Annotated in this window: 55 protein-coding genes (1 of these 55 cut by a window edge); 17 read left to right on the top strand and 38 right to left on the bottom strand. The window is 67.2% G+C overall.

What is annotated here, in order from left to right:
• The 6 genes from ACFQZZ_RS14140 to sucB form a co-directional block, all read right to left on the bottom strand.
• Positions 1-943: the beginning of an elongation factor G-like protein EF-G2 gene (locus tag ACFQZZ_RS14140; protein WP_378679419.1), read on the bottom strand. Its footprint begins 1,262 nt before the window's first position; the window shows 943 of its 2,205 coding nt (coding positions 1-943); it begins with the start codon at positions 941-943; its stop codon lies off the left edge, out of view.
• Between the two features lie 212 nt (positions 944-1,155).
• Positions 1,156-2,172 (bottom strand): lipoyl synthase, encoded by a 1,017-nt coding sequence (lipA, locus tag ACFQZZ_RS14135; RefSeq protein ID WP_378679415.1) that lies wholly within the window; start codon positions 2,170-2,172, stop codon positions 1,156-1,158.
• 56 nt (positions 2,173-2,228) lie between these two features.
• The gene (gene lipB / locus ACFQZZ_RS14130) at positions 2,229-2,963 is read right to left on the bottom strand and encodes a lipoyl(octanoyl) transferase LipB (RefSeq protein ID WP_378679412.1); all 735 of its coding nucleotides are present in this window, start codon (positions 2,961-2,963) and stop codon (positions 2,229-2,231) included.
• A gap of 121 nt (positions 2,964-3,084) precedes the next feature.
• The gene (locus ACFQZZ_RS14125) at positions 3,085-3,636 is read right to left on the bottom strand and encodes a GNAT family N-acetyltransferase (RefSeq protein WP_378679409.1); all 552 of its coding nucleotides are present in this window, start codon (positions 3,634-3,636) and stop codon (positions 3,085-3,087) included.
• Positions 3,633-4,541 carry a TIGR01777 family oxidoreductase gene (locus tag ACFQZZ_RS14120; protein ID WP_378679407.1) on the bottom strand — a complete coding sequence of 303 codons (909 nt, stop codon included), beginning with the start codon at positions 4,539-4,541 and terminating at the stop codon, positions 3,633-3,635. The genes ACFQZZ_RS14125 and ACFQZZ_RS14120 overlap by 4 nt, the downstream gene beginning before the upstream one ends.
• Before the next feature lie 24 nt (positions 4,542-4,565).
• Entirely contained in the window at positions 4,566-6,329 is a 1,764-nt protein-coding gene (sucB, locus tag ACFQZZ_RS14115) for a 2-oxoglutarate dehydrogenase, E2 component, dihydrolipoamide succinyltransferase (RefSeq protein WP_378679404.1), read from the bottom strand.
• A 259-nt stretch (positions 6,330-6,588) separates the two neighbouring features.
• Here sucB and ACFQZZ_RS14110 point away from each other — a divergent pair, with 259 nt between their 5' ends.
• Positions 6,589-6,951 carry an oxidoreductase gene (locus tag ACFQZZ_RS14110; RefSeq protein ID WP_378679401.1) on the top strand — a complete coding sequence of 121 codons (363 nt, stop codon included), beginning with the start codon at positions 6,589-6,591 and terminating at the stop codon, positions 6,949-6,951.
• A gap of 102 nt (positions 6,952-7,053) precedes the next feature.
• Here the strand turns inward: ACFQZZ_RS14110 and ACFQZZ_RS14105 are convergent, their stop codons facing one another.
• Positions 7,054-8,565, bottom strand: a complete 1,512-nt coding sequence (locus ACFQZZ_RS14105; protein ID WP_378679398.1) for a leucyl aminopeptidase — start codon at positions 8,563-8,565, stop codon at positions 7,054-7,056.
• A gap of 9 nt (positions 8,566-8,574) precedes the next feature.
• Positions 8,575-9,384: a TetR/AcrR family transcriptional regulator gene (locus ACFQZZ_RS14100; RefSeq protein ID WP_378679395.1), complete on the bottom strand. Its 810-nt coding sequence runs from the start codon at positions 9,382-9,384 to the stop codon at positions 8,575-8,577.
• A 112-nt stretch (positions 9,385-9,496) separates the two neighbouring features.
• Here ACFQZZ_RS14100 and ACFQZZ_RS14095 point away from each other — a divergent pair, with 112 nt between their 5' ends.
• From ACFQZZ_RS14095 to ACFQZZ_RS14085, 3 genes are all read left to right on the top strand, one after another.
• The gene (locus tag ACFQZZ_RS14095) at positions 9,497-10,108 is read left to right on the top strand and encodes a GNAT family N-acetyltransferase (RefSeq protein ID WP_378679391.1); all 612 of its coding nucleotides are present in this window, start codon (positions 9,497-9,499) and stop codon (positions 10,106-10,108) included.
• Between the two features lie 225 nt (positions 10,109-10,333).
• A complete protein-coding gene (gene gcvT / locus ACFQZZ_RS14090; protein ID WP_378679388.1) occupies positions 10,334-11,434 on the top strand; it encodes a glycine cleavage system aminomethyltransferase GcvT in 1,101 nt (366 codons plus the stop codon).
• Positions 11,435-11,561: 127 nt separating this feature from the next.
• Entirely contained in the window at positions 11,562-12,662 is a 1,101-nt protein-coding gene (locus ACFQZZ_RS14085) for a branched-chain amino acid aminotransferase (protein WP_378679385.1), read from the top strand.
• A 151-nt stretch (positions 12,663-12,813) separates the two neighbouring features.
• On the opposite strand, the gene ACFQZZ_RS14080 is transcribed toward ACFQZZ_RS14085, so the two are convergent.
• The 6 genes from ACFQZZ_RS14080 to ACFQZZ_RS14055 form a co-directional block, all read right to left on the bottom strand.
• Positions 12,814-13,527 carry an MBL fold metallo-hydrolase gene (locus ACFQZZ_RS14080; protein WP_378679382.1) on the bottom strand — a complete coding sequence of 238 codons (714 nt, stop codon included), beginning with the start codon at positions 13,525-13,527 and terminating at the stop codon, positions 12,814-12,816.
• 137 nt (positions 13,528-13,664) lie between these two features.
• Positions 13,665-14,414, bottom strand: a complete 750-nt coding sequence (locus ACFQZZ_RS14075) for an adenosylcobinamide-GDP ribazoletransferase (protein WP_378679380.1) — start codon at positions 14,412-14,414, stop codon at positions 13,665-13,667.
• A gap of 151 nt (positions 14,415-14,565) precedes the next feature.
• Positions 14,566-14,715, bottom strand: a complete 150-nt coding sequence (locus tag ACFQZZ_RS14070; RefSeq protein WP_378679377.1) for a hypothetical protein — start codon at positions 14,713-14,715, stop codon at positions 14,566-14,568.
• 31 nt (positions 14,716-14,746) lie between these two features.
• The gene (gene cobT / locus ACFQZZ_RS14065) at positions 14,747-15,907 is read right to left on the bottom strand and encodes a nicotinate-nucleotide--dimethylbenzimidazole phosphoribosyltransferase (RefSeq protein WP_378679374.1); all 1,161 of its coding nucleotides are present in this window, start codon (positions 15,905-15,907) and stop codon (positions 14,747-14,749) included.
• Between the two features lie 90 nt (positions 15,908-15,997).
• Complete coding sequence (locus tag ACFQZZ_RS14060; RefSeq protein WP_378679371.1) at positions 15,998-16,570, bottom strand: bifunctional adenosylcobinamide kinase/adenosylcobinamide-phosphate guanylyltransferase; 573 nt, start codon at positions 16,568-16,570, stop codon at positions 15,998-16,000.
• 162 nt (positions 16,571-16,732) lie between these two features.
• Positions 16,733-17,719, bottom strand: coding sequence for a helix-turn-helix domain-containing protein (locus ACFQZZ_RS14055; protein WP_378679369.1), 987 nt, complete (start codon positions 17,717-17,719; stop codon positions 16,733-16,735).
• An 86-nt stretch (positions 17,720-17,805) separates the two neighbouring features.
• Here ACFQZZ_RS14055 and ACFQZZ_RS14050 point away from each other — a divergent pair, with 86 nt between their 5' ends.
• On the top strand, positions 17,806-17,967 hold the full coding sequence (locus ACFQZZ_RS14050; RefSeq protein ID WP_378679366.1) for a hypothetical protein: 162 nt from the start codon (positions 17,806-17,808) through the stop codon (positions 17,965-17,967).
• Positions 17,968-18,099: 132 nt separating this feature from the next.
• Here ACFQZZ_RS14050 and ACFQZZ_RS14045 read toward each other — a convergent pair whose 3' ends face one another.
• A complete protein-coding gene (locus tag ACFQZZ_RS14045; protein ID WP_378679363.1) occupies positions 18,100-18,771 on the bottom strand; it encodes a DUF3043 domain-containing protein in 672 nt (223 codons plus the stop codon).
• Positions 18,772-18,989: 218 nt separating this feature from the next.
• Between ACFQZZ_RS14045 and ACFQZZ_RS14040 the strand changes: the two genes are divergently transcribed.
• Together ACFQZZ_RS14040 and ACFQZZ_RS14035 are read left to right on the top strand one after the other, a co-directional pair.
• Positions 18,990-19,340, top strand: a complete 351-nt coding sequence (locus tag ACFQZZ_RS14040; protein ID WP_328411298.1) for an iron-sulfur cluster assembly accessory protein — start codon at positions 18,990-18,992, stop codon at positions 19,338-19,340.
• A gap of 254 nt (positions 19,341-19,594) precedes the next feature.
• Positions 19,595-20,563 carry a carbohydrate kinase family protein gene (locus tag ACFQZZ_RS14035; RefSeq protein ID WP_378679360.1) on the top strand — a complete coding sequence of 323 codons (969 nt, stop codon included), beginning with the start codon at positions 19,595-19,597 and terminating at the stop codon, positions 20,561-20,563.
• Positions 20,564-20,584: 21 nt separating this feature from the next.
• Here ACFQZZ_RS14035 and ACFQZZ_RS14030 read toward each other — a convergent pair whose 3' ends face one another.
• A complete protein-coding gene (locus ACFQZZ_RS14030; protein ID WP_378679358.1) occupies positions 20,585-21,001 on the bottom strand; it encodes a cyclic nucleotide-binding/CBS domain-containing protein in 417 nt (138 codons plus the stop codon).
• A 124-nt stretch (positions 21,002-21,125) separates the two neighbouring features.
• Positions 21,126-23,069 (bottom strand): asparagine synthase (glutamine-hydrolyzing), encoded by a 1,944-nt coding sequence (gene asnB / locus ACFQZZ_RS14025; protein WP_378679355.1) that lies wholly within the window; start codon positions 23,067-23,069, stop codon positions 21,126-21,128.
• Between the two features lie 470 nt (positions 23,070-23,539).
• On the opposite strand from asnB, the gene ACFQZZ_RS14020 reads away from it, so the two are divergent.
• Both ACFQZZ_RS14020 and ACFQZZ_RS14015 read left to right on the top strand, forming a co-directional pair.
• Positions 23,540-24,526, top strand: a complete 987-nt coding sequence (locus tag ACFQZZ_RS14020) for a cytochrome c oxidase subunit II (RefSeq protein WP_378680534.1) — start codon at positions 23,540-23,542, stop codon at positions 24,524-24,526.
• A 13-nt stretch (positions 24,527-24,539) separates the two neighbouring features.
• Complete coding sequence (locus ACFQZZ_RS14015) at positions 24,540-24,956, top strand: cytochrome c oxidase subunit 4 (protein WP_378679352.1); 417 nt, start codon at positions 24,540-24,542, stop codon at positions 24,954-24,956.
• A gap of 96 nt (positions 24,957-25,052) precedes the next feature.
• Here ACFQZZ_RS14015 and ACFQZZ_RS14010 read toward each other — a convergent pair whose 3' ends face one another.
• The 5 genes from ACFQZZ_RS14010 to ACFQZZ_RS13990 form a co-directional block, all read right to left on the bottom strand.
• Positions 25,053-25,880, bottom strand: coding sequence for an SDR family NAD(P)-dependent oxidoreductase (locus tag ACFQZZ_RS14010; RefSeq protein ID WP_378679350.1), 828 nt, complete (start codon positions 25,878-25,880; stop codon positions 25,053-25,055).
• A gap of 134 nt (positions 25,881-26,014) precedes the next feature.
• A complete protein-coding gene (locus ACFQZZ_RS14005; RefSeq protein WP_378679348.1) occupies positions 26,015-27,292 on the bottom strand; it encodes an FAD-binding oxidoreductase in 1,278 nt (425 codons plus the stop codon).
• A gap of 52 nt (positions 27,293-27,344) precedes the next feature.
• Positions 27,345-28,904, bottom strand: coding sequence for an alkaline phosphatase D family protein (locus ACFQZZ_RS14000; RefSeq protein ID WP_378679345.1), 1,560 nt, complete (start codon positions 28,902-28,904; stop codon positions 27,345-27,347).
• A gap of 411 nt (positions 28,905-29,315) precedes the next feature.
• Positions 29,316-30,203 carry a hypothetical protein gene (locus ACFQZZ_RS13995; protein WP_378679343.1) on the bottom strand — a complete coding sequence of 296 codons (888 nt, stop codon included), beginning with the start codon at positions 30,201-30,203 and terminating at the stop codon, positions 29,316-29,318.
• A 194-nt stretch (positions 30,204-30,397) separates the two neighbouring features.
• Positions 30,398-31,165 carry a sporulation protein gene (locus tag ACFQZZ_RS13990; RefSeq protein WP_378679340.1) on the bottom strand — a complete coding sequence of 256 codons (768 nt, stop codon included), beginning with the start codon at positions 31,163-31,165 and terminating at the stop codon, positions 30,398-30,400.
• Positions 31,166-32,865: 1,700 nt separating this feature from the next.
• Between ACFQZZ_RS13990 and ACFQZZ_RS13985 the strand changes: the two genes are divergently transcribed.
• The gene (locus ACFQZZ_RS13985) at positions 32,866-33,378 is read left to right on the top strand and encodes a DUF4189 domain-containing protein (protein WP_378679338.1); all 513 of its coding nucleotides are present in this window, start codon (positions 32,866-32,868) and stop codon (positions 33,376-33,378) included.
• Positions 33,379-33,389: 11 nt separating this feature from the next.
• Here the strand turns inward: ACFQZZ_RS13985 and ACFQZZ_RS13980 are convergent, their stop codons facing one another.
• The 11 genes from ACFQZZ_RS13980 to ACFQZZ_RS13930 all read right to left on the bottom strand — a co-directional run bounded on the left by ACFQZZ_RS13980 (position 33,390) and on the right by ACFQZZ_RS13930 (position 43,176).
• Entirely contained in the window at positions 33,390-34,058 is a 669-nt protein-coding gene (locus tag ACFQZZ_RS13980) for a phosphoribosylanthranilate isomerase (protein WP_378679335.1), read from the bottom strand.
• A 57-nt stretch (positions 34,059-34,115) separates the two neighbouring features.
• Entirely contained in the window at positions 34,116-34,838 is a 723-nt protein-coding gene (locus tag ACFQZZ_RS13975; RefSeq protein ID WP_378679333.1) for a lysophospholipid acyltransferase family protein, read from the bottom strand.
• Positions 34,839-34,972: 134 nt separating this feature from the next.
• The gene (locus ACFQZZ_RS13970; protein WP_378679331.1) at positions 34,973-35,986 is read right to left on the bottom strand and encodes an ROK family glucokinase; all 1,014 of its coding nucleotides are present in this window, start codon (positions 35,984-35,986) and stop codon (positions 34,973-34,975) included.
• Positions 35,983-36,504, bottom strand: a complete 522-nt coding sequence (locus tag ACFQZZ_RS13965; RefSeq protein WP_378679328.1) for a hypothetical protein — start codon at positions 36,502-36,504, stop codon at positions 35,983-35,985. Before ACFQZZ_RS13965 ends, ACFQZZ_RS13970 begins: the two co-directional genes overlap by 4 nt.
• Positions 36,501-37,754 carry an ArsA family ATPase gene (locus ACFQZZ_RS13960; RefSeq protein WP_378679326.1) on the bottom strand — a complete coding sequence of 418 codons (1,254 nt, stop codon included), beginning with the start codon at positions 37,752-37,754 and terminating at the stop codon, positions 36,501-36,503. Before ACFQZZ_RS13960 ends, ACFQZZ_RS13965 begins: the two co-directional genes overlap by 4 nt.
• 20 nt (positions 37,755-37,774) lie before the next feature.
• Positions 37,775-38,212, bottom strand: a complete 438-nt coding sequence (locus ACFQZZ_RS13955) for an SRPBCC family protein (protein WP_378679323.1) — start codon at positions 38,210-38,212, stop codon at positions 37,775-37,777.
• Positions 38,213-38,293: 81 nt separating this feature from the next.
• Complete coding sequence (locus ACFQZZ_RS13950) at positions 38,294-38,686, bottom strand: polyketide cyclase / dehydrase and lipid transport (protein ID WP_378679320.1); 393 nt, start codon at positions 38,684-38,686, stop codon at positions 38,294-38,296.
• Between the two features lie 32 nt (positions 38,687-38,718).
• Positions 38,719-39,846, bottom strand: coding sequence for a glycosyltransferase family 4 protein (locus ACFQZZ_RS13945; RefSeq protein WP_378679317.1), 1,128 nt, complete (start codon positions 39,844-39,846; stop codon positions 38,719-38,721).
• Between the two features lie 339 nt (positions 39,847-40,185).
• Entirely contained in the window at positions 40,186-41,193 is a 1,008-nt protein-coding gene (locus ACFQZZ_RS13940) for a hypothetical protein (protein ID WP_378679314.1), read from the bottom strand.
• A gap of 128 nt (positions 41,194-41,321) precedes the next feature.
• Positions 41,322-42,347 carry an NlpC/P60 family protein gene (locus tag ACFQZZ_RS13935; protein WP_378679311.1) on the bottom strand — a complete coding sequence of 342 codons (1,026 nt, stop codon included), beginning with the start codon at positions 42,345-42,347 and terminating at the stop codon, positions 41,322-41,324.
• 253 nt (positions 42,348-42,600) lie between these two features.
• A complete protein-coding gene (locus ACFQZZ_RS13930; protein ID WP_378679308.1) occupies positions 42,601-43,176 on the bottom strand; it encodes a C40 family peptidase in 576 nt (191 codons plus the stop codon).
• Between the two features lie 592 nt (positions 43,177-43,768).
• Here ACFQZZ_RS13930 and ACFQZZ_RS13925 point away from each other — a divergent pair.
• Together ACFQZZ_RS13925 and ACFQZZ_RS13920 are read left to right on the top strand one after the other, a co-directional pair.
• Positions 43,769-45,655 carry a DEDD exonuclease domain-containing protein gene (locus ACFQZZ_RS13925; protein WP_378679305.1) on the top strand — a complete coding sequence of 629 codons (1,887 nt, stop codon included), beginning with the start codon at positions 43,769-43,771 and terminating at the stop codon, positions 45,653-45,655.
• Positions 45,656-45,660: 5 nt separating this feature from the next.
• Positions 45,661-45,936 carry an Lrp/AsnC family transcriptional regulator gene (locus ACFQZZ_RS13920; RefSeq protein ID WP_378679302.1) on the top strand — a complete coding sequence of 92 codons (276 nt, stop codon included), beginning with the start codon at positions 45,661-45,663 and terminating at the stop codon, positions 45,934-45,936.
• 18 nt (positions 45,937-45,954) lie between these two features.
• On the opposite strand, the gene ACFQZZ_RS13915 is transcribed toward ACFQZZ_RS13920, so the two are convergent.
• The 3 genes from ACFQZZ_RS13915 to ACFQZZ_RS13905 all read right to left on the bottom strand — a co-directional run bounded on the left by ACFQZZ_RS13915 (position 45,955) and on the right by ACFQZZ_RS13905 (position 47,944).
• Positions 45,955-46,245, bottom strand: a complete 291-nt coding sequence (locus ACFQZZ_RS13915; protein ID WP_378679299.1) for a hypothetical protein — start codon at positions 46,243-46,245, stop codon at positions 45,955-45,957.
• Positions 46,246-46,459: 214 nt separating this feature from the next.
• The gene (gene trpD / locus ACFQZZ_RS13910) at positions 46,460-47,521 is read right to left on the bottom strand and encodes an anthranilate phosphoribosyltransferase (protein ID WP_378679296.1); all 1,062 of its coding nucleotides are present in this window, start codon (positions 47,519-47,521) and stop codon (positions 46,460-46,462) included.
• A 69-nt stretch (positions 47,522-47,590) separates the two neighbouring features.
• Complete coding sequence (locus ACFQZZ_RS13905) at positions 47,591-47,944, bottom strand: hypothetical protein (protein ID WP_378680531.1); 354 nt, start codon at positions 47,942-47,944, stop codon at positions 47,591-47,593.
• A 291-nt stretch (positions 47,945-48,235) separates the two neighbouring features.
• On the opposite strand from ACFQZZ_RS13905, the gene ACFQZZ_RS13900 reads away from it, so the two are divergent.
• From ACFQZZ_RS13900 to ACFQZZ_RS13885, 4 genes are all read left to right on the top strand, one after another.
• Complete coding sequence (locus ACFQZZ_RS13900) at positions 48,236-48,847, top strand: heme-copper oxidase subunit III (RefSeq protein ID WP_378679294.1); 612 nt, start codon at positions 48,236-48,238, stop codon at positions 48,845-48,847.
• A gap of 61 nt (positions 48,848-48,908) precedes the next feature.
• On the top strand, positions 48,909-49,772 hold the full coding sequence (locus ACFQZZ_RS13895) for a c-type cytochrome (RefSeq protein WP_378679292.1): 864 nt from the start codon (positions 48,909-48,911) through the stop codon (positions 49,770-49,772).
• 20 nt (positions 49,773-49,792) lie between these two features.
• Positions 49,793-50,989, top strand: a complete 1,197-nt coding sequence (locus ACFQZZ_RS13890) for a ubiquinol-cytochrome c reductase iron-sulfur subunit (protein ID WP_378679289.1) — start codon at positions 49,793-49,795, stop codon at positions 50,987-50,989.
• On the top strand, positions 50,986-52,599 hold the full coding sequence (locus ACFQZZ_RS13885) for a cytochrome bc complex cytochrome b subunit (RefSeq protein WP_378679286.1): 1,614 nt from the start codon (positions 50,986-50,988) through the stop codon (positions 52,597-52,599). The genes ACFQZZ_RS13890 and ACFQZZ_RS13885 overlap by 4 nt, the downstream gene beginning before the upstream one ends.
• Positions 52,600-52,665: 66 nt before the next feature.
• Here the strand turns inward: ACFQZZ_RS13885 and ACFQZZ_RS13880 are convergent, their stop codons facing one another.
• The gene (locus ACFQZZ_RS13880; RefSeq protein ID WP_378680528.1) at positions 52,666-53,172 is read right to left on the bottom strand and encodes a polyadenylate-specific 3'-exoribonuclease AS; all 507 of its coding nucleotides are present in this window, start codon (positions 53,170-53,172) and stop codon (positions 52,666-52,668) included.
• A 175-nt stretch (positions 53,173-53,347) separates the two neighbouring features.
• Between ACFQZZ_RS13880 and ACFQZZ_RS13875 the strand changes: the two genes are divergently transcribed.
• Entirely contained in the window at positions 53,348-54,733 is a 1,386-nt protein-coding gene (locus ACFQZZ_RS13875; RefSeq protein WP_378679284.1) for a class II 3-deoxy-7-phosphoheptulonate synthase, read from the top strand.
• Between the two features lie 63 nt (positions 54,734-54,796).
• Here ACFQZZ_RS13875 and pknB read toward each other — a convergent pair whose 3' ends face one another.
• Positions 54,797-56,746 carry a Stk1 family PASTA domain-containing Ser/Thr kinase gene (gene pknB, locus ACFQZZ_RS13870; RefSeq protein ID WP_378679281.1) on the bottom strand — a complete coding sequence of 650 codons (1,950 nt, stop codon included), beginning with the start codon at positions 56,744-56,746 and terminating at the stop codon, positions 54,797-54,799.
• Positions 56,747-56,786: the final 40 nt, after the last annotated feature.

The following is a 56,786-nucleotide window of genomic DNA, read 5'->3' as shown; positions in this document are numbered from 1 at the left end:
CGTGCTCGGCCGGCGTCGGGAACCCACCGGTGATCAGGTCGAGCAGTTCGACGGTGCCGAGGCCCTGTTTGGCGCCCTCCGGCGCTTGCGCGCCGAACAGCACCGGGTGGAAGCTGCCGCGCGCCACCGCGCGTTCGAGGTCGGTGACGAGCGTGGCGAGGTCGATCTCCTCGCCGCCGAGGTAGCGCTCCATGAGCGATTCATCCTCGCTCTCGGCGATGATGCCCTCGATGAGGCGGTTGCGCGCCTCCTCCAACGCCGACACCTGATCGGCCGACGGTTCGATCTGTGCGCATTCGCCGGAGGAGTAGTCGACCACGCAGTGCGGCAGCAGTTCGACCAGCCCCGTGACCGGTCGATGACCGTCGGGACTCTTCGGTCCATAAACCGGAAGATGCAGCGGCAGAATGTTTTCCGACGAACCGTCACCGAGGACGGCGCGACAGGTCTCGGTCATCTCGTCGAAATCCGCGCGTGCGGTGTCCAGGTGGGTGATCACGATTGCCCGCGGCATCCCGACCGCGGCGCACTCCTCCCACAGCGCGCGGGTCGCACCACTGACCGCCTCGGCGCCCTCGGCCGCGGAAACGACGAACAGCGCCGCGTCCGCCGCACGCAGGCCCGCGCGCAGCTCGCCGACGAAATCGGCATAGCCGGGCGTATCCAGCAGATTGATCTTGATTCCCGACCAGGAGATCGGCACCACCGACAATTGCACCGACCGATGCTGACGATGCTCGATCTCGTCGTAATCCGACAGCGAGGTCCCGTCCTCGACCCGCCCCGCCCGATTCACCGCCCCAGCCGTCTGCGCCAACGCCTCGACCAGCGTCGTCTTCCCCGCCCCGCTGTGCCCGACCAGCACCACATTCCGGATGTCCTCCGGCCGCCCCACGCTCACAACTCTGCCGTTGCCCCCGGCAGCTGCACTCGCCTTGTCCACTGTGTGTCTCGCTTTCTCGCCGACACCTGCCGTACATCGAGCTTCCCACCACCCGTCGCATCCCGTCCACGCTTCGCGAGAACACGACCGAAGGGACCTGCCGGAGGACAGCGTCGATCGACGTTCCACGGCCGCTCCGGGCAAACAAAACGGTCCCCGCACCATCAGCGAAAAATCGCCGGTGGTGCGGGGACCGAATCAGGTGCGGTAGGTCAGGAACCGAAGCGGGCCAAAACTGCGCTTGCCTCCTGGGAGGCGGTGCCTTCCTTGGCGAGATGTGCCATGGCGGTGGGGATTTCGCGGCCGTGGTGGGCCATGGCCTGGGTGTAGAGGCGGCCTGCGCGGTAGGAGGAGCGGACCAGGGGGCCCGCCATGACGCCCGCGAAGCCGATTTCCTCGGCCATCTTCGAGTGCTCGACGAATTCCTCGGGCTTGACCCAGCGGTCGACCGGGTGGTGCCGGGGGGACGGGCGCAGGTATTGGGTGATGGTGAGGATGTCGCAGCCTGCCTCGTGCAGGTCGCGCATGGCCTGGGTGACCTCTTCCGGGGTCTCGCCCATGCCGAGGATCAGGTTGGACTTGGTGACCAGGCCCGCTTCGCGCGCCGCGGTCAGCACCGAGAGCGAACGCTCGTAGCGGAACGCGGGGCGGATCCGCTTGAAGATGCGCGGCACGGTTTCCAGGTTGTGCGCCAGCACCTCGGGACGTGAGGAGAACACCTCGGCCAGCTGATCGGGATCGGCGTTGAAGTCGGGGATGAGCAGTTCGACGCCGGTGTTCGGATTGAGTTGCTTGATGGCGCGGACGGTTTCGGCGTAGAGCCAGGCGCCGCCGTCTTCCAGGTCGTCGCGAGCGACGCCGGTGATTGTCGAGTAGCGCAGGCCCATGGCCTGCACGCTCTCGGCGACGCGGCGGGGCTCGTCACGGTCGAGTGCGGCCGGTTTGCCGGTGTCGATCTGGCAGAAATCGCAGCGCCGGGTGCACTGCTCGCCGCCGATGAGGAACGTGGCTTCGCGATCTTCCCAGCACTCGAAGATGTTGGGACAGCCCGCTTCTTCACACACCGTGTGCAGGCCCTCGCGTTTGACGAGTCCCTTGAGTTCGGTGTACTCCGGGCCCATCTTGGCCTTGGTGCGAATCCACTGAGGTTTGCGCTCGATCGGGGTCTCCGAGTTGCGCGCCTCGATGCGTAGCAGTTTGCGTCCTGCCGGTGCTGAAGCTGAGGTCACCGAACCGATGCTACGCCCGGTGGTTTCCCCGCTCGCCGCGCCATCGGCCACCGCGGTCACGCGCCGACGCCCGGCGCTGCGGGCGGTGTGACGCGCGCGATATCGCGCGCGGTCACCGGGAGTTCGCCGTTCAGCGCGCGGATGATCGCCGCCGAGACCAGGGGCTTGACCTCGGCAACCGTCACCTCGCGGCCGAGCTCGCGGGTCAGCGTGGTGACGCCCGCATCCCGGATACCGCACGGCACGATCGCCTGGAAGCCATCGAGTGCGGAATTGCAGTTCAGCGAAATGCCGTGCAGTGCAACACCACGCTGCACGCGCACGCCGATCGCGGCGATCTTGCGTTCGGCGAAGAGATCGGTCGCGGGTAGCCATACGCCCGATCGGCCCTCGATCCGGCCGCAGCTCATGCCGAGGCCGGTACACACGGTGATCAGCGCTTCTTCCAGCCTGCGCACGTACTGCACCACGTCCACCGGTTCGGCGAGACGCACGATCGGGTAGCCGACGAGCTGGCCGGGCCCGTGCCAGGTGATCTTGCCGCCACGATCGACCTCGACCACCGGGCTGCCGTCGATCGGCAGGTCCTCGGCTTCGGTGCGACGGCCCGCCGTGTACACCGAAGGGTGCTCGAGCAGCAGCAAGTGGTCGTTTCCGATACCGTCGGCCCGCTCGGCGGCGATCTTGCGCTGCAGGTCCCATGCACTGTGGTAATCGATGAGTCCGAGATCCTCGACCACGATCGGGGTCGTATCGAATCTGGCGGACCACGTGGTGCGCGTGTCGTTCACGTCCCCGACGGTACGCTCAGCCGGATCTCAGGTTCTACCGACGTGGTGTGGGAGATGCCACACGGTAGCCGGCTCGGCGGCAGACTGTCCGACGAGTGCCACCTGAGTCCGCTCGGATCGATCAGTGCGGTTGCTTGCCGTTAGCGGGGTCGATAGGCAGCGTCAATTGCATCAGCGTCAGGTCCATCCAGCGCTCGAATTTCCAACCCACCTGCGGGAGTTCACCGACGGTGCGGAAGCCGAAGCGTTCGTGCAGCGCGATCGATCCGGTATTGCTCGATTCGATCGCCGCGATCATCGCGTGCACCGTGCCCGAGTGACGCGCCCGTGCGACAAGTTCGGTGAGCAGTGCGGTGGCGACCCCGCGCCGCTGGAATCGGTCCGCGACATACACCGAGTTCTCCACCGAGTAGCGGTAGCCGGACTTGGGCCGCCACGGGCCGTAGCTGGCGTAACCGGCGACCGCACCGTCGATGTCGGCGATGAGGATGGGCAGTCCCGCCGCGGTGCGGGCCTGGAACCAGGCCCGCCGATCGTCCAGGCCGACCTGCTCTTCATCCCAAATGGCCGTGGAGGTGGCGATATTCGCGTTGTGAATCTCGAGCACCGACGACAGGTCGGCCTCGTGAGCGTCGCGGATGACCGTGACCGGTTGTGCTCGCAGTTCGGTCATCGCTCATCTCCCTCGCGACCCAAGGTCGCCGCCAGCGCGGCGCCGATGGTCTGGTGCTGGAACGGATAGCCCGCTTCCTCGAGGGCGGTGGGGATGGCCCGTGGGCCGTGCAGGATTGCCTCCTGCGCGAATTCACCGATCAGTGCGCGCAGCGCGAACGCGGGCACCATCAGGGGGGTCGGCCGGTGCAGTGCCCGGCCGAGCGCCCGGTTGAACTCGGCATTGGTGACCGGTGCCGGGCCGACCGCGTTGATCGGCCCGGAGATCGTGTCGTTGGTGAGCGCGAAGATGATCGCGCCGATCTCGTCGTCCATCGAGATCCACGGCGTGTACTGCCTGCCGCTACCCAGCCTGCCGCCGAGGCCGAGCGAATACAGCGGTTGCAGCATGCCGAGCATGCCGCCGCCGTGGGACAGCACCACGGCACTGCGCAGCAGCACCGTGCGCACGCCCGCGGCGGTGGCGGGCTTGGTCGCGGCCTCCCAGTCCCGGCACAGCGTGGCCAGGAAACCCATACCGGCAGGCGAGGTTTCGTCGACCACCCGGTCGCCGGTTTCGCCGCCGTAGTAGTGCACGCCGCTGCCGTTCACCAGGACAGGAACGCCCACGCTCGCGACCGCGTCGGCAAGCACATCGGTCGGCGTGATTCGGCTGTCGCGCAACTCCTGCTTGTAGCTGCCGTTCCAGCGGCGACGCCCGATACTCGCGCCGCACAGGTTGACCACCGCGTCCGCGCCGCGCAGGGCCCGCTCGTCCAATTCGGCGCGAGCGGGATCCCACACGAACTCGTCCGGGGCAGCGGCCGGCCGCCGCACCAGGCGGGCGACGTCATGCCCGTCGCGGCGCAGTGCCGCGACGAGCGCCGTCCCGATCAGCCCGGACGAACCGGCGATCACCACCTTCATGCGTGACAGTCCGACCTTCCCGAATTACAGGCCGAGATCAGCTTCGAACGCCGCTTCCTCGAGCCGGTGCCGGATCGTGGTCAGGAACCGACCGGCGTCGGCGCCATCGATGAGGCGGTGATCGTAGGTGAGCGGCAGGTAGCACATCGACCGGACGCCGATGGATTCGTTGCCCGTCTCGTCGGTGACAACCACCGGACGCTTGACGATCGCACCCGTGCCGAGCATGCCGGCCTGCGGCGGCACCAGGATCGGGGTGTCGAACAGCGCGCCCTGGCTGCCGATGTTGGTGATGGTGAAGGTGCCACCGGCCAACTCGTCCGGCTTGAGGCCGCCATTGCGTGCGCGGTTGGCGATATCCGCGATCGCCCGCGCCAGCCCGGCCAGCGACAGGTCGCTGGCGTTGTGGATCACCGGGGAGAGCAGACCCTGCTCGGTGTCGACGGCAATGCCGAGGTGCACCGAGGCGTGGTAGGTGATCTCCTTGGTGCCCTCGTCGTAGCTGGCGTTGACGTTCGGGTGCACGCCGAGCGCCTCGACGACCGCCTTGGCGAAGAACGGCAGGAACGTCAGGTTGACGCCCTCACGCTCCTTGAACGACGCCTTGGCGACGCTGCGCAGCGCGGCGATCTTGGTGACGTCGGCCTCGTGCACCTGGGTCAGTTGCGCGGTGTTCTGCAGCGATTCCCTGGTCTTGGTCGCGGTGATCTGGCGAATGCGGCTCGCCTTCTGGACGGTGCCACGCAGGTGCGCCAGCTGCGACTGCGCCGCGGCCGGTGCGACTGCGGGAGCCTTCGCGGCAGCGGCGGGCGCGGCCGGTGCGGCGACTGGTGCCTTCTTGGCTTCGGCAGCGGCGAGCACATCCTGCTTGCGGATGCGTCCACCGACACCGGAGCCGGTCAGTGCCGCCAGATCGACGCCGTTCTCCTCGGCCAGCTTGCGGACCAGGGGAGTGACGTACGGGGTAGCGCCGTTGCCGGAGGTGTCCGGGGCTGGTGCGGTGGCCACGGGTGCCGGTGCCGCAGCGGGCTTTGGAGCCGGAGCTGCGGGTGCCGGTGCGGCAGCTGCGGGGGCCGGCGCGGGGGCCGGAGCCGCTGGTGCGGGAGCCGGTGCCGGAGCGGGCGCGGCAGGTGCGGGAGCCGGGGCAGGCGCAGCAGGGGCTGCGGCGGCCGGGGATCCGGTGCCGACAACGCCGAGCTGTCCACCGACAGCGACAACGTCGTCTTCCTGCGCAGTGATCTCCAGCAGGGTGCCTGCGACGGGCGACGGGATCTCGGTGTCCACCTTGTCGGTGGAGACCTCGAGCAGCGGCTCGTCGATGGCGATCTGGTCACCGACGGCCTTCAGCCAACGGGTGACGGTGCCCTCGGTGACCGATTCGCCGAGTTCCGGCATCTTGACCGGGGTACCCGACGCGGCCGCGGGTGCGGGTGCCGCGGGTGCGGGGGCTGCTTGGGCGACCGGCGCGGGAGCCGGTTCTTGGGCGGGCGCTGGTGCCGGGGCGGGCGCGGCTGCGGGTGCAGGAGCTGCGGCGGGCGCGGGGGCCTCACCGGCTTCTCCGATCACGCCGAGTTCACCGCCGACCTCGACCACATCATCTTCTTGGGCGACGATCTTCGACAACACGCCCGCGATTGGCGACGGGATCTCGGTGTCGACCTTGTCGGTGGAGACCTCGAGCAGTGGCTCGTCGACCTCGACCGTGTCTCCTTCCTGCTTCAGCCACCTTGTCACCGTTCCCTCGGTGACGCTCTCACCAAGAGCCGGCATCTGGACGGAGAAGGCCATGTCCGTTGACTCCTCTGACTGCTCGACGGGTTTTACAACAGTTGATCTCTCTGCGAGCACTCACCGCGGGTTGCGATGGATGCTCGAAAGCCACCGATCATTGTGCGTGGCACCGGAGATCCGTGTGGTTCTTGTACCGCGTTCCATCCTTGCACCCGTCCGCTTCTCACGTAGCACAGGGCAGCGAACTGCACAGAGCTGGCAAGATGGAGAGACCGGTGACGAGCGATTCCCGGTGTCGCACAGGAGGTCGACTGCGGTGGGTTTGCTGGATCGTTTTCGTGGCGCCGCCGCCCGGGGTAGCGGCGCTTTACGTGCGGGTTCCTCGAGCAACGACGACGCCCGCTATCTCGCCAACTGGGTGCGCACCCACACCGGGGTAGAGGGCTACATCGAGCCGAAAACGACAGTGACCGATGTCACTGTCGTGCTTATTGCCGTCGATGGGGAGTGGACGCGTCGGGTGGTCGGCGAGCGCGGAGCGCGACGGCTTGCCGGAGATTTGCACATCCCGGTCTACGACGTTCGCAAAACTGGATATCCGCAGCGGATGCGGGATTACGACGCCAGGATGCGCATCGAGCGCAAGCGGGCGATGGAGCGAGATCTGCGCGATTTGTAGGTTCTGGCCCGCTGTTTCGTTCAATATGTTCACTCGCGGGGCTCGACCGAGGGTCCCCAGTGGCCGATATCGGCGGACCAGGCGACCCTCGGTCGGGGCGAACTATTCGGCGGCGATGTCCTCGATGACCGCGATGAGGGTCCGGACCGGGACGCCGGTGCCGCCCTTGCCGATGTAGCCGAACGGGCTGCCGGTGTTGTAGGCCGGGCCCGCGACATCCAGGTGCGCCCACTGCATGCCTTCCGGCACGAACTCCTTGAGGAACAGGCCTGCCGAGAGCATGCCGCCCCAGCGGTGCGGTGCAACGTTGGCCAGGTCGGCGATCTTGGAGTTCAGGTCGGCGCGCAGCTCCGTGGGAAGGGGCATGGCCCAGCCGTTTTCACCGACCTCCCGGGAGATCTTCGCGACCCGGTCACGGAACTCGTCGGTGCCCATCACACCCGGGGTCCTGGTGCCGAGTGCGACCATCTGGGCGCCGGTCAGGGTCGCCACGTCGATGAGGTAGTCCGGCTCGTCCTCGCCGGCCCGCACGATCGCGTCGGCCAGGATGAGGCGGCCCTCGGCGTCGGTATTGAGCACCTCCACCGTGGTGCCGCCGTACTGGGTGAGCACGTCACCGGGGCGCTGCGCGGTGGCCGACGGCATGTTCTCCGCCATCGGGACGGTCGCGGTGACCGTGACCGGCAGGCCCAGGCGCGCGGCGAGCAGCGTGGTGGCGACGACCGCCGCGGCACCGGCCATGTCCGAGGTCATGTTCTCCATGTTCTGCGCGGGCTTGATGGAGATGCCGCCGGTATCGAAGGTGATGCCCTTGCCGATCAGCGCGACCTTCTTCGGACCGCCCGCGTAGGTGATGCGGACCAGGCGCGGCGGACGCGAAGAACCCTTGCCGACGCCGAGCACGCCACCGAAACCGCCTGCCTCCAAAGCCCGTTCGTCGAGCACCTCGACCTCGAGCCCGGCGGCCTCGGCCAATATCTGTGCACGCGAGGCGAATTCGGCGGGGAAGAGATGGCTGGGCGGGGTATTGACGAAATCCCGTGCGGTGGCGACGGCCTCGGCTATCAGCTGCGCCTTGATCAGCGCCGTCTCGCCGAATCCCGGCTCGGGCACCAGCAATTCGACCCTGGCCACCGGGCGCTCGTCCGGCTTGGGCGCGGACTTGCCCGACTTGAACGGGGTGAACGCATAGGCGCCCAAGTAGAAGCCCTCGGCGGCGGCACCGAGATCGAGGCCCGAGAGAGTGGTCGCCACGAGCTCGGTCCCGGACAGCGCACGCGCGGCGACACCGGCCGAGCGGCGAATCTGCTCGGCGTCGACCTTGTCGGGCGCGCCGAGGCCGACCGCGAGCACGCTGGTCACCCCGTCCAGCCCGGCGGGCGCAGGCACCCTGGTCAGTTCCTCTGCCTTGCCCTTCGCGCCGACCGCGCCGAGTTGGTCCAGCAATTCCGCGCGGATGTCGGCGTCGAGCACGTCACTGAACATGTCGTCGGGCGCGATCGCCGGGCCGTTCTCGGAGGAGGTCAGTCCGATGACGAGCACATCGGTGTCGGGCCCGACGGTGTTCGTGCGAGCCAGTTCCGGTCCTAGTGAACGATCTGCAACAGCGGTCATGGTCACAGGCTATTGGGTCGGCGACAGGTGGCGCATCGCGACGCCGTCGAGCAGCAATTCGAGCCCGGTCTCCAGCAAGGCGTCGAAATCCAGGTCCAGGCCGGTGGGAGCGTTGGCGAAGAGCCGGTGCAGCACCGGTCGGGTGGCCGGGTTCAGCAGTTCCTGGAGGTCGCGGAGCTGAGCATCCGATCCGGTGAGCGCTTCCACACCGACGACCCTCTCGGCCCGCTCGGAGGTCCACAGCAGTGCGATGCCCTGGACCAGGCCGGAGACCGATAGGTAGATCGCGAGCATCTGCTCGGCCGGTAGGCCGGGACGATCCAGTGCCGACAGGGTGCGTTCCAAAATGTCGAACAACGCGGGTCCGAGGGGCGGGCGGGTGCGCGCGAGGATCGTCAACATCCAGGGGTGCCTGCGGTACAGCCGCCATTCTTCCCACGCCTCGTAGGTGAGCTGGGCTCGCCAGTCTGTCGAATGTGCTGGTGATGGTGGGATTTCGGCGAGAACGAGTTCGGCCATCGCGGCCAGGAGCGCCTCGCGGTCGGGGATGTGGCGGTACAGGCTTGCCGTCGCGATGCCCAGTGCGCCTGCCAGACGGCGCATCGAGAGCCCACCGATGCCGTCGTTGTCGGCCAACTCGACCGCGGCGCGCACGATGCCGACCGTGGTGAGCCGGATGGGCCGCGCGGTGCGTCGCGGCGAGACCACCGCGTCGCGGCGGGACCGATAGGCACGCGCCTGGCACGACCGCGAGCAGTAGCGACGGCGGCGACCCTTCTCCGGTTGCCGCAGCTGCTCGCCGCAGATCGCACACGTCATCACGACTCCCGCTATTTCCACACACGAATCAGTGTGACGAAATGCTAGCAACGGTCATGTGCGGTCCCTACCTTGGCGAAGGCATACACCGTTCCATTCGGGAGGACGACAGATGACAACGACGTTGACGGTTCAGCGGGCCGATCTCGGCCGACGTGATGCCGTGATCGAGGCGTTCGCCGCGGCCAGCGTGGACGAGGCGGTGACCGCGTGGGTGCTGGAGGGGTACCCCGCCGAGCAGTTCCAGCCCGACTACGTGCCCGCCCTGATCGACAGCGCGCTGCGCGAGGACGAGGTGTGGACCGCGGGGGTCGACGACGAGGTGTGGGCGGTGTCGATCTGGCAACACATCACCTCCGCGACCAGGTTCGAGAAGGAAGCCATCGAGGCACGCGAACGCGCCGGGGCGATGCCCGACCTGCGCCCGCTCCAGCGGGTGGCCACCGTGATGGACCTGCTCGCACAGGAACATCCGCGCGAGTTCCCGCACCGCTACCTCCAGGTGATCGTCACGGTGCCGCAGCACCGCGGCAAAGGCGCGGGGGCCGCGATCCTCGGCGATCGATTGAAGGCCGCCTCCGACGCGGGCATTCCGGCATTTCTCGAAGCAAGCACCGAGCGCTCCGCCCGCCTGTACACCCGCTGCGGATTCGTGCGCGAGGGTGCGACGCACACACTGCCCGAGGGCGGACCGACGTTGATCCCCATGTGGTTTCGAGGCTGACCGCACTCCTTCCGAATAGGAGCCCGCAGATCCTGGGATGAAGCGCCGGTTTCAGGCGCCGGACGGCGACCATGGTGTGCACGGAGGGTTCGACGCCCGCGGTCGGCGTCGCAGTCGCAGCACTTCCCTCAGTGCCCAGCTGCGGGTTGTGGGCCGAATCTGCGGGTGGGTGTGCTGCGGCAGGTACGAGCCGTAGGTCGGATCCGGCCGCGTTAAGCTCGCCGGGTGACCGATACGAACCTGCTGCAAGGCCCGATCCATGACGTCCACGTCGAGCTCGGGGCGAGTTTCGCGCCGTTCGGCGGGTGGGAAATGCCGGTGTCGTATGCGGGCACGGTTGCCGAGCATCAGGCGGTCCGCACGACGGTCGGGTTGTTCGATGTGAGTCACCTCGGCAAGGCCACGGTGCGCGGTCAGGGCGCGGCCGAATTCGTGAACTCGGCGCTCACCAACGACCTCGGCCGCATCCGCCCAGGCAAGGCGCAGTACACGCTGTGCTGCGCGCCTGACGGTGGCGTGATCGATGATCTGATCGCCTACTACGTCAGCGATGACGAGATTTTCCTGGTCCCCAATGCCGCCAACACCGCGGCGGTGGTCGCCGAGCTGCAGAAGGTGGCGCCCGAGGGCATCACGGTGACCGACGAGCATCGCGAATACGGGGTGTTCGCGGTGCAGGGTCCGCGTTCGACCGAAGTGCTCGCCGCGCTCGGGCTGCCCACCGAGATGGAGTACATGGCTTACGCCGACGCCGAGTGGGATGGCCGACCGATCAGGGTGTGCCGCACCGGCTACACCGGTGAACACGGCTTCGAGCTGCTGCCCCGCTGGGCCGACGCCGAGCCGCTGTTCCGCGCTCTCGTCGAACGGGTGCGTGCCGCCGACGGCCGGCCCGCCGGTCTCGGCGCCCGCGACACCCTGCGCACCGAAATGGGCTATCCGCTGCACGGACACGAACTGTCACTGGAGATTTCGCCGGTGCAGGCCCGCACCGGCTGGGCCGTCGGGTGGAAGAAGCCCGAATTCTGGGGCAAAGCCGCACTGGAACAGGAGAAGTCGGCGGGCCCGCGCCGAATCCTGTTGGGTCTGAAAGCGCTCGACCGCGGCGTGCTCCGCCAGGGTCAGACAGTGCTGCGCGACGGCGAACCGGTCGGCGAAACCACCTCGGGAACGTTCTCACCCACCTTGAAGATCGGCATCGCACTCGCCCTCCTCGACACCGAGGCCGACTTGCAGCCCGGCACCGAGGTAGAAGTCGACGTCCGAGGCCGCCGCCTCCGCTGCGAGGTCGTGCGCCCGCCGTTCGTCGAAACCAACACCAAGTAGCACCGCGCCGACACGCCCAGCGTGTCGGGTGACAAGTTGCTATGCGGCGACGCGAAAAGCGGGGTGTCTGGGGGAGCATGCGGAACAGGCGTACACCGGGGAATCGGTGCCGGATAGGATCAGGTTCATGACCGTTGCCGCACAGTTCACCCGTGTTCCGCATCCCGCGCCCACCCCGGCGCAGCGGGTACAGGAGATCCTCGCGGCACCCGGGTTCGGGCGCTTCTTCACCGATCACATGGTGTCGATCGACTACACCGAGGGCGAAGGCTGGGGCAACGCCCGCATCGAGCCGTACGGGCCACTACCCTTGGACCCGGCGACGATGGTGTTCCACTACGGCCAAGCCATCTTCGAGGGTCTGAAGGCATACCGTCAGCAGGACGGCAGCGTCTCCTGTTTCCGCATCGACGCGAACGCGACGCGGTTCCGCAAGTCCGCGCGGCGCATGGCGATGGCCGAACTGCCGGAGGAACTGTTCATCGAATCCGTGCGGCAGCTGCTGGCGCTCGACGGCGGCTGGGTGCCCGCGGCGGGCGGCGAGGAGTCGCTTTACCTGCGCCCGTTCATGTTCGCCACGGAGGCCGGTCTCGGTGTGAAGCCCGCCTCCGCCTACAAGTACCTGCTGCTCGGTTCCCCTGCGGGCGCCTACTTCCCGCGCGGCGTCAAGCCGGTGCGGGTGTGGCTGTCCACCGAATACGTGCGTGCCGCGCCAGGTGGCACCGGCGAGGCCAAGGTCGCGGGTAACTACGCCGCCTCGCTGCTCGCTCAGGCGCAGGCCTCCGAAAAGGGCTGCGACCAGGTGGTCTGGCTGGACGCCTGCGAGCGCCGCTACGTCGAGGAAATGGGCACCAACAACCTGTTCTTCGTCTTCGGCTCCGGCTCGGACGCGCGCCTGGTGACCCCGGAACTGTCCGGCTCACTGCTGCCGGGCATCACTCGCGACTCCCTGCTCACCCTGGCCGGCGACGCAGGCTACCCGGTCGAGGAGCGCAAGGTCTCGGTCGAGGAATGGCGCAAGGGCGCCGAATCCGGTGAAATCACCGAGGTTTTCGCCTGCGGCACCGCCGCCGTCATCACCCCCGTCGGCTGGGTCCGCTCCGCCGACGGCGAATTCTCCATCGGCGGAGGCGAACCCGGCGAGGTCACCATGGCACTGCGCGACACCCTCACCGGGATCCAACGCGGCACCTTCGCCGACATCCACGGCTGGATGCGCAGCATGTAACCGGCGGACCCCACGGGTCCGCACACTCTGGAAGCAGCCATACGCACCATGTTTCGACGAGCGGCACATGGTGGCGCGCTTCTCACCGGTCGCCGCAGCAATGTCCCGGTTCGGCGCGCGGCTTGTCGTTGCGGGGTGCCGCGGCTGGACGTTAGTGGGGCATGAACATGTGCCATTCGTCGAGGGTTTTGGGGCGCATTACGTAGTTGGTGTCTTTGATCGAGGAGAGGGCGGCGAAGGGTTCCTGGGAATACCAGTGGCCGGGGTAGACGACGGGGTCGCCGGAGAGGGTGGCGAGGTACCGGAGGCTGCGGAACATTTCGTCGGAGTCGCCGCCGGGAAAGTCGGTGCGGCCGCAGCCGTCGACGAAGAGGGTGTCGCCCGCGATGAGGCGGTTGTCGAAGAGGAAGCACTGGCTGCCGGGGGTGTGGCCGGGCGTGTGCAGCAGTTCGATGTCGAAGGCGCCGACGGTGACCTTGTCGCCGTGCTGGTGGCCGGTGAGTTCGCTGGGCGCGATCCCGGTGACGTTGGCGACCCAGGAGAGTTCATCGGCATTGACATGCACTGGGACGCTTGTCTTTTCGAGCAGCTCCCGCACCCCGCGCAGAGTAAATCCGAGCATGGTGCCGCCGACATGGTCGGGGTGATGGTGAGTGGCCAGCACGCCGGTCAGCCGCAGCCCGTCTGTCTCGGCGATATCGACCAGTTCACCCGCCGCATACGCCGGATCCACCACCACGCATTCCCCGGTCTCGCGATCGCCGATCAGATATGCGAAATTTCGCATCTGCGTCGCGATCGGATCACCTACGGCGAAATCCCGCCCGGACAACAACTGACGAAAATACAGGCGCTCGGAAGACATACCGCACACCCTATTGCCCGGCCCAGACGATTCGTGCGGCGCGCCCGGAAAAATTCCAGTGACCCAGACTGTGCTGTCCAACGCGAAGGTCCGCCGTGTGCACCGCGCTCGTGAGTAGCGTCCCCAACGGGAAGCAGTCAGGCGCCGAATGCCAGGGCGGCTGCGGTCAGGGTGACCGAGATTTCCAGTGTGGCGCCGAGGATGTCGCCGGAGAGGCCGCCGAATCGGTGGACGCAGTGGCCTACGAGCACGGCCGAGGTGGTCAGGGCGAGTAGGACGACGAGGGGGCCGAGCCAGGGGTACTCGGGGACAACCGATAGACCCGCGGCCACTGAGGCGGTCGCCCACACTATGACGGTGAGGCTGGATTGGGTTCCGGCGACGAGTGCGCCGAAACCGGTGTCGGGTGCGGCGTCGATGCCCTGCCTACAGGCAAGCACTACTGCGACTCGGCCGACGACGACCGCGAGAATCACCGCGAACCAGCGCTCGGCTTGAGCCAGTGCGGCGAATGAAAATGCCTGGATACCAATCGAAAACACGATGGCCACGACGCCGAAGGGGCCGACGCCACCGGATTTCATGATCTGTCTGGCCCGTTCGGGCGGCCCGTAACTGCCCAGCCCGTCCATGGTGTCGGCGAGGCCGTCCAGATGCATGCCGCGAGTGATCAACGCCAGCGCCGCAACCACCAGCAGCCCGGCCAATGGTGCGGTCACCCCCGCCCAGATCAGCACCCACAACAACGCCGCAGCCGCGGCACCGAGCGCACCGCCGACCAACGGCGCCAACGCAATCGCCTGCCCGGCCGTCTTACGGTCCACGTTGTCAGGCCCCCGCACCGGCACGACCGTCAGCCAGGAAACCGCAAGCCGCAATTCGTTCATGAGGACCCCGCCGACAACAACCCGGTGGCTGCGGCACCGAGTGTGCGATGGACCGACGGGGCGGTCGGGTGCCCGGCCGTCGTGCGGTCCACATTGTCCGGCCCCCGCACCGCTACCCCTGTCGGCGGGGAAACCGTAAGCCGCAGGTCGTTCATAAGCGTTCCGTCCGCAACAACGTGGCAGTCGCGGCACCGGGGACGCCCTGGACCGACGGTGCGACTGCGTATTCGATCGTCGCGCGGTCCAGTCCCCGCACCTGCCCCACCGTCAGTTCGGAAAGGGCAAGCCGCCGCACGTTCATGGGCACTCCTGCGACCGCGGCCACCAACCACTCACTTCGTCAGGTCCGGCTTCGAGACCGGGTGCTCGACCGCTGTGCTGTGGTCCGCGTCGGTGACGGTGTCTGCGTTTGCGACGGCGTTTTCGCCGCCCGTGTCCGCGCTCGCCTCGGGTTCGGCGGTGCTGACTCCCGCTTCGCCGAACGTTGCCATCTCGGTGAGGGCGGCGACGGCGGCACGCAGGATGGGGAGGGCGGTGAGCGCGCCGGAACCCTCGCCGAGGCGCATGCTCAGGTCAAGTAGGGGTTCGAGGCGCAGCCTCGTGAGGGCCAGGGTGTGGGCGGGTTCGGTCGAATGGTGGCCGGCCAGCCACCATGCGCTGGCACCGGCGGCCAGGTCTTCGGCGACCAGTGCGGCGGCGGTGACGACCACGCCGTCGAGGATGACGGGCGTGCGGCGTGCCGCGGCCTGGGCAAGGAAGCCCGCCATGGCGGCGAAGTCGGCGCCCGCGGCGACGCGCAGCAGTTCGACCGGGTCTTTGGCGACAGGGCGGGCGCGGCGCATGGCGTCGCGGATCGCGGCGACCTTGCGCGCCCAGCCCTCGTCGTCGATGCCGGTGCCGCGCCCGACGGCCGCGACCGGTTCGGTGTCGGTGAGGGTGGCGATGAGAACGGTGGCAGGCGTGGTGTTGCCGATTCCCATGTCACCCGCGATGAGCAGGTCGGCGCCCGCGTCGATCTCCTCGTCGGCGATCGCGATGCCCGCCGAGAGGGCCGCCTGGACTTCTTCGACGCTGAGCGCGTCCTCGCGGTCGATCGCCCCGCTGGACCGGCGCACTTTGTGCTTGCCGACCTGCGGATCGGTATCGGTGTCGACGGAGATATCGGCGACCCGGACGGTCGCGCCCGCCACTGCGGCCAGCGCGTTCACCGCGGCGCCGCCACCGAGGAAATTGGCGACCATCTGCGCGGTCACTTCGCTCGGGTATGCCGAAACCCCGTGCCTTGCGACACCGTGATCGCCCGCGAACACCACCACCCTCGCTCGCTCGAACTGCTTCGGCGGGCAGACACCCTGACATGCCGCCACCCAATTGCCGAGATCCTCGAGCCGCCCCAGTGCCCCACCCGGTTTGGTCAGCTGCGCCTGCCGCTGCTGCGCTGCCGCCCGAATCTGCGCGTCAGGTGGCGTAACCGGTCCGAATCCGTGTGTCACTGTCGAGCCTTTCGAGGTCAGGGCAGTTCGTTCCTACGCCGCCCAATACTGCCCGTCGCGGGTGCCGCTGCGCACATCGCCCGCTTCCCACTATTTGAGGCGGACAGGCAACCCGGCCACGATCAGGAAGGCTTCTTCGCAGATAGCGGCCAGACGCTGGTTGAGGGCGCCGATTTCGTCGCGGAAAAGCCGTCCGGATCGGGTGGCTGGGATGACGCCCATGCCCACCTCGGGGCTGACGATCACCAGTCGGTGCTGGTAGGCGTCGACGGCGTCGACGAACGCGTCGGTGTCAGGGGAGATGGTGCCGCGCGGGGATTCCCACGCGTCGCGGGCATCGATCCGGGCGGTGAGCCAGGTGCCGATATCGTCGATCAGCGTCGCGCCCGCTGCGGATGCGGTTGCCGAATCGGTGAGAACCGCTGTCGGATCGGCGCTTTCGACGACCGTCCAGTCGGCGGGCCGACGGTCGCGGTGCCTGGCAATGCGTTCGGCGAAGTCGAGATCGGCGGGATCGAGGATCGCGGTCGCGAGGTAGCGCACCGGTCCAGGGTCGGCCGCCAAACCTTCCGCGAAGGTGGACTTGCCGGACCTCGCACCGCCGAGGACCAACGTCCGGCGCGTGCGGCGCACGCGCCTCGGGGTGGGTGAACTGTCCGACACGTGCGCAACCGTACAGGGGACTGTTGTGAGCTCGGTGTGCATGGCAGGTGTGGGTCGGGTGTTTGTAGTTGAGCCCCGGTGCGTCCGGGTGTCGCGGAGGGAGCCTGGCAGGCGACCCGGTCTCCGCGTCGACGCGCCAGGTGTCGCAGTCGGAGAGCCGGATTATGCGCTGTCGGCTTCGGCGAGCGGGTTGCCGCCGAAGCGGCGGCGGTATTCGGTGGGGGCGATGCCGACGATGCGTTGGAAGTGGTGGCGCAGGAGCGCGCCGGAGCCGAAGCCCGCTTGGGCGGCGATCTGTTCCAGACCGTCGTCGGTGTCTTCCAGCAGGTGCTTTGCGTAGAGCACACGCTGGTTGGTCAGCCATTTCACCGGTGTGGTTCCGGTTTCGGCGGCGAAGCGGCGGGCGAAGGTTCTTGTCGACATCACCGAGCGCGCAGCGAGATCGTCGATGGTGTGCGGGAGTTCGAGGTTCTCGCTCATCCACAGCAGCGTGGCGCTGAGGCTGTCGGAGGTGCACGCGGCGACCGGGCGCTCGATGAACTGGCGCTGTCCGCCGTCGCGCTGCGGCGGCACCACCATGCGCCTGGCGATTCCGTTGGCGGCGGCGCTGCCGATCTCCCTGCGCACCAGGTGCAGGCAGGCGTCGATGCCCGCTGCGGTGCCCGCGCTGGTGATCAGGTTGCCCTCGTCGACGAATAGCACGTCCGGATCGACGGTGGCCTCGGGGAACATCTCAGCGAGTTGGTCGACATAACGCCAGTGCGTAGTGCATTTGCGGCCGTCGAGCAGCCCGGCCGCACCGGCGAGGAACGCACCCGAACAGACCGTGAGAATGATCGCGCCGGCGTCGGCGGCCGCCCGGACACCGTCGACGATGCGCGGATCGAGCCCGGGGCCGAGCAATGAGGCGTGGAACGCGGGAATCGCCACCAGGTCGGCCTTCGGCAGTTCCTCCAGCCCGTACTGCGGCGTGACGGTGACGCCGGGCGTAGTGGAGTGCAGTGGCTTACCCGGTTCGGCTCCACACACCTTGAAGTCGAAGGCAGGCAGTCCGTCGGAGGTCCGGTCCAGGCCGAAAACCTCACAGACGACCCCGAATTCGAACATGGCGAGGGGGCCGGTGGTGACAACGGCGACCTTGGACAGCATGGACCGAGTGTAACTGGCTGAATCTTTACGGACAATGTCAGTACAGCCACTTTCGGCTGAAAGTTCACGAGCGCAAAATTACTGCCATGATTACTTTTCTCGTTGCCCTGGCAGTCATCGTCGGTGTCGCGGTCGTCATCGCGCAAGGCTGCGGTCACTTCGGATCGTCGAACATCATCGATCGCGACGCGCAGCGTCAACAGGCCGAACTGTCGGCCATGTTCGGTCGGATGTCGCATCACCGATGAAACCGGGCGAAAACCCGGCCTGTACGCGTGAGCCTCATCACCGCCAGGGCTCGCGCCCGAGCGACCGACAGCAAACAGCAGACCGGCCCGCCGCACGAAGCGCCAGGCCGGTCTGCTGTTTGCTGTCTGGATCTATACCGCGTCGCCGGGGCTGACCCGCGGCTTCGGCGCCCGCATCTTGCGGATCTGGGAGGCGCGGACGAAGGCGTACCAGCCGAGCCGGTAGCCGGTGTCGGTGCTGTCTGGGAACCGTTCACGGACGCGGTTGTTCACGATCCGGCCGAGCAAGAAGCCCTCGGCCATCATGAACGCCATCATCACCAGCATCGCCAGGGTGACGATGGTCTGCAGCGCGGGCGCGACGAACATGGACAGGATCAGCACCAGCGCCATCGGCATGAACAGGCCGACGAGGTTGCGCCTGCCGTCGACGATGTCACGGACGAACGCGCGCACCGGGCCTTGATCGCGTGGCAGCAGGTACTTGTCCTCGCCCGCGAGCATCCTGGCGCGCCGATCCTGGGCGGCGAGGCGCCGCTCGGAGGAGGCCGCTTTGCGGTCTTGCCTGCTGCCGCGAGTGGCCTTGCGCCGGGCACGAGCCTCCTTCGAGGTAAGCGGTGCGGGAGCGACCGGACCGCGGCGCTTGCCTTGTGCGTCACGACGTTTCGGGGTGGGGCGGCCCTTGCCCTCGGTGGCCGGGGCCGCCGTCCGGGTGGAGCCCGCGGCCGAGCCGCCGTCCGAGCCCGCCGTCAAGTCGGCGCTCTCGTCGGTGGTGCTGGACTCGCCGCGACGGAACAATTTCACAGCGACCAGGCTATTCGATGCCGCACGCAGCGGGAAATGCGGTCGGTTCGGCGAGCGTGTGACGGGTATTCGGCGTGCGGCCCGTCACACACCACCGTCGTGTGCTCGTCCCGCTGGCGATGATGGCAAGATAGGGAATAGCAGCCTGCGGAACGGTGTTGACAGCCACGAGCCGTGTGCTGTTCACGGGTTGAACACAGCTGTCCCTAGGAGAGTTCATGACTGTGCAGAACGAGACCGAAACCCACGGCGCGACGCTGACCGAGGCGGCCGCCCTGAAGGCGAAGGCGCTGCTCGATCAGGAGGGTCGCGACGACCTGGCCCTGCGTATCGCTGTGCAGCCGGGTGGTTGTGCCGGCCTGCGCTACCAGCTCTTCTTCGACGACCGCTCGCTCGACGGTGACCTCGTCGCCGACTTCGGCGGCGTCACGCTGGCGGTCGACCGGATGAGCGCCCCCTACGTGCAGGGTGCCTCGATCGATTTCGTCGACACCATCGAGAAGCAGGGCTTCACGATCGATAACCCGAACGCCACCGGCTCTTGCGCCTGCGGCGATTCGTTCAACTGACGACGGAGATCAGCTGCTCCGTCTGATACGGCTTGGCTCGCACGCATTCACACGCACCATCGGTGCCGCTGGATTCGCGTAGCGGGCCTGCCGTCGGTTGTAGGGCTTATCGATCACCGCCGTTCGATCAATACCCCTTGACACTCGGGTGACTGTTGATGTTCGACGGATGTTGTTGTTGATACGGTGAAGTCGTCGCCGGGTGTTCTACCTCGGCGATGTCTTCCTGTCGACAGCTAAGGACCGCGAGCCTCGTGACTATCGCAGTATCGGCATCGATTGCCACCGACCACCTGATGCGTTTCCCCGGACGGTTCGCCGACGCACTGTTGGCCGACCAACTCGACCATGTGTCCGTGAGCTTCCTCGTCGATGATCTGCAGATCCGCCGCGGCGGGGTCGCGGGCAATATCGCCTATGCCATGGGCCTGTTGAACCGGACGCCGTTGCTCGTCGGTGCCGTCGGTGCCGATTTCGCCGAGTACCGCGCCTGGCTGGAAGCCCACGGTGTCGACTGCAGCGGCGTGAAGATCTCCGACCGGGCACACACCGCGCGTTTCGTCTGCACCACCGACGACGACATGGCGCAGATCGCGTCGTTCTACCCGGGCGCGATGAGCGAGGCCCGCGACATCACGATCGGCGAACTCGCCAAGGAGCACGATCTGGAGCTGGTGCTCATCGGCGCCAATGATCCCGACGCGATGTTGCTGCACACCGCGCAGAGCCGCGAACTCGGCATCCCGTTCGCCGCCGACCCGTCCCAGCAGCTGGCCCGCCTCGACGGTGACCAGGCCATCCAGCTGATCGACGGCGCCGCATACCTTTTCACCAACAAATACGAGTGGGCGCTGCTGCTGCAGAAGACCGGTCTCAGCGAGGAAGAGATCGCGCGCCACGTCGGCATCCGGGTTACCACCCTCGGTGCGAACGGCGTGCAGATTGTCGATCGTGACGGCACCGAGGTGCGGGTGGACGTGGTCCCCGAGACAAACAAGGTCGAGCCAACCGGTGTCGGCGACGCCTTCCGTGCCGGCTTCCTGACCGGCCACACCGCGGGCTTGAGCCTGGAACGCGCCGCCCAGCTCGGCTCCCTGATCGCGGTCCTGGTGCTGGAGACCATGGGCACCCAGGAGTGGACGCTGAACAAGGACGACGCCCTGGAGCGGCTCACCAAGGCGTACGGCCCCGAAGCCGCCGACGAAATCAAGCCGCTGCTGTAGACCTGTCCCGGCTCAGCCGTGTCACGGCTTGACGTGGGCGCGGGTAAATTCGCCGAGTTGCGCGGCATCCAGGTGATCGACCAGGTCGGTTTCGCCGATCGTGCCGATCAGCTGCCGATCCTCGATCACCGGTAGGTGCTTGATGTGATGACTGTTCATCTCATCGAGCACCTTCGTGAGGTCGGCGTTGGACTCGACCCAGCGGGGCGTGCCGCTACACAGCGCGCCCACCGTGGTTCTACCCGGCGGCAGGCCCTCGGCGACACACCCGACGACGATGTCGCGGTAGCCGACGATGCCGCACATGCGGTCATTGTCGTCACCGACCACCAACGCGTCGACACCGCGCCTGACCATGATGCGTGCGGCGTTCGCCACGGTCTGTTCCTTGGAGACCCACTGAGCCCCTGACTTCATGACGTCTCTGGCGGTGGTCACGTTGGCACCTCCTCGCTACTCGGCCTGCCCGTTCGTCCGGAGCAACTACATTCTGTCCCTGCTCGGGCACGCTGTATAGATTTCGAGCGAACGTCCGGCAGACCGACCGGCCAGGTGCGAAGAGTTAGAGGGAGACCGGGTAGGTCGGCTCCTGGATCTCGGGCTTGATGCGGTCTTCGACGAAGATGCCGTGCCAGACCATGAACACCAGCAGGGTCCACAGGCGGCGGCTGTGGTCCAAGGTGCCCGCGCGGTGTGCGACAAGCATGTCCTTGATCGCGGCCTTGTTCAGCAGGTGATCGGTTTGGGATTCCGCGATGGTCTGCTGTGCCCAGTCGTAGAGCTCCTCGCCGCGCAGCCAATGCCGCAGTGGGACCGGGAAGCCGAGCTTGGCGCGGTGCAGCACATGCGGCGGCACGATGCCCTCCAGTGCTTGGCGCAGTGCGTATTTGGTGGTTTCGCTGGTGATCTTCTGCTCATAGGGCAGCCCTTCGGCGACCTTCAGCACCTCGGTGTCCAGGAACGGCACTCGCAACTCCAGCGAGTTGGCCATGGTCATCTTGTCGGCCTTGACCAGGATGTCGCCGCGCAGCCAGGTGAACAGGTCCAGGTGCTGCATGCGCGCCACCGGGTCCCAGCCGCGCGACTGCGCGTAGATCGGGGCCGTGACGTCCTGATGGGTCCATTCGGGCCGGAACTCGCGCAGCACCGACCGCAGCTGCGCGTCGTTGAAGCTGCGCGCGTTGCCGTAGTAGCGCTCTTCGAGGGTGAGCGAGCCGCGGTGCAGCAGGCTCTTGCCTCTGGTGCCTTCGGGAATCCGGTCCGACAACTTGCCCGCGAGCTTGCGCAGACCGCCGGGCAGCCGTTCGAAAGGCTTCAGCGACAACGGCTCTCGATAGATGGTGTACCCACCGAACAGCTCGTCGGCGCCCTCGCCGGACAACACCACCTTGACGTGCTTGCGCGCTTCTTTCGCCACGAAGTACAGCGGCACCAGCGCCGGATCGGCCACCGGATCGTCCAGATACCAGACGATCTCGGGGATCGACGCCGCGAACTCGGCGGGGGAGACCGTCTTGATGACGTGCCGTGCGCCGATCGCCTCGGCGGTCTCAGCGGCCACATCCGCCTCGGAGTAGCCCTCGCGCTCGAAGCAGCTGGTGAAGGTGATCAGCTTCGGGTTGTGCCGCATGGCCAGCGCCGCGACAGCGGTGGAGTCGATGCCGCCCGACAGGAACGAGCCGACGGTGACATCGGCGCGCATGTGCTTGGCGACCGAGTCCTCCATGGCTTCGGCGATCTCGCGGTAGCGCGCGGCCGCCGAGCCCGGCGCGAACGGGCGCACCTGGAACGTCGGAGTGAAGTAGCGGGTCACCTTCGGCGCCTCGCCCTGGCGCACGGTGGCGTAGCTGCCGGATTCGAGCCTGCGGATGTCGGCGTGCAGGGTTTCGGGCTCCGGCACGTACTGCAGCACCGTGTAGTGCTCCAGCGCGCGCGGGTCGAGCGCATCGGTCAGACCGAGCGCGGGCAGCAATTCCAGCAGGCTCTTCTTCTCGCTGCCGAACGCGGTGCCGCCGGGGCCGGTGGCAACAAACAGCGGCTTGATGCCGAACGGATCGCGGGCCAGGAACAGGTCTTGTGTCTCGGTATCCCAGATCGCGAAGGCGAACATGCCGCGCAGTCGCCGCACCGCCTCGGGGCCCCAGTAGTGGAACGCGGCGACGATCGCCTCGCTGTCGCCCTCGGTGTCGAAGATCTTGCCGTCCGGGAACTCGGCCGCGTGCGCCTCGGTCAGCTCTTCGCGCAGTTCCAGGTAGTTGTAGATCTCACCGTTGAACGTGAGGGCGTAGCGCTCCCTGTTCTCCGGCGGCCCCCAGCGCAGCGGCTGGTGGGAGTGCTCGATATCGATGATCGACAGGCGGTTGAAGCCGAAGATCAGGTGGTCGTCGTGCCAGGTGCCACGCTCGTCGGGACCGCGGTGGCGGACGCAATGCAGGGCGTTGTACACCTGCTCCACGGTGCCCGGTGCTGCGACGTCAGATGTCAGAAATCCGAGCAGACCACACACGGCGTCGGCAACCTCATTTCCTGCAGTCGGGGCGCGCGCCCTGATCCATGACGGCACTGCGTCCACGGGAGGGGGACGCAGCGATCGAAATACAGTGTCCGAGTATGCCGCACGCGCCGAATCAATGCGTCGCGCGCCCGTGGCCACGTCATTTGGCATCGGCGGAGTGTCGAATGCGACCCGACGTCAAACGGGACGCCGGTTTGGTCTACGCTGCGTAGTACTCAGGCCATTCTCAGGTGGTGCGTGCGCGAAAGTGACGCCCGCGTCAGGACGGCCTGAAACGTGCTTGGAACGTAACGTCGGGGCGATCGCAACCCCGACGGTGCAATGTCGGAATGTGTGGCGACCAGGAAGGCGTGAGCGTGGCGCACAAGGCGAGCGAAGAGATCGGGGCACGACCCGAGAGGGGTCGGCAGGGCCGTATCCTTCGGCGGGCCGGGCTGGCGGTGTCGTTGGGCATCACCGCGATGCTCGTCTCGGGCTGCTCGATCGACAATGTTTGGCTGCGGTTCGGCTGGCCCTCGGGCATCACGCCGCAGGCCACTCGGATGCGTGAGCTGTGGACCTGGTCCGTCGTCGCCGCATTGGTGATGGGCGTGCTGGTGTGGGGTCTGACCTTCTGGACCATCACCTTCCACCGCAAGAAGAAGGACTCCCCGGAGTTCCCGCGCCAGACCGGCTACAACGTGCCGCTGGAGCTGACCTACACCGCGATCCCGTTCGTCATCATCGCGGTGCTGTTCTACTTCACCGTCGTCGTGCAGAACTACGTGCACGAGAAGGTCGACAACCCCGACGTCACCGTCGACGTAACCGCCTTCCAGTGGAACTGGAAGTTCGGTTACCGCAATGTCGATCTCAAGGACGGCTTCAAGTTCGACGGCATCGACACCGCGCGTGAGGCCGCCGCCAAGGAGCAGCTCGAGGAGTACAAGGAGCTGACCAAGGACGGTCACCCGCAGCCGGGCCCGGTGCACGGCAAGCCGGCGAACGACATCCTGTCCTTCCTGCACTACGACAAGATCGAGACCGTCGGTTCCAGCACCGAGGTTCCGGTCCTGGTGCTGCCGACCGGCAAGATCATCGAGTTCCAGCTGGCCGCCGCCGACGTGGTGCACGCCTTCTGGGTGCCGGAGTTCTTGTTCAAGCGCGACGTGATGCCGAACCCGAAGGAAAACCATTCGGACAACGTCTTCCAGATCACCAAGATCGAGAAGGAAGGCGCGTTCGTCGGCCGCTGCGCCGAGATGTGCGGCACCTTCCACTCGATGATGAACTTCGAGGTCCGTGCGGTGTCGCCGGAGAAGTTCGCCAGGTACATCGAGTCGCGCAAGGCGGGCAAGACCAACGCCGAGGCGCTCGAATCCATCGGCGAGTCTCCGGTCGCGACCTCCACGAGGCCGTTCAACACCGACCGCACGACCAAGAGCGCGGCCGCGGCCGACAGCAAGTGAGGACTGATCTGACATGAAGATCGAAGCGCGGATTTTCGAGCTGCTCACGGTGTTCTTCGTCATCGTGGCAATCGTGTACGGCTACTTCACCGGGCAGTCGCGCACCGGCGTCGAGTGGGCGGGCACCACCGCCACCGTGCTCACCGCCGGCTTGTCGCTGATCATCGGTACCTACTTCCGGTTCGTCGCGCGTCGCCTCGACCTGCGCCCTGAGGACTACGAAGACGCCGAGATCGTGGACGGTGCAGGCGATCTGGGCTTCTTCTCGCCCGGCAGCTTCTGGCCCATCACCCTGGCCGCCGCTGGCTCCATCACCGCACTCGGCTTCGCGTTCTTCCAGCTCTGGCTGATCGCCATCGGCGTGGTGTGCGTCCTCGGTGCCGCCGCTGGTCTGGTGTTCGAGTACTACCTGGGCCCGGAGAAGCACTGAGCTACGAGTTTCGAACAAAGCGCCCCATCGGAATCCGATGGGGCGCTTTGCTTTGGCTGCCCGTCCCTCATAGCCGGGCAGCCCCTCGGTGGGCTATCAGATGCCGAAGGCGTGCATGAGGCGGTTGGTGGAGCGAGGAGCGACCCCCGCGAGGCCGCGCAGGGTGCGCGCGAAGCGGGGCTCGAGGCGGGTCGGTCGAGTGCGGATGGCGGTTTCGATCCAGCGGGCCGCCTCGGCGAGCTCGCGTGTGGGATCCTCGCTGAAGTGCGCGATGGTCACCTCGGCGTCCACGCGGAGCGCGGGATAGTGCACGGAGGTCACCTGGATACCGCGCGGCGACAGTTCGGCGTCGGCGCACTGCCCGAAGGTGGTCCATGCGGCCTGGGAACTGGCGTAGGACGCGAAATTCGGTGCGGCGCCGGTATTCAAGCTCCACGGACCCACATTGACAACCTGCCCCGAACCGGAGTCGAGCATGGCGGGTAGCAAGCCGAGCGTCAGCCGCAGCGGGCCGAAGTAGTTGGCCGCCATCATGCGCTGGTAGTCGCGGAAACGGTCGAGTGACTGCGTGACCGGCCTGCGCAGCGGACGGCCCGCATTGTTGATCAGGACGTCGACGGCGCCGAATTCGTTCAGCACCCAGGCGACGAGCTGGTCCACATCACCTAGCGCGGAGATGTCGCAGCGACACCAGCTCGCCTGCCCGCCGATGTCGGCGATCTCGTTGCAGGCGGCGACCAGTTGATCGCCACGCCGGGCGACCAGCAGCAGCTGAGCACCCTGCGCGGCGAGCCGTGCCGCGGTGGCGCGGCCGATCTCGGAGCAGGCGTCGGTCACCAGGACGCGCAGGCCTTCGATCGATTCGGCCGGCCGTTGTCGTTTGCGATCGGTGAATCGGGCAGGGGCGGGGCGAAATTCGAGCATCGGAACAGCACCCTTCACAGGAGATGAGCTGAACAAACGCATCGACACCCCGCCGACAGTGCCGAAGTCGACCGCCCGCGCCCGCTGGCAGCGACAAGCTACCGGCTGGCGACTACGGGCGGCGCAACAGGAGTCTAATCCGTGGAGTCGTAGCGCAGGGCCTGTTCGGAGTGACAGATCTCATCGATTCCGGACACGATGTCGCGCAACAGTTCCGAGGGCAACGCCGAGGGCCGCAAACGGCAGGTGAAGGTGATCAGACCGTGGTCTTCGGCGGGTAGACCGTGCGCCGCGGCCTCCGATTGCAGGTACTTCGAGCGCACACCGTAGGTCATCGCGGAGATGACGGTGAAGCAGCCGGTCCGCTCCCGGTGTCCGGCAAACAGATCGTGCAGTCGGTAGAACACCGAGGTGTAGCTCGACAGCGGCGCGAAAATGGCCACCCGGTAGGCGGGTCCGCGTTCGGACGAGCTGATCACCGTATCGGCGAGGTACTCCGCGTCGCGCAGCGTCAGCACCTTCGGGGCGAACATCAGCGCGCCCGCTGCGGCATTGCGCACCGGGGCGCCCGCGCGCCCGCCCGCGGCAGAGGCGATGACGCCCAACGACTTTCTGGTCTTGGTGCCGACCTCGCGGCGCGCACGCAGCGATCGGGTCGGTGTGGTGGGGTAGAGGCTTGACCACTGCCCGAAGCGCACCGTGCCCAACTGCACGTGGCCGGTGCCGACGGGCCGCGACACCTTCAGCGGCGCGGTGTCGACCCAGCGACCCACCTGCAACGCGGCATTGCCAGGGCGAGTGATTTCGGCGTAGGCGTGTTCGACGAAGGAGTCGAAATCGAGGAACCGGTCGGCATTGGTGGTCAGCCAGGTGTGGTCCTTGTCGATATCGACCGCATCGAGGGTGAGCGCGGTGATGATGCCCGCGCGCCCGCCCGCGCCGAGGATCCGGTGGAACCGCTCGGTGTGGTGGTTGCGTCCGCAGGTGCCGATGCGCCCGTCCGGATCGACGTATTCCAGATCGACGATCTGGTCGATGAACATGCCATACGTGTGCGAGGCGGTGCTCACACCGCCGACCGACGCGAAACCGCCTGCGGTGATGTCGCGGTGGTCACCGACGATCGGCAGGCCGAGGCCGTGCGCGCCGAGCCTGCGGTCGATATCGGACAGCTTGGCACCGGCCTGCACCCGCACCGTGCGCCTGCCGAGATTGATATCGAGCACCGCGTTCATCCGCCGTAGCGAGACCACCGCACGCTGATCGGGCAGCGAAAGCCCGTCGTCGAACGGCTCACCTCCGCGTACCGTGAGCCGGTCGGCGCGACTGCGTGAATCTCGCACAGTGCGAACGACATCCGCAGTGTCACGGGGTAGATATTCTTCGGCGGCGACAGTGTGCGGCGTGCTCATGGCACGAAAGCTAACCACAGCGCGGCTTCCTCTGCTCGCCCGAAGTCGGAGGTTACCGGCCCTGCGGGGAAAGCCGCTGGCTGAACAGCACAGATCCGGTCGCGTCGCACAAATTCACCGTCAGCTCCCTTGACTTGCCGTCGATCAGGACCTCGCCGAAATGTTGGAAGTCGCCGTCCAGTGGCGAGGCGTTCTGGACCGCTGGGGCGTGCACGAAGACCGCTTCCGGACCGAAGGTCGTGTCCAGTGGATTCGGGCCGAACGCACCGGCGTTCAGTGGTCCGGAGACGAACTCCCAGAACTCGTCGAAGTCGGTGAACGCGGCGCGCTCCGGCGAATAGCGGTGTGCCGCCGTGTAGTGCACGTCCGCGGTCAGCCAGACGACACCGCCCACCTTGTTCGCTTTGATCGCCGAGAGTACCTGGGCGATCTCGGTTTCGCGGCCGGACGGTGCGCCGGGATCGCCGTTGGCGGGGCCCTCGAAGGCGGTCTCGCCGTCCTTGACGATCACGCCGAGCGGCAGGTCGTTGGCGACGATCTTCCAGGTGGCCTTGGAGTCGCGCAGACCCTCGATCAGCCATTTCGTTTGTGCCGGACCGAAGATCCGTCCGTTGGGTCCGTTATTGCCGCCGTTGGTGTCCTTGTAGGTCCGCATATCCAGCACGAAGATCTCCAGCAGCGGGCCGTAGGAGATTTTGCGGTAGAGGCGTCCGTCCGCGGCTTCCTTGGGCTCCAGCGGCATCCACTCGTGGAAGGCCTGCCAGGAGCGGGTCGCGAGGGTGTCCATGCTGCGCTCGGAGTAGCCCTTGGACTCGGCGACCGAGCCGCCGGGGTACCAATTGTTGACCGTCTCGTGGTCGTCCCACTGCACGAGCTGGGCGACCGAGCTGTTGAAGCGTCGGTAATTCTGATCGGTCAGGTTGTAGGCGAAGTTGCCGCGGAACTGATCCAGGGTTTGGGCGACAGCGCTTTTCGCCTCGGTCACCACATTGCGCCACACCCGGCCGTCGGGCAGCGGCACCGATTCCTTCAGCGGGCCGTCGGCGTAGATCGAGTCGCCGGAATGGATGAACAGGTGCGGGTCGCGCGCGGCCATGGTGGAGAAAATCTTCATGCCGCCCAGGTCGGGGTTGATGCCGTAGCCCTGGCCGACGACATCGCCCGACCACTGCAGCTTGATATCGGAGGCGCCGGTGGGCACGGTGCGGAAGACGCCGGTGATCGGTTCGGAGGCCGCGCCGTCCTCGCCCTCCAGAGTCACCCGATAGTGCACCTGCCGGCCCGCGGGCAGGCCGTTGACGCGTACCCGCCCGGTGCCGTCGGAGTCCGGGGTCAGCAGTGGACCGGTGAAGCGCTTGGCGTCGGTGAAGGATTCGGTGGCCGCGGTCTCCACGGTCAGCTTCGCGGGCCGATCCGAACGCGCCCAGATCAGCGCGCCGTCGGTGCGTGGGTCGCCGACCGCGACGCCGTGGGTGAGATTCGGGCGGAGGCGGACCAGCGCGGGCCCGTCGTTCGAGCAGGCCGCCAGCGCCGGCGCGGCCACCAGACCGAAGGCGGAGGTGCGCAGCAGCGTGCGCCGGGAGAGGCCGAAGTCCTTACTACCGAAAGCCATGTCGCCCACTTTGGCGCAGGGAGTCCAACACCTTGTGAACAAGCGTTGTCTGGGTGGCCAACAAGGGACACGGCGGGGTTGCCGGTCCGTCGTGGCGAGACAACGGCCTCACCGGCCACAGCGGCGAACGGGCTGCCGCCGAGGTCCTCGCCGCCCGACCGCACCGCGAGCGGCACCATCGGTCGCCGTACAGGCCTGTTTTGGGCGGGTTCCGCTGCTACCGAAATGGTTGCGGCGTAACCTCTTACGCGGCGTCGGGCGGTAGCTCGAAGTCAACGGCCGGTGCGACGCCCCGAGCGAGGAAGTCGGGGCGTCGCGTCGGCACCGTCAGATCGTGTTGTCGCAGGGCACCTCATGGCGCGTACCGCGTCTTCGGGAAGCCTAGGCGGCCAGTGCGCGCCGTGGCCCGGGTCAGGAGGGGAGTTCGTCCAGCGCGGTCAGGAAGCCGTCGGACGGATAGATGCACAGCTCGTCGGTGTCGTGCTGGGTCGCCGCGGCCAGGTCGATGGCGCCGTGATGCCACCAGTACACATCCTGGCTGACCGGCCACGGGCGTTGCGTGTAGCCGAGCACAGCGAGTTGGGCGAGCACGGTCGTCGCGCGAATCACCTCGAGGTTCGTCACCGGATACGCGTAGATGTGGCGCTGTGACGGGACCACGAATACCGTCCCCGCCGGTCCGACAACGGGATAGTCACCGAGCCATTTCGCGTGCGCGGTGATGTAGTCGGAAATGCCGCACAGCATGGTGATTTCGACGCCCGCCGCCTGCGGAGTGTCGAACGCGTGGGTGACCATCTCCAGTGGCCCGTCCGCGCGAGTGTTGCGCTCGGCGAGTGCGAACAGCTCGACCTCGTCGATCGGCCACTGCCGCAGCATCGGATAGGTGATCGGCACCATTGTGTGCACCTGGTCGATCAGCACCCGCTGCATGAGGCCGGGGGCGACCCTGCGTCGCACCACATCCCGCGCCCTACCGTGGGCGGAATAGAGCCTGGTCCTGATCAATCCGCGCATCATGGTGAAATCGCTGGTGTCGAGCGGGTCGTGATCGACCTCGAGGTCGAGTACGCCGGTGCTGAGGTAGTCGGCCACCAGCGCGGGCCACTGGTCCCTCGGCTCCTCGGCGGCCATCCGCCGTAGATTCGTCAACCCGACAAGCACATGCCCCGCCGGGCCGGACAACACCACGTCATCGGATACCGCCCGACAGGAGTAGCCCAGCTGGTGCGCCGCCGCAACGGTGAGTGTCATCAGCAGATCGGGCGACGAATCGACCATGGCGGCCCCCTCGCTCATGCTGCGGAGCGTCAGGATTCGGCGCGACTGCCGATGCCCCGCGGTGTGCCGGAGTCGGACACGTACTCAGCTGATTGTGCACTGAGGGGCCGCTGCGCATCAGGTGGTTGTCGGATCCGGCCTGCGCGGACACTTTCACGTCGACCCGCGGCATCGGGCGGTTACTCGCTAAGGTGTCCGCGCAGCAGGGGTACTCAGCGAGCCGACAACGCGTCCAGTCGCCGATGCAACTCCGCGGCCCAATCCGTGTGCTCCAAGGAGCCGTAATCCACCCACAGCGCGTCGAGCACATCGCGTCCGGCGGAGATCAGGCCCGCTCGTTTGTCGGCCTCCAGGATCACGCTCATGCCGTGATCGGCCGCGACGAACGTGACCTCCAGCTGTGCCAATCGTGGAAACCGAGGCGACCCGGAGAATTCGATCTCCTGATAGAACGGCAGCTGCTGCGGCGTGTTGTGCAGCCACCCGCCCTCCACATCGGCACTGCGCAGCTGAAACCCCAAGCGCTCCACGGCGTCGAGGACAACATGCTGTGCGGGCAAGGCGCCGACCCCGATCGGATCGCTGTCCCGCGGATCGACCGCGCCGCTCACCTCGACGATGGTCCGCAGCGAAACCGCGACTCCAGGAAGGTGTCTGCCGTTGTAGAAGGTAATCGGCGTCTCCATCGGCGCCCGTACCCCGAACGGAATCTCGACCACCTCGCCCGGCGCCACCTCGAACCAGCTCCGCACCTCGAGCCGGCCGAATCCGAGATCCCGCACGTCCTCGACATCGTCGAACTCCCGCTCTACCCGGGTGACGAACTCGACCGCGACGCGCTCGATGTGTTGCCGAGTAGGGCCGCTCCGCAACCGAATGACCCCCTCGGCGTGCCCGCCCGGCTGCACGCCCGGGGTAAACAACTCGGTCTCTACCTCGGCCCCGCCGACGCCGACAGCCGCCATCAACTTCCTGAACATCCTCGAACTGTCTCAGCCGTACTCGGCGCGCGCCGATCCATGTGACCGAGATCATCGAGCGGCCGGAACTGCGAGTCGCGCACCATGGTTAGCGAATGCGCATGCTGCACCCAGCGGTGGTTTGCGGGCCTCGCAGGTCGAGCGCCCGACCGATAGGGTAAAGCCGCTGGATTATTCGGACGAGAACGATGGGGGGACAGATGCCATCCCCCAACGGGCACAACCCTCGCCCGCAGCCGTATCCGCCGCCGCAGGGCCAGCGGTACTCGCCCGGATCTGCCTATCCGGCTGCCCGGCCGCCCACTACTGAGCAGCCCTCCGAGCCCGTGCGTCGCGCGAGGCCGCAGCCTCCAGGGCAGCAGTCTTCGTCTCGCCAGCCGTACCCGCCTGCGCCCGTGCGTCCGTCCAGGGAGCGGCCGCCGGCACAGCCGTCCACGTCCGAGCAGCCGCATCCGCCTGCGCGAGTCCGTCCATTCACGGAGCAGCCGCAGACAGGGCAGCCGTCCCGATCCGAGCCGGTGCGTCCAGCGCGAGAGCAGTCTCCGGCGCGGCCGTCGTCTTCTGCCGGGCACGGACACCCACCCGGATCTGTCCGTCTGCCAAGGGAACAGCCGCTGGGCGGCGACTCACCCCGGCCTCGGTCCACCTACCCATCCGGGCCGGTCCGCCGACGGGGTGAGCAGACGTCGGACGGGCCGCCGAACCCGACCGGGTCTGCACGTGCCCCGAGAGAGCAGCCGCTGGCGCGGCCGTTGCCTCCTGCTGGGCGGGAGCGCCTACCTGAGTCTGTCCGTCAGCCAAGGGAGCAGCATTCGTCCGGGGAGCCGACTCGGTCTCGGGCTACATACCCGTCCGGGCCGGTGCGTCGGCCCGGGGAGCAGCCGCCGTCTGGGCCGCCGAACCCGCCGAGGTCTGTACGCCCGCCGGGAGAAGAGTCTCCGGCGCGGTCGTCGTCTCGCGCTGGAGGTGAGCGCCTACCCGAGTCTGTCCGTCCGCCAAGGGAGCAGCAATCGTCCGGGGAGTCATCCCGGTCTCGGCCTGCATACCCGTCCGGCCCGGTGCGTCGGCCCGGGGAGCACTCGCCGTCCGGGCAGCCGCCGGGGTCTGTGCCTCCGCCGAGGGAGCAGTCTCCGGTGCGACCGTCTCCCGCTGCTCGGCCGCACCTGCCAGGGTCGGCCCGTCTGCCGAGGCAACAGCCTCCAGTTGGGCCACGCTCGCCTGAGTCCGAGCGTCCGTCCCGAGGACATGCTCCGGGCGAGCCGGACCCGGGTGGGCTCGAGGGCCCACTCGGACACCAGCCTCCGATGGGATATTCGTCACGATCCGGGCGGCCGTACTCTCCCGGATCTGAGCGGCCGTACCGAGGAAACGTTCCGGCCGAGTCATACCCGGATGGGCCGGAGCGTCCACCGAGGGATCAGGCTTCGGGTCCGCATCGGCAGCCACACCCTCCTGGGTCCGCGCGCAGACCTGGACAGCGGACGCAGTTACCCGGATCTGCCCGTCGGCCCACGGAGCAATCTCCGGATGATCCGTACCAGGATGAGCTGTACCCGGATGAGCCGGTGGGAGCGCCGAGGCAGCGGCAGTCTGCGCGGCAGCCATATCCAGAGGAACCCCGGCGGTCTCCGGATCGACAGTTTGCCGAGGCGGACGAACCGGATGAGCTGCTCGACGAAAGCGATGGTGCCACCGGGTTTGTGGTGGTGTTCGGTTCGATCCTGGTCGGGGTGCTCGCTATCACCGCGATCATCGGCGTCCGGGAGTACAACGAGCAGGCCGACATCAAGGCCGCCGGTGCCGCCGACAACCAGACCACTACGCAAAGTTCCACGCCATCGGCCGCGCCGACTTCGGGCCAACCGGTCGCCCCCGCGACCGCGTCGAGTCCGACCACACCTGCCACGACTGCCAGTGACCGCTGGGTCGCCGCCACCTACAACGCGCAGACCGACAAGGTGTCCTGGGTCCGCAGCGCCGTCAGTGGGGAGGCCGCAGCCAAGGAAGCCGATGCGGCCTGCGGCACCGGCTGCCCACCCGCCCGCTGGTCCCGCAATGGCTGTATCACCCTCGTCATCGGCCAAATCGACGGCTGGGGCTCCGAACGCGGCGAGACCATCGCTGAAGCCGAAAGCAAAGCGGTCAGCAACGCGGAAACCGTTTACGGCATTTCTGGACCCTTCAGCCTCTGGACGAAATGCGCACTCGAATAGCCGACGAATGGCTATTCGGTGCGGCCGGTCCGGTGCGCCGCTGTCACGAATGCGGTGCAGGCGTCAGGGTTTTTATCGCCGGCAACTGTTTCGACTCCGCTATTGACGTCGACCGCGAAAGGGTTGACCCGCGCTATCGCCTCGACGATGTTGTGCGGTCCGAGTCCACCGGCGAGGATCACCGGGCAACCGAGATCGCGTAGCGCAGACACCACTGCCGCGCTCACCGACCAGTCGTGGGTGCGCCCGGTGCCGCCGAGTCGGTCTGCGGTGCGCGAATCCAGCAGTACGGCATCACAATCCGACGCCGTCCGCAGCGCGGCGTCGACCGCCTCCGGTCCGAGGACATGGATCGCCTTGATGATCTTCCGACCACCGGCGTTCTTGTGCACCGCACGGAGTGTGTCGGCCGATACCAGACCGTGGACTTGAATCATGTCCACGCCGACCCGATCGGCGAGCTCCACGATCGCGCCCGCCTCTTCGAGGTGGGTCACCAGGACGCGGGTGACGAATGGCGGTACGACACGGGAGAGTTCGGCAGCACGCTCGGCATCGAGCGCGTCCTCACTGAAATGCGTGACACCCGAAATGAACCCGACGGCGTCGGCCCCGGCTGCCACCGCGATCCGCAGATCGGCTTCGGACCTGATCCCGCAGATCTTCGCGCGCACTGTCACGGCTCGACGATAACGGCCGGGAGCGCGCACTCGCGCGTTCCCGGCCGGGTGAACGAACTAGCTGGCGGCCGATTCAGGAATGCGGGTGGCCTCGCGGTGGCCGGAGGGGACACCCTTCTTGAGGCTGGCGGCATAGACATCGACGTACTCCTGGCCACCGAGCCGCATGAGCTCGTACATGACCTCGTCGGTGACGGCGCGCTCGACGAAGCGATTGCCGCCCATGCCTTCATAGCGCGAGAAGTCGATGGGGGTACCGAATTTGACGGTGACCTTGCGGCGCTTCCAGCGGAAGGGTCCGGGCGGGCTGACCTCGTCGGTGCCGATGACAGCGACCGGGATGACGGGGACGCCGGTCTCGAGCGCAAGGCGCGCCAGCCCGGTCTTGCCCTTGTACAGGCGACCATCGGGGGAGCGGGTGCCCTCGGGGTACAGGCCGACGAGGCGGCCCTCATCGAGCAGCTTGCTGGCGGCGTTGAGGGCATCCTCGGCCGCGTCGGCACCGGTGCGGTCGATCGGGAACTGACCGGAGGTGGTGAAGAACCACTTCTGGAACGCACCCTTGATGCCCGGGGTGTTGAAGTACTCGGCCTTGGCCAGATAGTTGATTCGCCGCGGACTCAGCAGCGGCGCGAACAGCCAATCCGCGAAGGAGAGGTGATTACCCGCCATGATTGCCGGACCGTCCGCCGGAATGTTCTCTACACCCTCGACCGTGGGCCTGTTGTAGAGATGCATGAACGGTCCCAGCAGCACAAACTTCAGCAGCCAGTAGAACATAACGTCCTTCCCCCGGGACCGGGATAGTTGCGGGCATACCTGCGTCAGTTGCCGACTTTACCGCTGGTTACAGATCACATCCAAGCCGAGCGGCGGATCTCACCACATGTTCTCAGTGGCTGATCGGTCTGTTCTCAGTGGCTGGTACGCGCGACCCGCGAACGGCTGCGTCCCGAGTCGATGAGCGTCGCCCTCGCGAGCTCGGCGGCGCCGATCATTCCAGCCGCCTCACCGAGTTGTGTGGTGCGAATCCGAGCCAGCGGGCGGTGCCCCGCGCCGGTGATCGCGCGGGCGTATTCCTCGCGCGCCTCGTCCAGGAACAGCGGCGCCGAACTGCTCACCCCGCCCGCGATGACGACCAGATCCGGGTCGAAGATATCGCTGACGAAGGCGAGACCGAGCCCGAGCCAGCGCGCGAAGTCCGCCATGACCTGCACCGCGAGCGGGTCGCCGTCCTGTGCGGCACCGGCCACCCGGCGCCCGGTCAGTGAGCCGGGATCGCGGAATATGTCCCTGGCCAGGACCGTCGAATGCACCGGGTCGGTGGCCAGCATCTCGATCGCGGTGTCGGCCAGCGCTGTTCCGCTGCAATACCTTTCCCAGCAACCACGTTTCCCGCACGGGCACGCCCGCCCATCCGGCACCACCTGCAGATGACCGAGTTCCGGCGCGACGCCGTGGGTGCCCCGATACAGTTCACCGTCGATGAGCAGCGCCGCGCCGATGCCGGTGCCGATCGCGACGAGCACCACGTTGTGCCCGCCCGCCGCGGCACCGAACCGGTACTCGGCCCAGGCCGCCGCATTGGCATCGTGCTCCAGGATCACCGGAAGCTCGAGACGTTCGCTCAGTCGCCGCGCGACCGGCGTGTCTTTCCACGGCAGATGCGGAGCGAACCGGACGGTCGACCGGTCGGCGGTGATGAACCCGGCCACGGCCAGCCCCACCGCGCTGATCGGATGCCGACGGCACAGCTCGCGGACCACGCGATCCAGCGCGTCCTCCAGGGCGCGCGCCGAATGGGGGGTCGGCGCCTGGACGGTATCGAGCATCTCGCCGTCGCCGTCGACCACCGAGGCGCGAATGTTGGTGCCGCCGACGTCGATACCGACGGTCAGCGGCCGCGCGCTCGCCATCTGGCGCGTCATGCCTTGATCGTCACGGGGATGCTGACGTATGCGGAACGCTTGCGGCCGGAGCGCTGCGTGCTCGGGCCGTCGTGCGCGTTCCCGGTGGCGCTGTCGTCGTTCGGCATCGAATCGTCTCGTGGTGTGTGATTGTGGGGCACAGAGTTATCGTCCGACGTACCCGTCGGCGCATCATCGTCGGGTGGTAGCACCGGCTCGACCGGCACCCCGGCCAGCGCCTCACGCAACACCGTGATGATCGCGGTGCCGTGATCGGCCACCGTCGCGAGCACGTCATGGTGCTCTCCGCGCACTAGTGCCGCGGCCGCGCACACCGGGCACCAACTGCAGCTCGACCACTCGGTCTGACCCTCGACGGCGGCATGCCGCAGCACCGGCTCGACCCGCTCCAAGACCGCCTCGGCCAGCAACTTCAGCTCCGCCGCGAACTCGCCGAGCCCGTCGACGTCGTCGAAAACACCACGACCGTGGGCATGGCCCTGATCAGCATGGGCCCCACCGTCATCGCCGCCGCTCATACCGGCCAGGCCTCCGGATCGGGACGAAAACGCACGACCAGGTGGCCCTCGTCGAGTTCGGCTCCGTCGACCGTGCACCGCCGCAACACCGGCGCCAGGCGCACGCGGCGCCGGGTCCCGTCCGCTCCCACGATCAAATCGTCCTCCACTCGTCCCAGTCGCAGCGTCGCCGGATCGACGACGGGCAGGTGCATCCGCAGCGCGTACACCGAATGCAGTCCGGTGCCCGATTCCAATCGAACCACCGGATCCCCGGAACTTGTGCGAACCTCCGCCGGATTGTCGCGCAGTGCCGAGTCCACGTCCACCGCATACGACAGCGCCGCAAGCGAGGTGAGCCCGACGGGTTCGGGGCCGCTGTGCTGGGCGATCAATACCGGAGTGCCCCGCAGATCTCGTTGTAGTCGCGCGATCACGTCCAGTTGCTCACCACGCCGGTTCTGATACCAGTACACCGCGGGATGCGCTGTTTCCGGATCGTCGGGCGCGGGCGAAGGCGGCAGCACCTTGTTCACCACCACAGCGTCCAACCGCAGGCCGAGCAGTGCCGCGGCCGAACGGACCCGCTCGGATTCGGCGACCGCCACCGTTTCGGCGACGGTGATCAGTCTGGCTCCGGTGCGTCCGTGGTCGGCGAGCAGATCACGCACCTCGGTGACCGCGGTGACGATCTTTTCGACGGTCGCCGCCAGCACCGCGCTGCGCAGATCGGTGCCGATGGTGCTCATCGCGCGGGCGTGCGGCGGCCAGATGCGCTCCAGATAGCCGAGCAGGGTGTCCGGTGCGGTGATGATGCGCAGCATGTCCGCCGAGGGCGGGCAATCCACGACGATTACATCCCAGTCGTCCTCGTTGGCGAACTGGGTGATCTCCACCAGCATCAACAATTCCTGCACGCCAGGCAGCCCGGTCAACTCGGCGGGATCAAGCGCGGCGAGATCGATGCCGTGATCGTGCCCGGAACCCGTCGCCAGCATCCGCACCACCTCGCGGAACCGATCCTCCAGCAGCGCAAGGGAATCCACTTCGATCACGTCGAGGCCGGGCAGCACGTTCGCGATCCCGGTCATCGTGCCCGCGTCGTGCGGGAATCGGAAGCCGAGCGCGTCGCCCAGTGAATGCGCCTGATCGAGCGAGGCGACCAGCACCCGCGAACCGGCCCGCGTGTACGACATCGCGGTCGCGCACGCCAACGTCGTCTTTCCGACTCCGCCTTTGCCGATGAACAGTTCGACCCGGGTGCGGCGCACGGTCCCGTTCCCGTCCGCGATCAGCCTTCGACCCGTTTCTTCAGTTCTTTCAGCGCGGTATCGGTGATCACCTTCTCGGCCTTGCGCTTGAACATGCCGATCATCGGGATGTTCAAGTCGACGGTCAGCTCGTAGGTCACTTGTGTGGTGCCATCGGGCTGGTCGATGAGTTCGTAGGTGCCGTCCTGCGCCTTCTGCAGGTCACCGCTGACGAGAGTCCAGCTGACGGCCTTGTTGTCCGGGCGCCAGGTATAGGACAGCACGTAGGTGTCCTTGACGACGCCCGCGTCGAGTACGAAACGCGCGGTGCGCGCCTGGCCGTCGACACTCTTCTCCAGCACCTCGACGGACTTCGCCGCCGATACCCACTCGGGGTAGGACTCCAGGTCGGCGATGACAGACATCACCCGTTGCGACGGTGCCTCGATGATGATCGACCTCTGGGTCCTGTCGGCCATGGCGGACAACGGTTCCTTTCCAGCTACGGTGCTGTGCCTTCGATGGTGCGCGGCCTTCTGAATGCTCCAGCGGTGTGCGCGTCAGGATGCGCTGGCGGCAGGTGCGACGCCGGCCGGGCGGCCTGCCTCCAGTCGCGCCTTCACCTCGAAAGACATATTCCTACCCGCCACCCGGCGCGCCCGATTGGCCGCGAGTAGCGCACGCGGCGACATCCGGTTCGCCGACCAGGGCTCGGCATGCAGGAAGTAGTGCAGTATCACCCCGTCCAGCGAGGGCTGCAGCCATACTTCCATGGTTCCGGTCAGCCCGCCGGTCACCGCCCAGCGGATTCCCTTGTCGCCCCGGTCTTCTCGCACCTCGAGGGTGAGGTCGGGCCACCAGCGGCGCCAATTGTTCGGGCCCGCCACGATGTCGGCGACCGCGGCCCCCTCGGCGGCGACGAAGGTCTGATCTGCGACCTGGATGCTGCTCACCTCGCTGAGCGTAATGGATGGCCGCGCGGCGTTCACCGCAGCAGGTGGCGCAGGCGGGCGCCGAGGCTGTCCCAGCGCCACTGCTGTTCGACCCAGGCTCGGCCATCGGCGCCCATACGGGCGGCGGCGTCGCGATCGGACAGGATGTCGACGATAGCCTCGACGATCTCGGAGGTTTTGCGTCCGTCCACCACCCGGCCGGTCTTGCCTTCCATCACGGTCTCCGGCGCGCCGCCCGAGTTGCCCGCCACCACCGGCACACCCGACGCGGAGGCCTCCAGGTAAACGATGCCGAGCCCCTCGACATCGAGACCGGCGCCACGAGTCCGACTCGGCATCGCGAACACATCCGCGAGGGTGTGATGGGCCGCCAGCTCCGAGGACGGCACCCGGCCGGTAAACACCACATCCTCGGCGACACCGATAGCAGCGGCCAGCCCGTGCAGCTTCTCCTCGTACGGCCCGCCGCCCGCGATCACCAACACCGCACCAGGGATGCGCTCGCGGATCTCGCGCATGGCGACGATCAGCGCGTCCTGACCCTTGCGCGGGACGAGCCGCGACAGACACAGGATAGTCGGCCGATCATCGAGCCCATAACGATCGCGCAGCTCCGCGCGCGCCGCCGGATCCGGCCGGAACACCTCGGTATCCACTCCCGGCGGCAGATACTCGAGCGCCGCGTTCGCACCGAACGCGGAAGCGAACCGTCCACGCGTATACCGACTGACATAAGTGACGACATCGGTGTGCTCACCGATCTGCCGCAAAGCCTGTCTGGCACCGGGCAGCATCGACCAACCCACCTCATGCCCATGCGTACTCGCCAGAATCCGCTCGGCCCCAGCCCGCCGCAGCATCGGCGACATCAACGCCAACGGCGCAGCCGCACCGAACCAGACAGTGTCACAGTTCTCACTACGCAGTAGCCGCGCCGCCCGCCGTGTCACCAGCGGCGTCGGCAACATCAAGGTCGTCGGATGGCGGATCACCTGAAACTTCTGCTTGGCATCGAACTTCAGATGGCTGTCCCCACGCCACCGTGGTGCGTAAACCACCAGATCATCCGGCGGCAACTCACCGGCCAACGCTTGCAGATACGACTGGATACCGCCTGGCCGAGGCGGGAAATCATTGGTAACCAGCAGAGTTCGGGCCATGCGCAACAACCTACTGGGTCTGATTTGCAGCGCCTGCGGCGCTGCGTGTTCGCGGCCCTGGAAGCAAGCCGGACCGCGAACGTCAGGGCAGGTGCTGTGTGTTGTCTTGTATCAAGGCTGTGGGCCCGCTCCGGTGGTGGTCGGGGTTCTGAGGTGTTGGCGGCGGGTGGATCGGTGGTGGGTGCGTTGGGTGACCGTTCGAGACGGCCGGTCTTCCACGCTGGAAGAGGTTCGGAGTCTCGGTTCACTCGAAAGACGGTGGCCTGCCGAGGTCGTGCGTCGGTGGCGGTGCTTGCGAATCGCCAGGGATGCGGTTCCGTCGCGCGGCGGTCGGAAACGTCAGGCGGCCTGGGGGGTTAGCCAGGCGCGCCAGTCGGCGACGAAGTCTGCTCGGGTGGTTTGTAGGACTTCTTGCAGGATTCGGTCCTCGGAGGCGGTGTCCTGCTTGCTTGCGGCGATGCGGCGGTAGAGGTCCACCAGGCGGGTTTCGTCATATTTGTCGGCGATGAAAGCGCAGACTGTCCAGGCTTGTTCGTAGGCGAGTACGGCCGTTGTGCCGGTGAATGCGGCCGCGGTGGGGAGGTCGGTAGGGAGGTCGGCTGCGCGGGCTTGCGTGGTGACCGTTGGTGCGACGTCGCCGAAATGGTGGCCTTGGCCGCGGTGGGCGGCGTATTCGGCGAAGCCCTCCAGCATCCATGGGGGAGCGCCGTCGACGGTTTTTGCGCGCGTGGCGACGTGGGTGAGCTCGTGGCGCAGCAGGGTGCGCAAACCGTCGGGGGAGAGGCGGCGGCCTGCGTCGGGGCTGAATACGACTCGCTGGGCTGTTGGCTGGGTGCCGGGGGTGAACGCGTCGGCGATGGAGGCGGCGGCGACATCCGAGGGCAGATCAGTAGTCGAACGCAGCAGCGCCGCGAACTCCGCGGGCGCGGATGCCACGATCACCAGCGCCGACTGGGCCCAGTCCGGTCCCCACAGTTCGGTGACGGCGGTGGTCGCATCGCCGAGTTCGCGGGCAAGGATATCGATTTCGATTCGCTGGGCCGGATGGCCGACGACAAGCGACTCCTGCCCGGCCCCGGTCGGGACTACTCGAGTGACGAGTTGGCCGAAGGGTTCGATGGTGCGGCGGACCTGCGCCAGCCGCGGATCGTTGTCGGCGGCCGCGACCTGGCCGAGGCTATCGGCCCTGGCCTGTTGGGCGGCCCGCAGTTTCGGCAGCACCGGATTCGGCACCATGAGCAGCACGACACAGGTGCCGGTCAGCATCATCACCATCGCGACAGTGAGGACGAACTGGAATCGCCGCCGGGCCGACAACCAGGCGCGGACCTGCCGGACAGTGGTCACGGCTGCGCCGCTCCGACAGGCGCTGTGTCGATGATTCGTTCGTTTCGCGCGCTGTGCCGTCGCTGCGCTCGCTCACCGATTCGCCCTTCGACGGGCGCTGCCTCACCGATTCGCACGCTCATAGCGACTCAGTATCGCCGAGCGGAGTGATACGGCGTCGAGCCCATGGGTGCCACGGCTACCGGGACACCGAAAGTGGAGGCGTGCAACATGAGTCCGTTGCCCGCGTAGATGCCGACATGGGTGATGTCGGAGTAGAAGAACACGACGTCGCCGGGTTGCAAATCCTCCCGGTCGACGGGGGTGCCGTAGCCGGCCTGCTGCGAACTGGTCCGCGGCACGTTCTTGCCGACCTGTTTGAAGGCCCACTGCACCAGGCCGGAACAGTCGAACTGGCTAGGGCCGGTCGCGCCCCAGACGTAGGGGTCGCCGATGCGGGTGAGTCCCGCCGCGAGCGCGCTGGTTCCGCTGCCGGGCACGAGGCCGCGCAGCAGGCTGTCGCGGTCGAAGCCGGGAGGGAAGGGGGAGCCTGCCAGTGCCGTCTTGTCCTTGGCCGACAGCGTGCTCCATGCGGAGACCACCTGCGCGATCGCACCGGAGAGGTCCGCGCGCTTGCGTTCCAGTTCGGCGCGGACCTGGTCCGCCTTGGTCGCGGCGGCGCGGGCATCGTCGTCGGCGGCGCGGGCGGCCGACTCCGCCGCGGTGGCGACATTGGTGGCCGACTTGTAGAGGTTCAGCTGATCGGAGGTCTTGGCCGACAGCACATCGAGCGTGGACATCTGGTCGAGCAGTTGCTGTGGCGAGTTGCTGGCCAGCACGGCGAACAGCCGGTTGGTCCGCGCGCCCTGGTAGGCGGCGATGACGGTGCGGTCGACGATCGGCTGGAACTTGCGCACCTCGTTGCGCGCACTGTCGGCGACCTCGGTGCTCGCGGTCAGTTTGGCATCGGCGTCGCGCTGGATGGCGAGCTTGGCGTCGAGATCGGCCTGCACGTTCAGCGCCTGCTGGTTGAGCTGCTCGGACTGCCTCGACAGGTCGATCATCCGCTGTACGGCCTCACCCGCCGTGGTCGGCAGGGCGGCCGGATCGGCTCCGGCTGGACTGCCACCGTAGAGCGTTGCGGCCAGGACTCCGGCCGCGAGTGCCCCTCCCACCAGACGTTTTGTGCTTTGTCTCCGGTGTTGTGCCACAGCCTGCCGTGCCCCGCTCTCTCGTCAGTGATCGGACGCAGTTCCATCAGTGAGCCCTGTGAACTCCGTGAGCTGCGAGAACGGTGGTTCTTCTACCCGCAGCTTCGGAAGGTCTCATTTAGGTTACGGAACGGCGTACGTCTGTGTCCAGTAGGGCACGAAATGATCACGTACGCCATCCCGACGGCCCGCCGTGTCGTAGCGCGGGGCGAGTGGATCAGAAGTGGCGAGCTCCGGCGACCGGCATCGACGAGATCGGGGCGATCATCACCGGGGTGCCCGAGGTCGACGCGTGGATCACGTTGCCGTCGCCCGCGTACAGGCCGGAGTGGCCGCCGCCGTAGAACGACACCAGGTCGCCCGGCTGCAGGTTGTCCAGCGAGGCCGGGGCGCCCGCGGCGAGCTGCGCGCCGCTGGTGCGGGGCAAGTCCATGCCCGCCTGCTCGTAGGCCCACTTGACCAGACCCGAGCAGTCGAACGCGTTCGGGCCCGCGGCGCCGTAGACGTACGGCGAACCCAGCTTGGTCATCGCGGCGTCGAGCGCGACCTCGCCGAGGGTCTTCTTGGGCGCCATGAAAGGCAGCGGCGCGGGCGGGTTGCCGAGCTGGATGCCGGGGATGTCCGCCGGGATCGGGATCTCGTTGGGAACCTCGAAGGTTCCGATGCCGGGGATGGTCACCGGCTGTGCCGAGGCGGGGGCGGCCGGAAGAAGGAACGCGCCGATGGTGGCAGCGCCGACGGCTCCGGCGGCAACGGCACGCTGCGCCTGTCGCTTGACGGTGTTGATCGCCATGATGCGGTACTCCGAATCTGCCCCACGACGCCGTACCCGGTGGTGCGGCGGACTTCGTTTCACCGGCCCTGCGGCTCGGCGGAACTCCGTGAGGTCTCAAAAAGGTTACGAACACATCACGGTGGTTTGTAAAGTCGGGCACATCCGAAATGTCGATACTCAACAAAAGTGCGACACATAAATTGCGAGATGAGTCACAGCAATCACGAAACGATAACAACCGACCGTTATCGACGGGCGTCCGAGTTGCTACCCGGCGCGTCGGGGGTGCTGTCTGGGTCGGTTTGCTCGTCGATTTTTGGGACATTTCCCAAGGTCGCAGCCGCCATACCACTCGTGATAGCGACTTGGTACCGAACGGGCTGTCGGCGCCGCCGCGACACGCGGTAGCACCCCGATGGCTCCGGTCCGGCACGATCGGGCGCGCCCGACCGATTGATGCAATTCAGCTAATAATGTGATCTGGGTCACTTTTGCGAATTGAAGATCATTTCGCGGGTATCAGAACGAAAACCTCGCGGATGAATACGGACATTTCGTGTGCGGTGTCGCGTGCGCGTTCCTGTCGGACCAAGGTCATACGCTGCACGCCGTGCCCGACCCCGTACCGCGCCCGGCCGCCGCCAAGCAGCTGGCCTTCGATGAGCTCGATACGCCGCTCTACGACACCACCTTCGTGGTCGTCGACCTGGAGACCACCGGGACCAGTCCGGACGGTGACGCGATCACCGAGATCGGCGCGGTCAAGGTCCGCGGCGGGGAGGTACTCGGCGAATTCGCCACGCTGGTCAACCCCGGGCAGGAGATTCCGCCCGCGATCGTCCAGATCACCGGGATCACCACCGCCATGGTGTACGAAGCGCCCAGGATCGAAGCGGTGCTGCCCGGCTTTCTGGAGTTCGCGGCGGGGGCGGTTCTCGTCGCGCACAATGCGCGGTTCGATATGGCCTTCCTGCGCGCCGCTGCGGCCCGCAGCGAGACCCCATGGCCCTCGGCGCCGGTGCTGTGCACGGTGAAGCTGGCAAGGCGGGTACTCACCCGTGACGAGGCGCCCTCGGTCCGGCTGGGTCTGCTCGCGCCGCTGCTCGGTGCGAGCACCCAGCCGACGCACCGCGCCCTCGACGACGCCCGTGCCACCGTCGACGTCCTGCACGCGCTGATCGCCCGCGTCGGCAATCAGGGGGTGCACAGCCTCACCGAACTGCTCGACTACCTGCCAGGGGTCACGTCCCGGCAGCGCGCCAAGCGCGTGTTCGCCACCGACCTGCCAGGCAGCCCCGGCGTCTACCTGTTCCGCGGTCCCTCCGACGAGGTGCTCTACATCGGCACCGCGGTGAACCTGCGCCGCCGGGTCCGCAACTACTTCACCGGTTCCGAGACCAGGGGCCGGATGAAGGAAATGGTGTCGCTGGCTACTCGGGTCGACCATGTGGTGTGCGCGCACGCGTTGGAGGCGGGCGTGCGCGAGTTGCGCCTGCTCGTCGCGCACGCGCCGCCGTACAACCGGCGCTCGAAGTTTCCCAAGCGCGCCTGGTGGATCACGCTCACCGACGAACCCTTCCCGCGCTTCGCGATCGTCCGAACGCCGAACCGGGATGCGCTGGGCCCCTTCAACTCTCGGATGGATGCCACCGAGGTGGCGGTCACGGTCGCGGAGTACACCGGCCTGCGCACCTGCACCACTCGGCTATCGGGTGCGGGTCGCCACGAATGTCCGCACGCGGTGGTCGGCGGCTGCCCTGCCGCGGGCGTCACCGGAATCCCTATTAATAGAGAGGAATACGCGCCCGCACCGGCGGCCGTCCGCGCACTGTTCGCCGGGTACTCCGACGCGCCACTGCGCGGCATGCTCGATCGCATCGAAACCCATTCGCGTGCGGAACATTTCGAAGCGGCGACCCGGTTGCGCGATCGCGTGGTCGCGGTAGTGCGCGCCCTGCGCCGTACCCAGCGCCTCGCCGCGGTCGCCTGCATCGCCGAACTGATCGCCGCGCATCCGGACGGCGCCGGCGGCTGGGAGTTCTCGGTGATCCGCTACGGTCGCCTCGCGGGCGCGGGACACGCGGCGCGGGGTGTATCGCCGATGCCGGTTGTCGAACGCATAGTCGCCGCGTCGGAAACCGTCATCCCCACCGGTGCCGACTCGAGTGCCGGTGCACTCCGTTCCGCCGACTCCGAAGGTGCCGACGAGACATCGGTCGTGGTCGATGTGGGCTCCGGCCACCTGCTCCCGCTCGGGGCCGCAGGGTTGTCGGAGGGTATCGCGCCGAATATGCCGCCGCTGCGCGGTGCGTCCCCGGAAGAAGTCGCACTCGTCGCGCGCTGGCTGGCGCGGCCAGGGATCCGGATCGTGCGCGCTACCAACGGTTACGGTGAGCCCGCGTATGGGGCAGGCCGCTGGATGGGGTGGGTCGAACTGGCGGATGCGGCGGCGCGCGCCGAACTCCAGGAAGAGGAGTACGCCGAGCGCCTAGGCTGACAGCCATGATTACCGCGATCGTCATGATCAACGCCGAGAACGCCCGTATCCCGGAAACCGCGCAGGCGCTCGCCGACACCGAGGGCGTCGCCGAGGTCTACTCCTGTGCGGGCGATGTCGATCTGATCGCGATCGTGCGGGTGCGCGATCATGAGCAGATCGCCGAGGTGGTGACCGACCGGATCGACAAGACTCCCGGTGTCGCTCGCACCATCACCCATATCGCGTTCAAGTCCTACTCCAGCGCGGACGTGGAGGCCGGTTTCTCGCTGGGTGAGTGAGCTCGACGGAGGAGTGCGTCAGCCGATCTGGATCGAGGACCCGCTGGACGTTCGGGTCTCACCCGGCACGATGGTCGCGGTCACATCGCCCCGGCAGCCGGAACCGGTGAAGATACTCACGGTCCTGTCGGTGTGGTTCTCGATGGCCAGGGTCACCGCTCCGCCGCCGATCTGCATGCAGCCGGACGGCCCGCGGTACACGGTGTTGTTGACGACCAGGGTCCCCTGCGCCGCGGAGGCGGCCGGTGCGATCGCGATCGTCCCGGCCACCGCTAGTACGCCGAGTACCGCGTAAACGCCCCGCTTCATGTGTGTGCTCCTCGCAAGTCGAACCGGGCGGCGCACGCCCGACGCCGAACAGGGCGAGGCGCCGGTTTGCGTCGTCACTCTAACTGCTGATGGCACGGCGTGACCGACGACATGCGAAGCGAAACATAGTTGTCACTATGCTCGCGGCTCCGGGCCCCATATTCGTTCTGGATATCCATTGCGAATGTGAATCCGGACAAACGGTGCGTGCGGCTCAGTTGTCGCCAAGCGTATCGGTCAGTTTCGACCACCGTTCGAGCAGCGCGGCGGATTTGCCCGCGTCGATAGCGGCGGCGGCCCGCTCGATACCGGCGGCCAGCGCGTCGTGCACATCGGCGTCGGGATCGCCGACGCCCTGGGACAGGTCGTAGGCGACGATGGCGGCGGCGGAGTTCACCAGGACGGCGTCACGGACGGCGCCGGGGGAGCCTGCGAACACATCGCGGGCAACGCCCGCGTTCACCTCGGCATCGCCACCGCGCAGCGCGTCCAGGTCCACCCGGGGGATACCGAGGCGGGTCGGGTCGATCGTCGTCTCCCGCAGCCGTCCACCCGCGACGATCCAGGCGGCGGTGGTGTCGGAGGTGGTGATCTCGTCCAAGCCGTCGTTGCCGCGGACCACCAGCGCGCTCGCGCCGCGCTCGGCGAACACGCCCGCAATCACCGGCAGCAGGTCAGCGAAGGCGCAGCCGACCAATCCGGCCCGCGGTTGCGCCGGGTTGGTGAGCGGGCCGAGCACATTGAAGACGGTGGGAATGCCTATCTCTTTACGTGCGGGTCCCGCGAAGCGCAGTGCGGGATGGAACAGCGGCGCGAAACAGAAACCGATACCGACCTCGCGGACACACCGGGCGACCGCCTCCGGCCCTAGGGAAAGCTTGACGCCGAGCGCCTCCAGCACATCGGCACCACCGCTCTTGGAGGACGCCGCACGGTTGCCGTGCTTGACCACCGGTACACCGGCCGAGGCCACCACGACCGCGGACATCGTCGAGATGTTCACCGAGCCGGACCGATCACCGCCGGTGCCGACAATGTCCACCGCATCGCCGTCGACATGAACAAGACGTGCGTGCGCGAGCATGCCGGAGGCCATGCCCGACAGCTCGGCGGGCGTCGGGCCCTTGATCTTCATGGCGACACCGAACGCGGCGATCTGCGCCTGCGTGGCGTTGTCGGTGAAGATCTCGTTGATCACCCATGCGGTGTCGTCCGCGGCCAGATCGCCACCATCGGCGAGGGTCCCGAGTACCTGGGGCCAGCTGCGCGAGCTCATGTCCACTTCTCCCGTCACACTGGTTCGCACACCAGTTTGTCGCGATGCAGCCTAGTCGGCCAGACCTTATTACCGCTGCTCGGTTACGGGCCCGGGTTGCAGCGCGTCCCATCCGTCGGCCGTGCCGTCGTGACGCTGTGCGAGCCCGGCCATCCGCGAACGCTCCTGCGAGCAATGCAACGCATCGAGCAGTTGCACCCGTTGCAGCACCACGGGTTGCAGTCCGTCGGCCGATGGCGCATCGACCCGCGCTGCCGGTGCGTACCCGTCCTGTGCGGCGATGGCGCACACCTGCTCGATCTGCACGGCGGGAATCCGCAGATGGTGACGCAACACCGCGGGCGCGTCGGCCTGCCACGCGGTGGCTCGTGCCAGCACCGCCGAACACGCCTCGGCGTCATCGAAACTCGTCGCGACAACCATCAGATCGGCAGCTTCCGGGTCCAGGGACGCGACCGCGCCCTGTCTCGACAGTCGTTGCCACCATCGCGGAGCCACATCCGCCTCCTCGTCTCAGCTTCTACTTACCGTTGCCTGTCATGCTGGCCGCACGCAACACGCCTGGCCAAAAGGGCGCGGCAGGCGCCGCGCGGCAGGCGCGGCAAGTCGAACCTCCTGGTCCAGAGCCTGTCTGTCCGTGCGTTTTCCAACACGGGAAGACAAGTTTCGTACCCGGGTACTTGTGTCGTACTACGACGAGTCATACTTACCCCCGTGACGACCGCAGTAGGGACCCCAGGATCGGCCATTACTCAGCGTGTGCATTCGCTGAACCGGCCCAACATGGTGAGCGTCGGTACCATCATCTGGCTGTCTAGCGAGCTGATGTTCTTCGCCGGGCTCTTCGCGATGTATTTCGTCGCGCGCGCCCAGGCCCACGGTGTCTGGCCGCCGGAGCCGACCGAGCTGAATCTGAAGCTCGCAGTGCCGGTCACGGCCGTGCTTGTCGCTTCCTCCTTCACCTGCCAGATGGGTGTGTTCGCGGCGGAGAAGGGCGACGTTTTCGGGCTGCGCCGCTGGTATGTGATCACCCTGATCATGGGCACCTTCTTCGTACTCGGCCAGGGCTACGAGTACATGAACCTCGTCCACGAGGGCACCTCGATTTCGAGCAGCGCCTACGGCTCGGTTTTCTACATCACCACCGGCTTCCACGGCCTGCACGTCATCGGCGGTCTGATCGCGTTCGTGTTCCTGCTGCTCCGTACCAAGGTCAGTAAGTTCACCCCGGCGCAGGCCACCGCCGCGATCGTCGTTTCGTACTACTGGCACTTCGTCGACATCGTCTGGATCGGGCTGTTCGCCACGATCTACTTCGTCCGCTGAGCCGGGCACGCAACCCCTCAATCTTGTACAAGTCGGTTCCGTCTACTCCAAAGGGACACAGATGAGTTCATCTCCCCCGTCAGCGCCAGAGCCCGTCGGCCCCGATAGCGGCCAGGCCAGCAAGACGCGTAAGCAGCGCCGCGCCCGCCGTCGTATCGCGGGTGGGCTCGCGCTTCTGGTTGGTCTGGTCGGAGCCGGCTTCCTTGCCTCGGTCTTCACGCCGGATCCGCAGGTCGCGACCGCGCACGAGGACCAGGCCGCGTTGATCCGCGACGGCAAGCAGCTGTACGAAACCTCCTGCATCACCTGCCACGGTGCGAACCTGCAGGGTGTGGTCGACCGCGGCCCGAGCCTCATCGGTGTCGGCGAAGCCGCCGTCTACTTCCAGGTGTCCTCCGGCCGTATGCCGATGGCGCGCAACGAGGCCCAGGCGCAGCGCAAGCCGGAGAAGTTCGACGCGCACCAGACCGACGCGCTGATGGCGTACGTGGCGGCCAACGGTGGCGGTCCGAGCGTGGTGCGTGAGGCGAACGGCGAGATCGCGCAGGAATCGCTGCGTGGCCCGGATATCGGCCGCGGTAGCGAGCTGTTCCGGATGAACTGCGCCTCCTGCCACAACTTCACCGGCAGGGGCGGCGCGCTGTCCTCCGGTAAGTTCGCGCCGCCGCTGGAGCCCGCCTCCGAGCAGCAGATCTACACCGCGATGCTCACCGGCCCGCAGAACATGCCGAAGTTCTCCGACCGGCAGTTGACGTCGGAAGAGAAGCGCGACATCGTCGCCTACGTCAAGAACGCCACCGAAGAGCGCGCCCCGGGCGGGTACGGCCTCGGCGGCTTCGGCCCCGCGACCGAGGGGCTGGCCATCTGGGTGGTCGGCATCGTGCTCGTCGTCGGCGCCGCGATGTGGATCGGATCAAGGTCATGACGGATAAGGAGCCAAACGACATGGGTCGGCCGGATGAGGGCGACGGCAGCATCGAGCTGTCGAAGGACGCGGTGAGCCCCGCAACGTCCGATCACAGCTCGGTGAACCTGGACCCCACCGAGGAAGAGCTCGACGCGATGACGCGCGACGAGCTGGTCAAGCTCGGTACCGCGCGCGACGGCGTCGAGGTCGCTTACCGACGCGAGCGCTTCCCGATTCCGGGTACCCGCGCCGAGAAGCGCGCCGAGCGTGAGGTCTCGTTCTGGTTCGCGGTCTCCGGACTGGCTGCCGCGGCGCTGGTCGGTGTGTACCTGTTCTGGCCCTGGGAGTACAAGGGCAACAACGAGGACGGCAACACCGCCTACTCGCTGTTCACGCCGTTGGTCGGTCTGACCTTCGGTGTCGCGGTGCTGGTCATCGGTGTCGCGGTGGTGCTGATCCGTAAGAAGTTCATCCCCGCCGAGCTGTCCATCCAGCAGCGCCACGACGGCAAGTCGCCCGAGGTCGAGCGCCGCACCCTGGTCGCCGAGCTCACCGACGCGCTGGAGACCTCGACGCTCGGTCGCCGCAAGATGATCACCCGCACGGCCGGTGCGGGCGTCGGTGTGCTCGGTATCGGCGCGCTGCTGGTCTTCGTCGGCGGCATGATCAAGAACCCGTGGGCCAAGGGCGACAAGTCGCCGCTGTGGGTCTCGGGCTGGACCCCGGATTTCCCGGGCGAGACCATCTACATCCGCCGCGACACCGGTCGCCCGGGTGACATCGTGCTCGTCCGCCCTGAGGACCTGGACGCGGGCGCCATGGAGACGGTGTTCCCGTGGAAGGAAAAGTGGCGCGGCGACGAGCACGCGACGCTGCAGTCGCTGCGCGGTATCCGTAACGCCGTCATGATGATTCGGCTGCGCACCGAAGACGCGCAGAAGGCCATCAAGCGCAGGGGTCAGGAGAGCTTCAACTTCGGCGACTACTTCGCCTACTCGAAGATCTGCACCCACCTCGGCTGCCCCACCTCGCTGTTCGAGCAGCAGACCAACAAGATCCTGTGCCCCTGCCACCAGTCGCAGTTCCTGGCGACCGAATGGGGTAAGCCGATCTTCGGTCCCGCCGCCCGCGCGCTGCCGCAGCTGCCGATCACCGTCAATTCCGAGGGCTTCTTGGTCGCCAACGGCGACTTCATCGAGCCGCTCGGCCCGGCCTACTGGGAGCGTCGTTCATGAGTGGTAAGGTCGCAGCCCAAGCGAACGCGGCGGACGAGCGGTATCAAGCCGCGGCGTTCATGAAGCGGTCGATCAACAAGGTCTTCCCGACCCACTGGTCGTTCCTGCTCGGTGAAATCGCGCTGTACAGCTTCATCATCCTGCTGCTGTCGGGTGTGTACCTGACGCTGTACTTCGACCCGTCGATGGCCCACGTGGTCTATGACGGCGCCTACCAGCCGCTGCGCGGCGTCGGTATGTCGCGGGCCTACGAGACGTCACTGAACATCTCCTTCGAGGTGCGCGGTGGTCTGTTCGTCCGCCAGGTGCACCACTGGGCGGCACTGCTCTTCGCGGCGTCGATCATCGTGCACTTGTTCCGCATCTTCTTCACCGGCGCGTTCCGCAAGCCGCGTGAGGCGAACTGGGTCATCGGCTGCCTGCTGCTGATCCTGGCGATGTTCGAGGGCTTCTTCGGTTACTCGCTCCCGGACGACCTGCTCTCCGGTACGGGTCTGCGAGCGGCGTTCTCGGGCATCACGATCGGTATCCCGGTCATCGGTACCTGGATGCACTGGCTGATCTTCGGCGGAGACTTCCCCGGCGACATCATCATTCCGCGCTTGTACATCGCGCACGTGCTGCTGTTGCCCGGCATCATCCTCGCGCTGATCGCCGCCCACGTCGCGCTGGTCTGGTACCAGAAGCACACCCAGTTCCCCGGCCCGGGTCGCACCGAGAACAACGTGGTCGGCGCCCGCATCGTGCCGGTGTTCGCCGCGGATCAGGGCGCGTTCTTCGCCTTCACCCTCGGCATCGTCGGCATCATGGGTGGTCTGCTGCAGATCAACCCGATCTGGAACCTGGGGCCCTACAACCCCTCCCAGGTCTCCGCGGGTTCGCAGCCGGACTTCTACATGATGTGGACCGACGGCATGGCCCGCCTCATGCCGCCGTGGGAGCTCTACCTCGGCAACTACACGATCCCCGCCGCCTTCTGGGTCGCGCTGATCATGGGCCTGGTGTTCACGGTGCTGATCATCTACCCGTGGATCGAGAAGCGGCTCACCGGCGACACCGTCGGCCACAACCTGCTGCAGCGGCCGCGCGATGTGCCGGTGCGCACGGCGATCGGTGCGATGTCGATCACGTTCTATGTTGTGCTGACGCTGTCGTGCGTCAACGACATCCTCGCCTACAAGTTCGACATCTCGCTGAACGCGACCACCTGGATGGGCCGTATCGGCCTGCTGGTCGCACCGCCGGTCGCGTACTTCATCGCCTACCGGTTCTGCCTCGGCCTGCAACGCAGCGATCGGGCGGTGCTGGAGCACGGCATCGAGACCGGCGTGATCAAGCGCCTGCCACACGGTGAGTACATCGAGGTGCACCAGCCGCTCGGCCCGGTCGACGACCACGGCCACCCGATTCCGCTGGAGTACCAGGGTGCGCACGTGCCCAAGAAGATGAACAAGCTGGGTTCGGCGGGCAAGCCCGGCACCGGCAGCTTCCTGCGGCCCGATCCGTGGCAGGAGAGCGAGCAGGCCTTCGAGATCGAGCACGCGGAGGAGCACAAGCAGCTCGCCGTGCTGCAGAAGGCCCAGCAGAAGGACAACGGTCCCGGCCACTGATCGCTGGCAATAACGAAGGCCCCGAGTCGAATGCGACTCGGGGCCTTTGTGTTTCGTAATCCCGGATTACCGGTGCGGCATGGCGCGCCGGGCGGCCTCGATCGCCTCGAACTTCGCAAGATTGTGGCGAGCATCCGCCAGCGCGTCGTGGGCGTCCTGCGGCACCGGGGGCAGTTCGGGGCGGCCGTGCGCGTCCCAGTGCTGCCGCAATTCGTTGGTGTAGCGGGGGAGCGTGCTCGGAAGATCGACCATCGAGCCCCATAGTTGGCACAGCGCCACGTGGTCGTAGGCGCCCACCCAGGCCCACAGTTCCGGCTGCACAGTGGAGCGGGGAACCAGGAACTTGTAGAGGTCGTTGCGGATCTGCTCGCGGCTGCGCCAGCGCGGCGAGGACGGTGCGGGCAGCTGCGGGAGCACATACTTGCGCACCCACGGGCCCGCACGGTCGGGATCGAATTCCGTAGAGACCGCGTAGTATTCGCGGCCGTCCTCGCAGACGACACCGATGGACACGAGGTCGATCGTTACCCCGTCCTCGATGAATTCGCAGTCGTAAAAGTATCGGAGCGAGATCGGTCTCTCCTCGGTAGTCGAAGCGGTGGTGGCGGGTGCCGGCCCCGCAACCCTATGTCGGTGTGCGACCAGATTGCCCAAGGGGCCTCAGGTGGGGATTCTCGACACCTTCGGTGTGTCGGATCACCCCTACCTCTGGGTATCTGTGCGATTAGACGGTCCGTATCCTGAACTGGTGAACTGGACCGTCGACGTACCCATCGATCGCTTGCCGGAACTGCCGCCGCTGCCTGCGGAGTTGCGGAGACGCCTGGACGATGCGCTCACCAGACCGGCGCTACAGCAGCCCTCGTGGGATCCCGAGCAGGCCGCCGATATGCGGACGGTCCTGGAGAGCGTGCCGCCGATCTGCGTGCCAGCCGAGGTCGAGGAGCTGAAAACCCAGCTCGCCGAGGTCGCGCGTGGTGAGGCGTTCCTGATGCAGGGCGGTGACTGCGCGGAGACCTTCGCCGACAACACCGAGCCGCACATCCGCGGCAATATCCGCACCCTGCTGCAGATGGCAGTCGTGCTCACCTACGGTGCCAGCTTGCCGGTGGTCAAGGTCGCGCGCATCGCGGGCCAGTACGCGAAGCCGCGCTCCTCCGATGTCGATTCGCTCGGCCTCAAGTCCTACCGCGGCGACATGGTGAACTCGCTCGCACCCGATGCGGCGGTGCGCCAGCACGACCCATCGCGGCTGGTCCGCGCCTACGCCAACGCCAGCGCGGCGATGAACCTGGTGCGCGCACTGACCGGCGCGGGCATGGCGGACCTGCACAAGGTGCACGATTGGAACCGCGACTTCGTGGCTCAGTCACCCGCGGGCGCGCGCTATGAGGCGCTGGCCGAGGAGATCGACCGCGGTCTGGCATTCATGACCGCCTGCCGAGTGAAGGATCCCAGCCTGCAGTCGGCCCGGATCTACGCCAGCCATGAGGCACTGGTGCTCGATTACGAGCGCGCCATGCTGCGCCTCGGCGAGAACCCGGCGGGCGAGCCGGTGCTCTACGACCTGTCCGCGCACTTCCTGTGGATCGGCGAGCGCACCCGTCAGCTCGACGGCGCGCACATCGCGTTCGCGGAGCTGCTCGCCAACCCGATCGGCCTGAAGATCGGTCCGACCACCACGCCGGACCAGGCCGTGGAATATGTCGAGCGGCTCGACCCGAACAACGAGCCCGGCCGGCTCACCATCGTCTCGCGCATGGGCAATGGCAAGGTTCGCGATGTGCTGCCGCCCATCATCGAGAAGGTGCAGGCGACCGGCCATCAGGTCATCTGGCAGTGCGATCCCATGCACGGCAACACCCACGAGGCATCCACCGGCTACAAGACCCGCCACTTCGACCGGATCATCGACGAGGTGCAGGGCTTCTTCGAGGTGCATCACGCACTCGGCACGCACCCGGGCGGCCTGCACATCGAACTCACCGGCGAGGACGTCACCGAATGCCTCGGCGGCGCGCAGGACATTTCCGATCTGGATCTGTCCGGCCGCTACGAAACCGCCTGCGATCCGCGCCTGAACACCCAGCAGTCGCTGGAATTGGCGTTCCTGGTCGCCGAAATGCTGCGCTGATCTCCCTCGGCAGTACCGAACGTCACATCGGGCGCCGCGCGCCGGATGTGACGTTCGGTGCGTTCAGGGGAGCGCGACCAGCGTGATGGTCGAGCCCGGCTCGACCTTCGACTGCCCGCCGGGGTTCTGTGAGATCACCACCGACGAGTCCGAGGGAGTCAGCTGGCGGACCTGCACCTGCAGGCCGAGGCCCTCGAGCTTGGCGCGCGCGTCGGCGACGCTCTGCCCGACCACCATCGGCATCTTCACGGCGTTGGAGACGATCAGCGTGACACCGTCGCCGGACTGGACAGTGGTGCCCGCGGCCGGGTCGGTGCCGATCACCTTGTCGCCCTCGACGTTCTTGTCGTACTGCAGCCGGGTCTCGCGCACCGTGATCCCCGCATCGGTGAGCATCTTGGTGGCGTCCGCGGTGGCGCGCCCGCGCACCTCGGGCACCTTGACGGGCTGAGATCCGTTGCTGCGGTACACCTTCACCTGTGCGTTCATCGGAAGCACGGTGCCGGGAGCCGGATCGGTCTTCGCGAGCGTCCCCTTCGGTGCGGAACTTCCGGTTTCGCCGGAGTCGACCGGTTGCAGGCCCGAGTCACGGATGAGCTGGTTGACCTTCGACAGCGCGTCGCCGGGTTTCACCTCCGGCACTCTGGGTTTGCCGCTGGACACCAGCACCGCCACCGTCGTGCTCTTGGTGATCTTGGATCCGGCGGGCGGGTCGCTGCCGACCACGCCGCCGACCGGGATCGTATCCGAGGCCTTCTGTCTGATCTCGGTGGAGAAGCCCGCATTCTGCAACGCGGCGATGGCGCGTTGCTGGTCGAGTCCGGCGATCGGCGGGACCGCGGAGAAGCGGCCGACACCGAGCCACCAGCCGCCGACCCCGACGATCAGCGTCAGGATCGCCACCGCGGCCACCCACAACAGCACCGTGCGGCGTGACCGGTTGCGTTCGGAGTCGTATTCCTGATACGGCGAGGGCTGCGGCAGGCGCGAGGGCTGCGGCTCGTAGTCGTCGGGCGGACCGTAATCGGCGTACCTGGGCCGCGCGGCGGTGACGACCTTGGTGTGCTGCAGCGCATGGGGTTCCTGGTGCGCTGGGGCCTGCTGGGCCGCGTGCTGGTCCGGTGTGGCGATGTAGCTGGCGCTGAGATGCTCGGCCGATTCCTGCGGAGCGGGCACCCGATACGGGGGCAGGTTCAGCGCGACGGCGATCTGATGCAGCGCGGCGACCATCTCGTTCGCGTCGGCGAAGCGGTGCGCGGGCTCACGGGCGGTCGCCCGTGCGATCAGGTCGTCGAACTCCGGGGGTACCCCGGCGATGAACTGGCTCGGGCTCGGAACGTCGTTCTCGATCCGCTGATACGCCACCGACAGCGAGGTGTCACCGGTGAAGGGAACCCGGCCGGTCAGCAATTCGAAGATCAGCACGCCGAAGGAGTAGACGTCGCTGCGCGCATCGGCGGTACCGGTGGTGACCTGTTCGGGCGACAGGTAAGCCGCAGTGCCGAGAATCACGCTCGCCGAGGTGGTGTTGGCCGCCGCGACCGCGCGGACGAGGCCGAAATCGGCGATCTTCACCTCGCCCGCGTCCGAGATCAGCACGTTCTCCGGCTTGATATCACGGTGCACCAGACCCGCCGAATGCGCGACGCCGATCGCGGCGAGCACCGGCTCGGCAACCGCACGTGCCGCGTGTGGCGGCATCGGACCGCGCTCGCGCAGCAGCTCGCGCAAAGTACCGCCCTCGACCAATTCCATGATCAGGAACGGATGCTCGCCGTCGACGCCCTGGTCGTACACCGCGACCAGCGACGGATGCTTCAGCTTGGCGACCGCGCGCGCCTCGAATTCGAATCGCGACAGGAACTGGGGATCGGCGGCGAACTTCGGGTCCATCACCTTGATGGCGACGGGGCGGTCCAGGCGAGTGTCCACACCCCGGAAGACCATCGACATCCCGCCGCGAGCAATCGGCGCATCGATACGGTAGCGCCCTTCCAGTATTTGCCCGATCAAGTGATGTCCTCCGGCTTTCACAAAGTTCTCACCCCTCGCT

It is taken from the genome of Nocardia sp. GCM10030253 (assembly GCF_042675075.1).
Taxonomy (GTDB): Bacteria; Actinomycetota; Actinomycetes; order Mycobacteriales; family Mycobacteriaceae; genus Nocardia.
This window is presented reverse-complemented; position numbering and strand designations above follow the sequence as displayed.

Coding starts and splice junctions, on each gene's coding strand:
- ACFQZZ_RS14125 (WP_378679409.1), bottom strand. CDS start 3,636: ATGACCGAACTGCGAGCACAACCGGTCACGGTCATCCGCGACGCTCAC.
- ACFQZZ_RS14120 (WP_378679407.1), bottom strand. CDS start 4,541: ATGAAGGTGGTGATCGCCGGTTCGTCCGGGCTGATCGGGACGGCGCTC.
- sucB (WP_378679404.1), bottom strand. CDS start 6,329: ATGGCCTTCTCCGTCCAGATGCCGGCTCTTGGTGAGAGCGTCACCGAG.
- ACFQZZ_RS14105 (WP_378679398.1), bottom strand. CDS start 8,565: ATGACCGCTGTTGCAGATCGTTCACTAGGACCGGAACTGGCTCGCACG.
- ACFQZZ_RS14100 (WP_378679395.1), bottom strand. CDS start 9,384: ATGACGTGTGCGATCTGCGGCGAGCAGCTGCGGCAACCGGAGAAGGGT.
- ACFQZZ_RS14095 (WP_378679391.1), top strand. CDS start 9,497: ATGACAACGACGTTGACGGTTCAGCGGGCCGATCTCGGCCGACGTGAT.
- ACFQZZ_RS14085 (WP_378679385.1), top strand. CDS start 11,562: ATGACCGTTGCCGCACAGTTCACCCGTGTTCCGCATCCCGCGCCCACC.
- ACFQZZ_RS14080 (WP_378679382.1), bottom strand. CDS start 13,527: ATGTCTTCCGAGCGCCTGTATTTTCGTCAGTTGTTGTCCGGGCGGGAT.
- ACFQZZ_RS14075 (WP_378679380.1), bottom strand. CDS start 14,414: ATGAACGAATTGCGGCTTGCGGTTTCCTGGCTGACGGTCGTGCCGGTG.
- ACFQZZ_RS14070 (WP_378679377.1), bottom strand. CDS start 14,715: ATGAACGTGCGGCGGCTTGCCCTTTCCGAACTGACGGTGGGGCAGGTG.
- ACFQZZ_RS14055 (WP_378679369.1), bottom strand. CDS start 17,719: ATGCTGTCCAAGGTCGCCGTTGTCACCACCGGCCCCCTCGCCATGTTC.
- ACFQZZ_RS14050 (WP_378679366.1), top strand. CDS start 17,806: ATGATTACTTTTCTCGTTGCCCTGGCAGTCATCGTCGGTGTCGCGGTC.
- ACFQZZ_RS14040 (WP_328411298.1), top strand. CDS start 18,990: ATGACTGTGCAGAACGAGACCGAAACCCACGGCGCGACGCTGACCGAG.
- ACFQZZ_RS14020 (WP_378680534.1), top strand. CDS start 23,540: ATGCTCGTCTCGGGCTGCTCGATCGACAATGTTTGGCTGCGGTTCGGC.
- ACFQZZ_RS14015 (WP_378679352.1), top strand. CDS start 24,540: ATGAAGATCGAAGCGCGGATTTTCGAGCTGCTCACGGTGTTCTTCGTC.
- ACFQZZ_RS14010 (WP_378679350.1), bottom strand. CDS start 25,880: ATGCTCGAATTTCGCCCCGCCCCTGCCCGATTCACCGATCGCAAACGA.
- ACFQZZ_RS14005 (WP_378679348.1), bottom strand. CDS start 27,292: ATGAGCACGCCGCACACTGTCGCCGCCGAAGAATATCTACCCCGTGAC.
- ACFQZZ_RS14000 (WP_378679345.1), bottom strand. CDS start 28,904: ATGGCTTTCGGTAGTAAGGACTTCGGCCTCTCCCGGCGCACGCTGCTG.
- ACFQZZ_RS13995 (WP_378679343.1), bottom strand. CDS start 30,203: ATGAGCGAGGGGGCCGCCATGGTCGATTCGTCGCCCGATCTGCTGATG.
- ACFQZZ_RS13990 (WP_378679340.1), bottom strand. CDS start 31,165: ATGTTCAGGAAGTTGATGGCGGCTGTCGGCGTCGGCGGGGCCGAGGTA.
- ACFQZZ_RS13975 (WP_378679333.1), bottom strand. CDS start 34,838: ATGTTCTACTGGCTGCTGAAGTTTGTGCTGCTGGGACCGTTCATGCAT.
- ACFQZZ_RS13970 (WP_378679331.1), bottom strand. CDS start 35,986: ATGACGCGCCAGATGGCGAGCGCGCGGCCGCTGACCGTCGGTATCGAC.
- ACFQZZ_RS13965 (WP_378679328.1), bottom strand. CDS start 36,504: ATGAGCGGCGGCGATGACGGTGGGGCCCATGCTGATCAGGGCCATGCC.
- ACFQZZ_RS13955 (WP_378679323.1), bottom strand. CDS start 38,212: ATGGCCGACAGGACCCAGAGGTCGATCATCATCGAGGCACCGTCGCAA.
- ACFQZZ_RS13945 (WP_378679317.1), bottom strand. CDS start 39,846: ATGGCCCGAACTCTGCTGGTTACCAATGATTTCCCGCCTCGGCCAGGC.
- ACFQZZ_RS13930 (WP_378679308.1), bottom strand. CDS start 43,176: ATGGCGATCAACACCGTCAAGCGACAGGCGCAGCGTGCCGTTGCCGCC.
- ACFQZZ_RS13920 (WP_378679302.1), top strand. CDS start 45,661: ATGATTACCGCGATCGTCATGATCAACGCCGAGAACGCCCGTATCCCG.
- ACFQZZ_RS13915 (WP_378679299.1), bottom strand. CDS start 46,245: ATGAAGCGGGGCGTTTACGCGGTACTCGGCGTACTAGCGGTGGCCGGG.
- trpD (WP_378679296.1), bottom strand. CDS start 47,521: ATGAGCTCGCGCAGCTGGCCCCAGGTACTCGGGACCCTCGCCGATGGT.
- ACFQZZ_RS13905 (WP_378680531.1), bottom strand. CDS start 47,944: ATGGTTGTCGCGACGAGTTTCGATGACGCCGAGGCGTGTTCGGCGGTG.
- ACFQZZ_RS13895 (WP_378679292.1), top strand. CDS start 48,909: ATGAGTTCATCTCCCCCGTCAGCGCCAGAGCCCGTCGGCCCCGATAGC.
- ACFQZZ_RS13890 (WP_378679289.1), top strand. CDS start 49,793: ATGGGTCGGCCGGATGAGGGCGACGGCAGCATCGAGCTGTCGAAGGAC.
- ACFQZZ_RS13885 (WP_378679286.1), top strand. CDS start 50,986: ATGAGTGGTAAGGTCGCAGCCCAAGCGAACGCGGCGGACGAGCGGTAT.